Genomic DNA, 45,434 nt, shown 5'->3' on the forward strand with positions numbered 1-45,434 from the left:
GCAGTGGTTCCCGAGCCCGCCACGGAGCCCGCGCCTGCCTTGGCGCCCGAACCGGCTGCAACTCCCGAACCGGCTGCAGAGCCTGAACCGGTTGTAGTTCCTGAACCCGCTGCAGCCGCCGCCCACGCCAATGCCCAGGACGAGGCCGAATGGGAAACGCAGTGGTCGGAGGCCAGCCCTGCGGCCGGCTCGGAAGCAGCGGGCAGCCCCGCGCCCGAAGTCCCGGTAAGCGTGGCGCCGGAAGCAACACCCACCCACCATTCCGAATACACGGACCCGCACTCGCCCACGCTGCCCGGAGCAGAGTCCGGCGCAGGCGAGGATGCGGCACCGGATGCAGCCCCACCGGCAGCCGCCGCAGGAACAGTCCGGCCCGACGCGGCCGCCGCAGAGACGGCCGACAGGACAGCATCCTCGGCACTGGTGGAAAACGGAGCCAGCCACCAGCAGGCCGCCGGCGGGCCGTACGGCGAAGGATCAGCAGCTGCCGCCGGCGACGGCACCGGCCCCGGCGGTTTCACCGTCAAGGGGGATGGCGCTGCCATGACCTACTACGAAGAGGGACACCCTGAATATGAGGACGCTGCCGCCAGTGTCTGGTTCGAATCCCCCGCCCACGCGGAGGCTGCCGGTTTCCGCGCACCCCGGCGCCGCCGGCTCTAAGCCGCCACGGCTGCCGGCCGTCCTGGCCGGGCTGGCCTGGCTGGCCTGCAGCCTGTCACTTGTCCTGGCGGGGTGCACCAACACCACTGACAACCGGCCCACGGGCAGCAGCACCGTCCCACCGGCCACAGCCGGCTGGTCGCCTGTTGTCGCGGAACGCCTCACTGTGGGACTGCAGACCCCGTGGGCTGCAGTTTTCCTGCCGGACGGGACGGCACTCATCTCTGAGCGCGACAGTGCCAGGCTCAAGGCCGTCCGCAACGGCGCCGTCACCGTGGTGGGCCAGGTTCCCGGCGTTGCCGCCGGCGGGGAAGGTGGCCTGCTGGGCCTTGCCCTCTCCCCCGGTTTTGCCGCCGACAGGTACCTCTACCTCTACCTCACGGCTGCCGAAGACAACCGGGTGGTCCGGGCGCGGGTGGAGGAAACGGCCGACGGCGGGCTGGCCCTGGGTGCCCCGGAGGCAGTTTTCACCGGCATCCCCAAAGCCGGCACGCACAACGGCGGCCGGATCCGCTTTGGTCCTGACGGCTTCCTCTACGTGGCCACAGGCGACTCCCAACGTCGGGACCAACCACAGGACCCCAATGCCCTGGGCGGGAAAATCCTGCGCCTGACCGCCGACGGACAACCGGCGCCGGGAAATCCTTTCGGCAACGCCGTGTACAGCCTGGGGCACCGCAACGTCCAGGGCCTTGCCTGGGACGGCTCGGGGCAACTCTGGGCCAGCGAGTTCGGTCCGGACAAGGATGATGAGCTGAACCTGATCCTCCCGGGCGCAAACTACGGCTGGCCCGAGGTCACCGGGGCACCGCAACGGCAGGGGTTCCAGGACGCGAAGGCCGTGTGGCCCAGCACTGCGGAGTCCTCGCCCAGCGGCCTGGAAATCATCGGATCGACGGCCTACCTGGGGGCACTGCGCGGGCAGCGGTTGTGGACCGTTCCGCTTGAAGGCAACGCGGCGGGAGATCCTGTGGCCCATTTCACACGGGAGTACGGCCGGATCAGGGATGTTGTGCGGGCGCCGGATGGACGCTTATGGCTCCTGACCAACGGCCAAAACCCTGATTTTGTGCTGATTCTGGCGCTCCAGGGCTGACCCGGGAGCTGCTCCGGACGCCGATTTCACATGCACCGGAAGTTCGTGTAGAGTTTCATGTCGTTGCGGAGATCAACCGGGAAAGAAAAGCCCGGAAAGATCAAGGCAAAGAAGATGCACCTCTAGCTCAATTGGCAGAGCAATTGACTCTTAATCAATGGGTTCCGGGTTCAAGTCCCGGGGGGTGCACCACTGGGAAAACAGCCTCCGGCTTGCGGAAACGCAAACCGGGGGCTGTTTTGTTTGTGCCTACAGCTGCCCGGCAGGCTGCCGGCCAGTCGACGGTCCGGGCACAAAAAAGCGGCCACAGCCCATGAGCTGCAGCCGCGCGCTTCCGGCTCCAACGGCCGGCCAGCAGGACGTTACGGCGTGTTGTCCACCAGCGCAGCGGTACTGGGCGCCACAGCGAACTGGCTGGCCAGTTCGCGGACCACTGCCTGAAGTTCCTGGCGGAGTACATCCGGGTCAATGGAGGCTGAGGCCAGGACGGAGCGTTCCATCTCAACTGCGGCGGAGACGGCTTCCTTGCCACGGTCCGTCAGCGAAACCACGTGGCTGCGGCGGTCCGAGGTGCTGCGGACCCGCACGATATGCCCGTGCGACTCCAGCCGGCTCAGCGTTTTGCCCATGGTCTGGGCCTGGACCCGGACGTATTGTGCAAGCTGGGCCTGCGTCATGGGGCCTTGCGCGTCCAGAACCTCAATGGCGATGACACCGGCGTGCGTCAGGCCGATGGCCGCGAGTTTCTCGTTCCATGAGTGTTCAACGAGGCGCGCGGCAGTGGACAAGAGGCGCCCCGTGGGCCAGTGATCCATATCAGGCATGGAATCAAGTATAACCAACCAGGGATTAGCACTGTCCCCCACCCGTTACTAGGCTGGTGTGTCCCGCACGCGACAAGGAGATAAACAGTGGCTGAAAGACTGACTGCCGGCGACAACGCGCCCGGCTTCACCCTCAAGGATTCCACCGGCAAGGACACGGCGCTGGCCCCCCGGCCCGGCCGGAACACCATCGTCTACTTCTACCCGGCGGCAGCCACACCAGGCTGCACCAAGGAAGCCTGCGACTTCCGCGACAGCCTGGCCTCCCTCCAGTCCGCGGGCTATGACGTACTGGGCATCTCCCCCGACCCGGTCGCCAAGCTGGCGGCTTTTGTCGATAAGGAAGGGCTGACCTTCCCGCTGCTCTCCGACGCGGATCACGCGGTTGCCGAAGCCTACGGCGCGTGGGGCGAGAAAAAGAACTACGGAAAAACCTACGAAGGACTGATCCGGTCCACCGTGGTGGTGGACCCGGACGGGAAGGTATTGGTGGCCCAGTACAACGTCCGTGCCACGGGCCACGTCGCCAAGCTGCGCAAGGACCTGAAGATCGATTCCTGACACGTCGCGGCGGCCGGACACACTACTGCCGCGACGCTACAATGGAACGAAAGCCTCCACCGTCCTGCATTGCACCGCCTGTTGCGGCTAATGGAATTCGGTGGGAGGGCAAGCGCGAGTGGTGAAATTGGCAGACACGCAGGATTTAGGTTCCTGTGCCTTCGGGCGTGGGGGTTCAAGTCCCCCCTTGCGCACACAATGTAAAAGGTCCTCCCGGCAATGTGCCGGGAGGACCTTTTGGTTTAACTTCCATCGCCTGGCCGCCGGCGGGATGGGGATGCCGCGGAATCACGGCCCTGACGGCCCATGGCGGCGGCGTATTCCGTGTTTGAAAAAAAGATTTGGAAATCCACCCATCCCTCTCGGCACAGCTGCCGAATACCCATTGAGACACCGGCCGAGGGGCAGGTGCCCACCAGCCAGATAAACCCGGCAGGGAAACTTCATTTCCTTTCCCGGAAAATGCAATAAACCAAGGAGAAACCAAAATGCAGACCATTAAGCGCACAACTTTCACCGTCGCAGGCGTTGCTGCTGCAGCTCTGCTCAGCCTGACGGCATGTGGTGGAACCAGCACCCCGGCCGCCTCCTCTGCACCGGCGGAGTCGCCGTCCTCGATGGCCACCAGCATGGCACCGTCACCGTCGGCGTCATCGTCGGCCAGCGCCGACACGATGGATCCGGCAGCCAACCTGGTGGGCCCCGGTTGCGCCGGTTACGCCGCACAGGTTCCCACGGGTGCCGGCTCCGTTGAAGGCATGGCCCTTGATCCGGTCGCTGTTGCCGCCTCCAACAACCCCATCCTCACCACCCTCACCGCTGCCGTCTCCGGCAAGCTGAACCCGAAGGTGGACCTGGTGGACACCCTCAACGGTGGCGAATTTACGGTCTTCGCACCGGTGGATGACGCCTTCGCCAAGATCGACGCCGCCACCATCGAAACACTCAAGACCGATGATGCCCTGCTCAGCAAGATCCTGACCTACCACGTTGTTCCCGGCCAGATCACCCCGGACAAGATCGCCGGCACCCACGCCACGGTCCAGGGCGGATCCGTCACGGTTGCCGGCAGCGGCGACGCCCTGACGGTCGACGGCGCCAACGTGATCTGCGGCGGCGTCAAGACCAAAAACGCCACCGTTTACCTCATCGACTCGGTGCTGATGCCCAAGTAAGTCCCGGCCACCTTCGGAACTGCAGCATCACTGAAGCCGGGTCCACTCGCTGGAGTGGACCCGGCTTTGCTGCGCCCGGCGCCGTTCCCCACCTCCGAGGCAGCGGCGGCACCTTCTACTAGACTGGGGTCCGGCCCGCACATCGCGGAGCCGGCAAATCCAGAGGTGATAAACGAGTGCCCAGCAGTACTTCCCGGCGGACGGTGATCAAAAGCGGCGCCCTCCTCCTGGCACTGGGTGTGACCGGATGCACGGGCGTCCCGTCCCCGTCGCCGTCGTCGGGTTCCCCCAGCTCCGCCGCTGCCGCTGAACCCGGCGCCACCTTCAACTTCGGCACGGCCGCGCAGCCCCTGGGGCTCGACCCCGCATTATCCAGCGATGTTGAGTCGCAGCGCATCACCCGCCAGATCCTCGAAGGCCTGGTGGGCGTGGACCAGACCACCGGCAAACCAACGCCCCTGCTCGCCACCGAGTGGACCGAATCCAACGAGGGCCGGACCTACACCTTCAAACTCCGCGGCGGTGTCACGTTCCATGACGGCACACCCTTTGACGCGGAAGCCGTGTGCACCAACTTCAACAGATGGTTCGCGTTCTCCCCGGACCTGCAGCGGCAGGCGCCCGGCAGCTCGTTCAAGGGTGTTTTCAAGGCCCACGCCGATGAACCGGATCTGTCCATCTTCAAAAGCTGCACGGCCCTGGCAGCGGACACCGTGCAGCTGGACCTGACCCAGCGGTTCACTGCGTTCCTGCAGGCCCTGACACTGCCCGCGTTCGCCATCGCGTCCCCCGCTGCCCTGGCCGCCGGCAACGCCAACGTCCTGGACCGGCAGAAAAGCGGCCAGCCGCTGTCTGCCTTCGGCACCAACCCTGTGGGTACGGGCCCGTTCAGCCTCAGCAGCTGGGACGAGGGCAGCGTTACCCTGGTCACCAATTCCTCCTACTGGGGGGACCGCGGCCAGATCGGCACCATCAATTTTATGGCCTACGACCACCCGCAGACCCGCCTCCAGGCATTGCTGGACGGCAAAATCGACGGCTACGACGCCGTGACCGTGGGCAACTTTGACCAGTTGGTCAAGCGCGGCAAGCAGATCGTCCAGCGCGATCCGTTCTCTGTGATGTACGTGGGCATGAACCAGGCAGTCGGCATCCTGGCAAACCTCAAAGTCCGCCAGGCGATCGAGCTGGCCATCGACAAGGAGACCCTGATCCGCAGGTTCTTCATCGACAACACGGCCAAAGCCACCCAGTTCGTGCCGCCCAAAATCAGCGGCTTCAACAACAACGCACCGGAACTTGGGCACGACCTTGCCAAGGCCAAGCAGTACCTGAAGGACGCAGGCTACGCCGGGGAAGAACTGAAGTTCTACTACCCCTTGAACGTCACCAGGCCCTACCTCCCCACGCCGGAAAAGGTGTACGCCGAGATCAGCCGGCAGCTGACCGCTGCCGGCTTGAACATCCGGCCCGTTCCCGTGGAGTGGTCCGAGGGCTACCTCCAGAAGGTCCAGTCCCCCGGCGACCATGCCCTGCACCTGCTCGGCTGGAACGGCTCCTATTCGGACGCGGAAAACTTTGTTGGACCCCTGTTCGGGGAGAAGAACGGCGAGTTCGGCTATCAGGACCCGCAGGTCTTCTCCAAGATCAACAGGGCCCGCAGCATGCCCGAGGGGGAGGAACGGGATGAGCAGTATCACACCATCAATGACCAGATCGCTGCGACGGTCCCGGCCGTGCCCATCGCCTTCCCCATCTCCGCCCTGGCCCTCTCGGACCGTGTGGTCAGCTATCCGGCGTCCCCTGTCTTAAACGAAGTTTTTACAAAGGTCCAACTGAAGCCTTGACGCGCTGCCCCAATTTCAGTATGTAGGCAGACCGGGGATATTCTGTGACAGCCAGAGCCGCTGCAATCGGAGACTGATCGTGACTTTCATTTCCAAGACCCACCATGCCGACGTTGTCCTGATCGGCGGTGGCATCATGAGCGCCACGCTCGGGGCATTCATCAAGCAGCTGGAACCCAATTGGACCGTTTCGCTGTTTGAACGCCTGGACGAGCCGGGGCTGGAAAGCTCGGATCCGTGGAACAACGCAGGCACCGGCCACGCCGCCCTCTGCGAACTGAATTACTCGCCCGCGGCCAAGGACGGTTCGGTGAGCCCGTCGAAGGCGCTGGTCATCAACGAACAGTTCCAGCTGTCGCGGCAGTTCTGGTCCCATCTGGTGGACCAGAAGCTGATCGGCTCCCCCAAGGGCTTCATCAACACCGTGCCGCATATGAGCTTCGTGATCGGCGAGGACCACACCAAATTCCTGAAGACCCGCTATGAGGCGTTGAAGCCGCACCCGCTCTTCCGCAGCATGGAGTACTCCGAGGACCACGCGCAGATCGCCAAATGGGCACCGCTGATCGTCAAGGGCCGCGACCCGAAGCAGCGCGTTGCCGCAACCCGTGCGGCCGAGGGGACCGACGTCGACTTCGGTGCACTCACCCGTGAGCTGACCACGTACCTGGGGAACAACGGCGTCGAAATCAACTACGGCCATTCCGTCACCGGGATTTCCAAGGCGTCCGACGGCGGCTGGGACCTTTCGCTGAAATACCCCAAATCCGGGGAACACAGCAAGATCCACGCCAAGTTTGTGTTTGTGGGCGCCGGCGGCGGCGCACTCCACCTCCTGCAGGCCTCCGGGATCCCCGAGAGCAAGGGCTACGGCGGGTTCCCCGTCTCCGGCCAGTTCTTCCGCTGTACCGATGAGGACATCGCCGCCCAACACAGCGCCAAGGTGTACGGGCAGGCCTCCGTAGGCGCCCCGCCCATGTCCGTCCCGCACCTGGACACCCGGTACGTCAACGGCAAGCGCTCCCTGCTGTTCGGCCCGTACGCCGGTTTCTCCACCAACTTCCTGAAAAACGGCTCGTACCTGGACCTGCCCCTGTCCATCCGGCCCAGCAACATCATTCCGATGCTGGCCGTGGCCAAGGACAACATGGACCTCACCGCCTACCTGGTTAAGGAAGTGGCCAAGCGCCACGGCGACAAGGTCGAGGCCCTGCGCGAGTACTACCCCGAAGCCAAGGACGGCGACTGGGAACTGATCACCGCCGGCCAGCGTGTACAGATCATCAAGAAGGATCCACAGAAGGGCGGCATCCTCCAGTTCGGTACTGAAGTGATCGCCGGCCGCGACGGCTCCATCGGCGCCCTCCTGGGTGCCTCGCCCGGAGCCTCCACCGCTGTTCCCATCATGATCGAACTGCTGCAGAAGACGTTCCCCAAGAACTTCAAGGGCTGGCAGGGCAAGCTCAAGGAAATGATGCCCGGCTACGGCGTCAAGCTTGACGAGAACCCGGAGCTCGCCGCCGAACTCGAGCTGGCCACGGCGTCCTCGCTGCAGCTGGAAGGCGTTTCCGCCGGCCGCTGACCCCAGGTCAGCGCAGGTACCGCAGGGTCCGTTCCCGTTCCCCAACCCACAGGAGACCATGCGATGTTCCGGCTGGCGCACCTTTCACTTGCAAACCGGGCCCTGATCGCACTGATCACCGTTTTCGCCTCCGTCTTCGGCGTGCTGACCATGACGTCGCTGAAGCAGGAACTCATTCCATCAATTGAGTTCCCGCAGATCACGGTGCTGACGGCCATGCCCGGGGCCTCGCCGGAGGTGGTGGACAAGCAGGTAAGCGGCCCGCTGGAAACCGCCCTGAACGGGGTGGAGGGCCTGGAATCAACATCCTCCACCTCCCGCAATGGTGTGTCCCAGATAAGCCTGGTGTTTACGTACGGGTCGAACCTGGACCGGGCCCGGAACCAGATCGACAGGGCCATCTCCAACGCCAAGCGGTCCCTGCCGGACGATGTCCAGCCCCAGGCCATTGCGGGCAGCATCAGCGACTTCCCCATCGTGTTCCTGGCCGTCTCCTCGGACAAGTCCCTGAGCGAGCTCAACGCCGACCTGCTGCGGCTGAGCGTACCCCGGCTGCAGAAGATCGACGGCGTCCGTGGCGCCGACGTGACCGGCGGCGCCACCCAACACATCGAAATCCTGCCCCGGCAGGATGACCTGGCCGCTGCGGGCGCGGGAATCACCGCCATCCGGGACGCCCTGGCGAACAACGGGGCCCTGGTACCCGTGGGGACCGTCCAGGAGCAGGGCAAGACCCTGTCCCTGCAGATCGGCAGCCCGGTGGATTCCCTGGACGCCATCAAGGCGCTGCCGCTCTCCGGCGCCAAGGGTGCTGCCACCATCGGTACGGTGGCGGACGTGTCCTTGAAGGATGACGAGCGCACCTCCATCACCCGGACCAACGGTGCCGAAACCCTTGCCGTCTCCGTCACCAAAAAACCCGAGGGCGACACTGTGGGCATCTCCCACGCTGTCCGCGACACCCTGGCGGACCTTGAGGCCGAACTGGGCTCCAATGCCAAGTTCACGCCTGTGTTTGACCAGGCGCCCTTCATCGAAAAGTCCATCAAAGACCTCACCACCGAAGGCCTGCTGGGCCTGGGGTTCGCGGTGGCTGTCATCCTGGTGTTCCTGATGTCGGCACGCTCCACCCTGGTGACTGCGGTGTCCATCCCGCTCTCGCTACTCATCACCTTCATTGGCCTGTCGGCCACCGGCTACTCCCTGAACATCCTGACCCTTGGCGCCCTCACCATTGCCATCGGCCGGGTGGTGGATGACTCCATCGTGGTGATCGAGAACATCAAACGTCACCTGAGCTACGGCGAGGAAAAGGTCACGGCGATCCTGACCGCCATCCGGGAAGTGGCCGGGGCCATCACCGCCTCAACCCTGACCACAGTGGCGGTGTTCCTGCCCATCGCCTTTGTGGGTGAGCTCGCCGGCGAGCTGTTCCGGCCCTTCGCCCTGACGGTCACCATGGCGCTGCTGGCTTCCCTGCTGGTGTCCCTGACCATTGTCCCCGTCCTGGCTTACTGGTTCCTGAAGAATCCAGGCGCCGCTGCCGTGGGTGCCGTGGCCGGCTCACCAACGGCCCGTACACAGGCAGCCGAGGCACGCGGCAAGGCGCTGGAGAGCGAACAGCGCAGCAGGCTCCAACGCGGCTACCTTCCCATCCTGAACAAAACCCAGAAACACCCCGTCATCACGCTGGTGGCGGCCGTCCTGGTCCTGGGCGCCACCGGCGCCATGACGCCACTGCTGGCCACCAACCTGCTGGGCAACTCCGGCCAGAACAGCCTCACTGTCCGGCAGGTGCTCCCCGCCGGCACCAGCCTGGCGGAAACCAGCGCGGCGGCCATCCGGCTGGAGACGGTCCTCCGGGGCATCGACGGCATCAAGGATGTCCAGGTCACTTCCGGCAACGCCACCGCCGGTTTTGCCGCCCTGACCTCCAGCGGGTCGTCCAATTCCACCTTCACGGTGGTCACCGACGAGAAAGCCGACCAGGAGCTGCTGCAGGAGACGGTCCGCTCCGAACTCACACAGGTCCCCGATTCCGGCAAGGTCTCCGTGGGCACCCAGCAGGGCGGGTTTGGCACGTCCTCCACCGTGGACATCACCCTCAAGGCCGCCACCACGGCGGACCTGCAGGCCGCCAGCGACGCGATGGTGGCGGCAATGACGGGTGTGCCGGGAACCAGCGAAGTGGCAACCAACCTTGCGGCCAGCCAGCCGGTGGTGCAGGTGAAGGTTGACCGCACCAAAACCGTTGCAGCCGGACTGAACGAGGAACAGGTGGCCGGCGTCCTCGCCGCTACCATCAGCCCCGTCCCCGCCGGCGAGGTGCGGATCGACACCAACGATTTCCCGGTCCGGATCGGCCAGGGCACCAAGTTCACCAGCATCGATGCCGTCCGGAACATTCCCCTGCCGGCGGGCCCCGGAACGGTGACCCTGGGCAGCGTGGCAGCCGTGGAGCAGGTGGACGTGCCGGTTTCCATCACCGCCAGCAACGGGCAGCGGACCGCGCGGGTGTCCGTGACGCCGTCGGGATCCAACCTTGGTGCCGTGAATACCGAAGTCCAGGCCCGCCTGGCCGATGTGCAGCTTCCCGCCGGGGTGACTGCCGAAATCGGCGGGGCCACCACCCAGCAGGCCGAATCATTCCAGCAGCTGGGGCTGGCACTGCTCGCCGCGATCGCCATTGTGTACGTGATCATGGTGGCCACGTTCAAGTCGCTGATCCAGCCGCTGATCCTGCTGGTCTCCGTTCCGTTTGCCGCCACCGGCGCCGTGGCGCTGCTGCTCCTGACGGGGGTCCCGCTGGGGTTGCCGTCGCTGATCGGCATGCTGATGCTGGTGGGCATTGTGGTGACCAATGCGATTGTCCTGATCGACCTGATCAACCAATACCGCCAGCCACGCGACGGCCGGCCCGGAATGAGCGTGGCCGATGCCATCACGCACGGTGCCCGGCAGCGGCTGCGGCCCATCCTGATGACGGCCCTGGCTACCGTCTTTGCGCTCACGCCCATGGCCGTGGGGCTCACCGGCGGCGGCGGCTTCATCTCGCAGCCCCTTGCCGTGGTGGTGATTGGCGGGCTCATCTCCTCCACCGCGCTGACCCTCGTCCTTGTCCCGGTGCTGTACCGGCTGGTGGAAGGCCGACGGGAAAGGAAACAGTTGCTGAAGGACCTCCGCCAGCGGCCGGACTACCGGGCGGGCGCCCGTGTGGACAATGAATTCAATGACTGGACCACCGGTATGGTGCCCAAGGTCAGCGGCCGCCGGGCGGCCCCCGGCAGCCCCGAATAGCGGCGGGAACCAAGCAGGCCCACACCGGAGATCCGGTGCGGGCCTGCTTGGTTAACCCCTGGCTGCCACGCGGCGGGACAGGGAATATTCCGGACGGCATCGCGTTACAGAGGGTGATAGATGCAAATGCATCTATCTTGGACTACACTGGGACCAAGCCAGCAAGACCAGGATCGGAAAGGCACATCATGCAAATCGGTGTATTCAGCGTCAGCGACATCACCCCGGACCCCGTCACGGGCCGGATCCCCACTGAAAACGAACGCATCAAGGCCTCGGTGGCCATCGCCAAAAAAGTCGAGGAAATCGGCATGGATGTCTACGCCATCGGCGAGCACCACAACCGGCCGTTCTTCTCCTCCTCCCCCACCACCACGCTGGCCTTCATCGCCGCCCAGACGGAGCGGATTACGCTCTCCACAGCCACCACGCTGATCACCACGAATGATCCCGTCAAGATCGCCGAGGACTTCGCGATGCTCCAGCACCTCGCGGATGGCCGCGTGGACCTGGTCCTGGGCCGCGGCAACACCGCTCCCGTGTACCCCTGGTTCGGCAAGAACATCCAGGACGGGGTGGAGCTGGCCATTGAGAACTACAGCCTGCTGCGCAAGCTGTGGGACGAAGACACCGTGAACTGGTCCGGGAAGTTCCGCACCCCGCTGCAGAACTTCACTTCCACGCCCCGGCCCCTGGACGGAGTGGCACCGTTTGTATGGCACGGCTCCATCCGCACGCCGCAGATCGCCGAGGTGGCCGCGTACTACGGTGACGGGTTCTTCGCCAACAACATCTTCTGGCCAAAAGAGCACTACCAGCAGCTGATCAGCCTGTACCGGGAACGCTACGAGCACTACGGCCATGGCACTGCGGACCAGGCGATCGTGGGCCTGGGTGGCCAGTTCTTTATGCGGAAGAACTCCCAGGACGCTGTCAAGGAGTTCCGCCCCTACTTCGACAACGCCCCGGTCTACGGCCACGGCCCGTCGCTGGAGGACTTCACCTCGCAGACTCCGCTGACCGTGGGCAGCCCGCAGGAGGTCATCGAGAAGACGCTTACCTTCCGTGAGTACTTCGGCGACTACCAGCGCCAGCTGTTCCTGATCGACCACGCCGGCCTGCCCCTGAAGACGGTCCTGGAGCAGCTGGACCTGTTCGGTGAGGAAGTCCTTCCCGTCCTGCGCAAGGAATACGCCGACAAGAAGCCCGCCCACGTCCCCGAGCCGCCCACCCACGCCAACCGCGTGGCTGCGCAGCTTGCCAAGGACGCGGCCAAAACCACCGCGGACGCATAATGTCCAGCGGAAAGCCGGAATCGCCGGTCCGTCTCGCTGCGGAAACCTGGGAGTCGTTGTTCAGGGCCCAGGTGGCGGTGATGCGGAAACTGCAGCAGGGACCGGCTTTCCGCCAGCTCGCGCTGAACGAGTACGATGTGCTGTTCACGCTGTCCCGCTGCCCCTCCGGCTGGCTGCGGCTCAACGAACTCAACGACAATGTCCTCTTGAGCCAGTCAAGCCTCAGCCGGCTGGTGGAGCGGCTTCAAAAGCGGGGGCTGGTGGATCGGATGCCCGCCCCGGAGGACGGCCGCGGCGTCCTGCTGAGGTTGACTGATGCCGGCAGGGAACTGCAGAAGGAGATCGGCCGCGAACACGTCCGGGACATCTCCGCGCTGGTGACTCCGGCGCTGACCCCCGCGGAGCAGAAAGAACTGGCACGGCTGACGGACAAGCTCCGCAGCTCACTGGGCCAGCTGCCACCGCACTAGCCCAGGACCTGCAGGCGGTCCGGGTCCTCCACCGGCAGGACGCCGTTGACCACGGCCGTGACCTGCATCCTGCTCAGCGTCAGGCTGCCGCCGATGGTGGACAGGAAGGCGGTGTCTGCGGAGTCCCGGCCGGCAGTGATCCGGAGCATTGACTCCCGCGGGGCCAGTCCGGTGGGATCAATCACGTGCCAGGCCCCGGCCACAAAGGCCTCGGCAACGGCATGGAAGTCCATGGGGTACAGGCCGGGCGCGTAGACAGCGGCAAGCCGGGCCGGGATGTCCTTGGACCGCAGCAGCGCTATGGCCAGGTGCGCGAAGTCCCGGCATACGCCGCGGCGGCTGAGGAGGGTCTCCACCGCGCCGTCCGTTCCGCGCGAGGAGCCGCTGAGGTAGCGCAGTTCCCCGTGCACCCAGTTGCGGACGGCCGTCAGCAGGGCGCCGTCCCGCAACTGGCCAAACTCCGCGTAGGCGGTGGGCAGGAGCCGGTCCGACTCCGCGTAGCGGCTGGGCCTGACGTAACGGATGCGGTCCGCGAGGGTTGCCTCTTCCGGCTGCGCCCGGCCGGACACCGTGGCCGAATAGTGCACGGTGACCTCTGCCGGGTCGGTGAACTCCATGTAGTGGAGCCGCCCGCCGTGGTGGTCCGCCACCTCGGTCAGTGGCACCTCCCCGCCGCCGCTGCTCACGGACAGCGATTCGGCGAAGGATGAGTACCCATCGTTGCGGGCCGCAGCGACGGCCATGGCTACTTTGGTGTTGGCGGCGGTTTTGAAAACCAGGTGTGCTGTAACAGTACGTTCCATGTCGCTTCCGGGGGTGTTGGCAGGAGGTGAACGGGGTCCCGGCACACGGGCTGCGGGACTAGGGTGAAACCTTCAGAGACATTAGCATCCGCTGGACGTTGGCGAATTCAGTCCCCTCATTGGCGTAGGCGGCGGCCTGCGCCAACGTATCGAAGGCCTTGGCCGGGGCCACCAACTCATCCGTTGCATAGGCCTTCAGCGCCGGCACATCGCCGAACGAGTAGTCGCCTATCGCCGCGGGCCCCCGCACCGTGTTCCGCAGTTCACAGGCCAGGTTGCCCGCTCCACCCACCACGTTGGTGATGCCGTAGGAACCGAAATACCGGTAGCCCTGGATCACCCGGAACACCACGCGTGGCGGGATGGTGGCCTCACCGGACAGGGCCGGCAGGTCCACCGGCACGCTGCTGATCACGGTGTACGGTTTCCGGGATCCTTCAGGGCAGTCAACGGCCGACGCCGGCAGTCCGGTCTGCAGGGCCGCCATAAAGGTGCCGTCGGGCTTCTTCACCTCGATTTTCAGGGCGCCCGGCAGCGTCCCCGCTGCCGGCGGCACGGACTGGGCGATCCAATCCTGCGGCAGGTCGAAGCTGACTTTCCGGCCGGCGTCGGCAAATGTCTTCCATACCGCAGCGGTGGCCACCGGCCGGGCCGTGCCCGTGGCTGAGGGGCGTGCTGATGCCGCCTCCGTTCCTTCCGGTGACGGGGTGCCATCCGGCGATGCAGTGCCCTGCGTTACGGCAGTGTCTTCCGGCTGGGCAGTCCAGGCCGGTGCCGGGGCCGACGGGGCGGAACACCCAGCCAGCACGGCGGCGGCAACTGCCGTCGCGAGCATTGTCCTTGCAGCCGGCGCGCGCTTCATGCGCCCCAGCCTAGTCCGCGGGGTGACCCGACGGCGTGTAGGCGAGCCACGGCTTGCCGGTGCCGCAGGCCCGGACAGCGGACACCTGCCGGGCGTGTCGCCGTCGGACGTCTTCAGCCGTCCCTGGCACTAGGCTGTTTGGTATGGCGGAAGACCAGCACAGCGCACCCGAGGAATCACTGGCGGACATCTCCGCCCTGGACATTGCCGACTGGCGGCTGCGGACGTATTCCCTGTACGACAATGTCCGCCGGATTTCTGCGGACAACCCGGCCGAAGCCCACTCGTACTGGCGCCACCAGCGCGACCTGATGTTTGCCACCCATCCGGCCTCGGCACTGACCAAAGCCGACAAATCAAACTTTTCGGGCCTGCGGACCGCTGACTACGACCCCATCTACCGGTTCCATGTGCCGCTCACCAAAGAAGGCGCCGGCCGGGAGATGACTGTTGAGACGGGTACCGACGGGACGGTCCATTTTGTCCGGCTGGGCACGTTCGACCTGCCGGAAATGGGCCAGCTGGCCGTCTGGAAGCTGCAGGGTTACGGCGGCGGAATTTTCGTCCCGTTCCGGGACGCCACCGCCGGCCAGCCCGGCGGCAGCTACGGGGCCGGCCGGTACCTGCTGGACACCATCAAGGGCGCCTTCCACGGCGTCAGCGGCTCCGGACCGGACGCCGAGTTCGTACTCGACTTCAACTTTGCGTACAACCCGTCGTGCGCCTACAACGAGGCTTGGGCGTGCCCGCTGGCCGGCCCCTCCAACCGGCTGGCCGTGGACATCCCTGTGGGCGAGCTGTACTGAGCCCATGACCACCAACCCGCGCCGCCTTGCCCGCGTACGCCCCACTGACCCGGCAACGGCCGCGGAACAATTTTTTGTGGCCAGCGCGGCCACCGGAACCGGGACCGATGGGGACTGGACAGACCGGGACGGGACCTGGACGGTCATCGGGACGCCCTTTCCAGGCTCGGCGGCCAACGCATCAAGCCCGTGGCGCGACAGCTGGCAGCTGGGGGCAACCGTGGCGCGGGACGCATTTTGTTTCCTGGCCCCCAGCGCGCCGGCCAACGTGCTGGGCATGGCCCACAACACGGGACCGGCCGGACGGGCGCAGCCGCCCCAGGCCTTCCACAAAGCAGCCACGAGCGTGGTGGGGCCAGGTGTTGCGATCGAACTGGCACCCGGGATGCGCCAGGTGGAACCGGAAGCCGAGCTGGCAGTGGTCATCGGCACCACATCCCGCGGCCTGACGCTGGCTACCGCCCGTGCTGCAGTCCTGGGGTTTACCATCGCCAACGACGTCACCTGCCGGGACCTGCAGAAATCCGACGCGCTGTGGATCAGTGCCAAAAGCCAGGACACCTTCACGCCCGCCGGGCCATGGATCACCACCGGCCTTGACGAGGCCGACCTGGCCGTGGGCGTAGTCCTCAACGGGAAGGCGCTGGAAACCGCCAGCACGGCGGACCTCGGCTGGAAAGTGGACGAAATCCTGGTGTACCTGACCGGGTTCATGACGCTCCACCCCGGCGACCTGGTCCTCACCGGGTTTCCGGCCGAGTGCCGTCCCCTGTCCCCCGGCGACACCGTCGCGTGCCGGGTGGAGGGCATCGGCGAGCTGGTCAACCCGGTGACAGCATCGGCGTGGCCCGGCCCCGTGCCGCAGTAACCCGCCGGTCCGGCCAGGCAGGTCCGGCCAGGCATGGTCCGGTCAGGCATGGTTCGGGGGCTGCCGGAACATATGTCAGGCTTAACGGATGGATTCGACCACTGCGCCTGCGGAAACAACGACGCAGCAGCCTACCCGGAGCTTTCCAGCAACCCGGCACTACCGGGGCCTCCTCCGCTTCCCGGTGGTCCGCCAGCTGATCCGCTTCTCCGGCGTTGGCGTCCTGTGCACCGCGGCGTCGCTGGCCCTGTACGCGCTGCTGCGACCCTGGCTGGGTCCGCAGCTGGCCAATGCGGTGGCCCTGGTGCTGACGTCGCTGCTGAACACCGCCCTGAACAGGCGCCTGACCTTCAAGATTGAAGGCGGCAAGCGCAGGATCCGGGACCACCTGAACGGGCTGGTGGTCATTGTTGTGGCGCTGGTCATCACGGGTGGGAGCCTCGGCGTCCTGCACTGGCTGAATCCGGCTGCCACGGTGGGCGATGAGCTCCTCACCACCACACTCTCAGGGTTCCTGGCCACCGCCGTCCGGTTCACGCTCCTGCGGCACTGGATTTTCCGGCGGGCGCGGCACCGCTAGCGGCGTGCCGGCCCCAGCCGGAAAATCCGCGGTCAGGCCGAACCGAGGCTCCTGACCCCGGCCACAGCCCGGGCCACGGCCTCCGCTGCGGTCGCCAGGTCGCCAGCGCTGACGGTGGCGTCGAAGCTGAACCGCACCGCGGTCTGTGCCACCGCGGCCGGGAAACCCATGGCGGTGAGCACCGGCGACGGCGCGTCGGAACCAGCAGCGCACGCGGAACCGCTGGAACACACCACCCCCTGGCGTTCCAGGTCCAGCAGGACCGATTCGCCGCTGGTCCCGGGGAAGCAGAACGACGCCACCGATGGCAGCCGCTCCGAGGAATGTCCGGTGCGGACTGCGCCAGGCACCCCCGCGAGTACAGCGGCAATGAACCCGTCCCGCAGGTCCGCCACGTGGCCGGACCGCTCCGGCTGTCCTGCCTTCGCCATTGTCAGGGCGGTGGCCAGGCCCACGGCGGACGCCACGTTCTCGGTCCCGGACCGGCGGCCCCGTTCCTGGCCGCCGCCGTGGAGAAGGGGTTCCAGCCGGGTCCGGCTCCGCACAAAAAGTACGCCGCAGCCTTTGGGGGCGCCAAGCTTGTGGCCGGAAATGCTCATGGCATCAACGCCCAGGGCCTTGGTGTCCAGCGGCAGCCACCCCGCGGCCTGGACGGCGTCGGTGTGGAAGGGGATGTCCAGCCCGTGCGCCAGCGCAGCCAGTGCCGCCACCGGCTGGACAGTACCCACCTCGTTGTTGGCGTACATCACGCTGGCCACAGCGGTCCCGGGATGGAGGCAGCCCGCAAAGGCTTCCGGGGTCACCAGCCCGGTTCCGTCCACGGGCGCCACGTCAACGGTGAATCCATGGAACCGCTCAAGGTACCGGGCGGACTCTTCGACGGCCGGGTGTTCGATGGCGCTGATCAGGATCCGTTTAAGCCGTGGGTCCGCGGCCTGCCTGGCCAGGGCGATCCCCTTGATGGCCAGGTTGTCCGCCTCGGTCCCGCCGGAGGTGAACGTCAGCTCCCCTGGACGGCAGCCCAGTGCGCTGGCCACCGAAGCCCTGGCGCCGGCCAAAGCGGCAGCTGCTGATTCGCCGAGCGAGTGGTGGCTGGACGGGTTGCCGAACTCGCCGGTCAGGTAGGGCCACATGGCCTCCAGCACTTCCCGCCGGACCGGTGTGGTGGCTGCGGCGTCGAGGAAAATCAAAGCCCGTTCACCCCGCGGTCAGTTCAATGTCCAGGCCAAGGTCCAGGGCCGCCACCGTGTGGGTCAGGGCGCCGATGGAGATGACGTCCACACCGGTGGCGGCGATGTCCGCTACGGTGGCCAGGTTCACGTTGCCGCTGGCTTCAACACGGGCCCGGCCGGCCACCAGCGTCACGCCTGCGTGCAGATCCTCCACCGTGAAGTTATCCAGCATGATGGTGTCCACCCCGGCCGCAAGTACGGGATCGATCTGGTCCATGCTGTCCACCTCCACCTCGAAGTGGGTGGTGTGCCCCAGCTGCGCTCTGGCCGCCAACAGCAGGCCGGTGAGCCGGGCGGGGTCTCCCCCGGTCATCACGGCCAGGTGGTTGTCCTTGGCGAGCACTGCATCGGAGAGGCTGTACCGATGGTTGGCCCCGCCGCCGCACCTCACCGCATGGCGTTCGAGGATCCGCAGTCCGGGCGTGGTTTTGCGGGTGTCTGTGATCCGGGCGGAAGTCCCCTCCACAAGGCGAACGAACTCCGCGGTTTTGGTGGCGATCGCGGACATCCGCTGGACCAGGTTGAGGGCCACCCGTTCGGCCAGCAGCACCGAGCGGGCCCGTCCGCTGACCCGCGCGAGGTGCGTTCCGGCGTCGAACGTTTCCCCATCCTGCACCAGGAGCTGCACCTGGGTATCCGGATCAACCAGCAGCATGGCGTCGCGGAACACCGTGGCGCCGCTGAACACCCCGGGCACCCGGGCGTTCAGGACGGCCGTGGCGCGGGCGCCGGCGGGAATGAGCAGCTGGGAGGTGATGTCGCCGGCGGGGGCATCCTCGGCGAAGGCGCGCTCCAGGATGTCGCGGACGGGGGCCTGCGGGAGGGTGGCTGTTGAATCAGTCATGGACAAGGCTCGCTTTCGGGCGCCGGCTGACGGCGGTGGGGGAATGGTCGACGTCGGTGCTGTCGCTGCGGTAGTGCGCGCCCACCGAGGCGCGCCGCGAGATGGCGCCGGCCACCAGGAGTTGCGCCGCCAGCAGCAGGTTGGCGTCCTCGTGGCTGCGGGGATCAGCGTCCGCGGGGACTTTCAGGGGTTGCACCGCAGCGGCCCAGGCGGCCAGGAGCGTGCCTGCCTCAGCCAGCAGCTGTCCGTTCCGCAACACGCCGGCTTTGGCGGTCATCAGCCGCCGCAGCGCTTCCCGGGAAAACGGCTCGCCTGCAGCTGCCTGCGGGCCGGGCGACGCTTTGGCGGGTGTGCCAAAGGCCTGCGCCGAAGGAATGGTCCCCGCCGGCGCCCAGGCCGGGCCGGGTGAGAGGAAGGATTCGACGGCGCGGCGGCCAAACACCAGCCCTTCCAGCAGGGAGTTGCTGGCCAGGCGGTTTGCGCCCTGGACGCCGGTGCAGGCAACTTCCCCGGCCGCGTAGAGACCGGGAAGGCTGGTGCGGGCAGAGAGGTCCGTGACCACGCCGCCCATCCAGTAGTGCGCGGCGGGCGCCACGGGGACCACGTCCCGGGTCCAGTCAATGCCGGCGTCGAGGGTTTTTTGGGTGAGCGTGGGAAACCGGCGGCGGAGGAACCCTGCGCCCTTGGCCGCTTCGATACCGCGGGCATCCAGGTAGATGTGGCCGTTGGGGTCGCCAAGTTTGGCCAGGTGCAGGGCGATGCTGCGCGAGACCACGTCGCGGGGTGCCAGCTCCGCGTCAGGGTGGTAGGCGCGCATAAAGCGGCGGCCGCTGCCGTCCACCAGGAGCGCGCCTTCGCCACGCACGGCTTCTGAAATGAGCAGCGGATCGCCGCTGCAGCCGGGCCCGCCCGCGCTGCCCGGCTGGACCAGGCAGGTGGGGTGGAACTGGAAGAACTCGAGGTCACTGACAGCTGCCCCGGCGCGGACGGCGAGCGCCAGGCCATCTGCGGTGGCCACGGCGGGGTTGGTGGTCTGGGCGAACAGCTGCCCTGCTCCCCCGGTGGCCAGCAGCACGGCGTCGGCGTCGAGGGTGGCCGGACGTCCGGCCTGGAGGTAGTCCACCCCTGTCACCCTGCCGCATGCCTGGTGCAGCGCCGTGGCGTGGGCCCCGGCCAGGATGGTCAGCTGGCCCCCGGCTTCCCGGGCGAGGACTTCGCTGATCAGGGCGGCGGCCACCCTGGCTCCCGTGGCGTCTCCGCCGGCGTGCAGGATCCGCGGGGCGCTGTGGGCAGCTTCAAGGCCAAGGGCCGGACCGCCGTCGGACCCTGGATCAAACTCGACGCCGTAGCGTGCCAGCCCGGCAATGTCCTGGCGTGCTTCGCGGCACATCAATTCCACGGCGGCCCGGTTGCAATGGCCGGCCCCCGCCTGCAGGGTGTCGGCGATGTGCGCTGCCACCGTGTCGCCGGGAGCGGGATGGTCCAGGACGGCCGAGATGCCGCCCTGGGCGTACCAGGTGTTGCTTTGATCCAGCCGGCCCTTGGTCAGCAGCACCACCTCCGCGCCGGCATCGCCCGCCAGCAGTGCCGCGTAGAGACCGGCGATGCCGCTGCCCAGGATGGCGAGCCGGCGGGCGGCCAGCGGCCGGGCATCGGTGCCGGGCGGGCGCTGCATTATGGCCTGGCCGCGAGCATACGCTCAAGCGCGGTCCGGGCGTTGGCCTGGACGGCATCATCGACGGTGATCTGGTTGACCACGCGCCCTGCCACGAGTTCCTCCAGGACCCAGGCCAGGTAGCCGGGGTGGATCCGGTACATCGTGGAGCAGGGGCAGATCACCGGGTCCAGGCAGAAAATGGTGTGCTGCGGGTATTCGGCGGCCAGCCGGTTCACCATGTTGATTTCGGTGCCGATCGCGAACGTGGTGGGTTCCGTCGCTGCGGCGATGGCCTTTTTGATGAAATCCGTGGATCCGGCGGAATCTGCGGCATCCACCACTTCCATGGGGCATTCGGGGTGGACAATCACCTGCACCCCGGGGAAGTCCTGCCGGGCCTTTTCAATCTGGCCCACGTTGAAGCGCTTGTGGACGGAGCAGAAACCGTGCCACAGGATGACCCGGGAATCCTGCAACGCCTCGCTGCTGTTGCCGCCCAGGTCCTTGTTCGGATTCCACATGGGCATTTGCTCCAGCGGCACGCCCAGGGCCTTGGCGGTGTTCCTGCCCAGGTGCTGGTCCGGGAAGAAGAGCACCCGCTGTCCACGCGCAAAAGCCCATTCGAGGACGGTCTTCGCGTTTGAGGACGTGCAGACGATGCCGCCGTGTTCGCCACAGAAGGCCTTCAGCGCTGCGGAGGAGTTCATGTAGGTGACGGGGATGACCGGGACCCGGCCGTCGGCGTCGGGCTCGGTGCCGAAGATTTCCGTGAGTTGTTCCCAGCATTCCTCCACCGACCCGGCGTCGGCCATGTCCGCCATGGAGCAGCCGGCGGCGAGGTTGGGCAGGATGACTGCCTGTTCGGGGGTGGAGAGGATGTCCGCTGTTTCGGCCATAAAGTGCACCCCGCAGAAAATGATCGCTTCGGCATCGGGCCTGGTCAGGGCAGCGTTGGCCAGCTGGAAGGAATCGCCCACAAAGTCCGCGTACTGGATGACCTCGTCCCGCTGGTAGAAGTGGCCCAGAACCACGGCCCGGTTGCCCAGCGTGGCTTTCGCAGCGAGGATGCGGGTCGCCAGTTCGGCATCGGTGGCCTTTTTGTACTCCTCCGGCAGCTGGCCCTGGCGGGGCGTGGCGGCGGGTGCGGCGTCGGCGCTGGAGGCGCCGGGTCCGTAGGCGGGAATGCCGGCGAGGGCTTCGGCAAGGTCGTAGTCCCAGGGACCTTTGGCGAGGGCCGGGCTGCAGGTGCTGCGCTCTGCGGCGCCGCCCTTTTCAGCTTGTTCGCGCGTAATCAGCTGGATTGCCGTGTTGACGCTGGTCATGGTGTGCTCCTGTTGTCTGGGTCAAGGCCGGGCCGGCCGGTGAAGCGGTAAAGGCGTGGCGGGCGGTGTTTCCCGCCCTGGAGGAATTCCCCGGTTTCTTCGATTTCCGGGGTCGCCTTGAGTTGCCTGCGGAAGTTGCCGGGATCCAGCTGGCGGTCCAGGACAGCCTCGTAGACTTCCCGGACCTGGGCCAGGGTGAAGTACTCCCCGAGCAGGTGGTAGGCCACTGAGCCGTAGGCGAGCTTGTTCCGCAGCCGCCAGAGCGCGTACTCCACGATGGCGTTGTGGTCGAAGGCCAGCGTGCCCAACCGGTCCGCCCGGAACCACCGGACGTTCTCGGATTCGTCGGCGAGCGCAGCTTCGGTGGGCTGCACCAGTGCCCAGTAGACGATCGAGACAACGCGCTGGGTGGGCGAGCGGTGAAGGCCACCGAAGGCGTACAGCTGCTCGAGGTAGCTGGGGGCCAACCCGGTGGTTTCCCGGAGGTTCCGCGCGGCCGCGTCCTGCAGGGAATCGACCTGGCTCAGCGGGCCGCCGGGAAGGGCCCACTGGTCCTTGTAGGGTTCCCGGATCCGGCGCACCAACGGCAGCCACAGCGTGGGCCGGCCGGAACTCTCGCTGGGTCGGAGCGCGAAGATCACCGTGGAAATGGCCAGTGCCGGCGGTGCCGCCTGGCGTTCGGAAACGTTTGCCGAGTTCGAATACATCGCTGCCACCGCCTCCTTCCGGAGCCACCTCATCAGTTAAAGTCACTTTGACTAGAACTAATTCTACGACTCCACGGCCCGAAACCGAAATGTTGCCGGCAGCAGTCCCGGCCGGTCATGCAGCAGCCACCACCGGGTTCAGGGTCCGGCCCGGGAAATCGGCGTCCGGCACAAGGACCGGGGAGGCGGGAGGCTTCGGGTGCCCGGCCGTTTCGCCGGACCTCTGTACCCATCGTTTCGCGCCGGCCAGTCCGCCCGGTACGGCCTGCACGGGCTCAGGCGGTAAATTCAAGTGGTCCCACGAGGATCCCCCCGAACCCAAGAAGGCAGCCCATGACGGAGAAGCACGCCCCGGCACATCCACAGCCCCAGCTGGGCCATAGCATGAAGCCCCGCCAGCTCACCATGATGGGACTGGGCAGTGCCATCGGCGCGGGCCTGTTCCTTGGCTCAGGTGCCGGCGTGCAGGCGGCCGGGCCGGCAGTGCTCATCTCGTACCTGGTGGCCGGCACCCTGATCATCCTGGTCATGTGGGCGCTGGGCGAAATGGCTGCCGCCAACCCCAACAGCGGCGCATTCTCGGTCTACGCCGAGCGTGCCATGGGAAAGACTGCCGGCGCCACCATCGGCTGGTTGTGGTGGCTGCAGCTGGTGGTGGTTATTGCCGCTGAAGCACTCGGCGCCGCCGGGCTGCTGTTTTCCGTGTGGCCGGTGGTTCCTGTCTGGGCGCTCGCACTCCTGTTTATGGTGGTGTTCACGGGCATCAACCTCGCCGGCGTCCGGAACTTCGGCGAGTTCGAGTTCTGGTTCGCCGTCCTCAAGGTGGCCGCCATCATCCTGTTCCTCGGCGTGGGCGCAGCCCTGCTCCTGGGTCTTCTCCCGGAGGTGGCCTCGCCGGGCCTGGCCAACCTCACCACCGACTTTGCCCCTGAGGGCCTGGGAGGTGTGGCCGCGGCACTGTTTGTGGTGATTTTTGCTTTCGGCGGGACCGAGATTGTGTCCGTTGCCGCCGCCGAAACCGAAGACCCGGAGCACAGCGTCGGCAAGGCCATCCGCACCGTGGTGTGGCGGATCCTGGTGTTCTACATCGGTTCCGTGCTGGTGATCGCTGCAGTCCTGCCCGCCACCTCCGAGGCCCTGGCCTCCCCGTTTGCGGGGGTCCTGGACGCCGCCCGGATCCCGGGGGCGGCCACCGCCATCACCCTGGTGGCCGTCGTCGCGCTCCTCTCGGCATTGAATGCCAACCTGTACGGCGCGTCCCGGATGGTGTACTCCCTCGCCGGCCGTGGGGAAGCACCCCGGTTCCTGGCCCGGCTGCGCGGCGCCGGGGTGCCCATGGCGGCCGTGGGCGTGTCGGTGGCGTTTGGTTTCATCGCGACTGTCCTGGAGCTGCTGTTTCCGGAGCGGATCCTGCCGGCCCTGTTCCAACTGGTGGGCTCCACCTGCCTGGTGGTCTGGGGCAGCGCGCTGGTTTCGCAGCTGGTCCTGCGGCGCCGTGCGGACCGGGCCGGCACTCCCCTGCCCCTGCGGATGAAGGGCTTCCCGGGCCTGACCATCCTTGGCCTGGTCCTGCTGGCCGTGATCTTTGCTGTGGGGTTCAGCGCCGAGAGCAGCCGGGTGCAGCTCTTCGGCACGCTGACGCTGATCGCGGGGATCGCTGCGGCCTGCTGGCTGGCCGCCCGGCTCACCGGGGGCGCCCGCCAACCCAACTGACTAGCAGTTGTTGTCGTTTTGGGGGTTCAAAACGACAACAACTGCGAGCTAGTTGGGCGGGGCGGGTGCGAGCTTGCCCGGTTGAAGTCCCTCGCAGCCCTGGCGGTTGAAACCGGTAAATCCGCTGTTGAGCTGCCAAGTCCGCAGCCGGGTAAAGTGGTGCGTACCTTCGGCGGGGCAGGCGGAGGAGGCTCCGAAGCGCAGGGTCCGCCTGAGCGCCGTACTTGATGAGGACTGAAACCATGAGCGGCAGGCACACCGGCAACCAGCACAACCACACGGTAGAGGGCACCGACCCGCAACTTTTTGTCGCTGTCCACGATCCGGCATCGGACGCCGGCCTCAGGCCCGTCCTGCTGATCCACGGTTTCTCGTCCTCCAGCAAGCTGAACTGGGAAGACACCGGTTGGGTGGCTGCGCTGCTGGATGCGGGCCGCCGGGTCATCACCGTGGACCTGCCGGGCCACGGCCGCAGCGGCGCCCCGGAAGACCGAGATTCCTACTCCCCCAGCAGGATCCGCGCGGACCTGCTGCAGGCAGCGTTCGACGCCGGGGCGCGCCCCCTGCAGGACGGGAATCCTTCCAGCGGGCTGGACGTGGTGGGGTATTCGCTGGGCTCCCGGCTCGCCTGGGAATTCGGCGCCACCCAGCCCGAACTGGTGCACCGACTGGTGCTGGGCGGGCCCAACATGGCCGACCCACTGGCGGAATTCGACCTGGTGGCCGCCCAGGACTTCCTGGCCGACGGCACCCCGATCGCGGATGAGTCCACCGCCAGGCTGCTCCGGATGGCGCAGCTGCTGCCGAGCAACAACATCTTCGCCTTGCTGACCTTGGTGGAAGCGATCAAGGATGAGCCCTACGACCCCGCCGAAGCCGTGCCGCACGTCCCCTTGCTCCTGGTGGCCGGCGAACTGGACGAACGGCTCGGCAGCCTGGCGGGGCTGGCCGATTTGGCCGCCAAGGCCGGAACCAGCGCCGAGCAGTTGGTCCTCCCCGGCAGGAACCACACCAACGCCGTGACCAGCAGGGCCTTCAAGCAGGCGGCCATCGCGTTCCTGGCCGGATAGCCGCCGGCCGCACACGGGCGCGCGTCCCGGCGGTAGGCTGGGTCCGACGTGGCAAAAGGGCCGGAAGGGACACATGGGAACGCGCTTTGAGGACCGCACCGACGCCGGCCGGCAGCTGGCGTCGGTCCTGACCCAATTCAGGGAACGGCCGGACACCGTGGTGCTGGGCCTGGCCCGCGGCGGGATCCCCGTGGCCGCTGCCGCCGCCCAGGCCCTGTTCCTGCCGTTAGGCGCTGTCCTGGTCCGGAAACTGGGCATCCCGGGGCATCCGGAAACCGCGTACGGGGCGCTGGCCCGGTCCGGCGGACGCACCGTCCGGCTCCTCAACCGGCCGCTGCTGGACCGTGTGCTGGCCCATGGGGTCGGCCGGGAGCAGCTGGAAGCCGTGGAGGCCCAGGAACGCGCCGAACTGCACAGGCGTGCGGCCCGGTACCCGGAATACAGCCTGGACCTGGCGGGAAGAACGGTGCTGCTGGTGGACGACGGGCTGGCTACGGGAGCCACCATGCGTGCTGCCGTCGAGGCGGTCCGGGCCGGCAACGCGGCAGCCGTGGTGGCGGCGGCGCCCGTAGGGTCCGTGGAGGCGGAGACGTCCCTGGAACGGGTCTGCGACGCCGTGCTGTGCCTGCACCTGCCCGGCAAGTTCCGCGCCGTGGGCAGCTTCTACCGGAATTTCGGCCAACTGACGGACGCGGACGCGCTCGGTTTCCTGGCAACGGCTGCCGATTAACGTCCGACGGCGGGCCGGACCGCCGTGGTCCGGCCCGCCGTCGGGCGCGTGGAAAGGTTCCTAGTGGTGGCCGCCGCTGACGCCCAGCGGGTTGCCTTTGGTCTCCTTGGCGAGCACCACACCAACCACCGAGATGACACAAAGCACCATGATGTAGATGCCGATGGAGCCGGTCCACCCGGTGCTTTGCAGCAGGAATTCGGCGATGGTGGCCGCAAAGGCGCCGCCGAGGATGGCGCCGAAGGCATAGCCGATGGAGATGCCGGAGTACCGGACGTTAGCGGGGAACATTTCGGCATACATGGCCGACATGGGCCCGTAGGAGAGGCCCAGTCCGATGGTGAGGACAAACAGGGCAAGCCCGTAAAGCCAGATGTTTTTGGTGTCGATCAGGGCGAACATGGGGATCATCCACACAAAGATGATCGCGTACCCGGTCACGAACGTCTTCACCCGGCCGATCCGGTCCGAAAGCCAGCCGCCCACCAACGTGAAGATCAGCCAGCCAAAGGACGCCAGCGTGGTGGCCAGCAGGATCTGCGGGGTGGGCATCTTCAGGATGCGGGTGGCGTAGGAGATGAAGAACGCGATCAACAGGTAGCCGGCGGCGTTGTTGCCGATGAAGATCAGCGTGGAGTACAGCACCGGCTTTTTGTGGTTGCGGACCAGCTCGCCCAGGGGCGCCTTGCTTTCCTTCTTCCGCAGGGCCATTTCCTGGAAGACCGGGCTTTCGGCCACGGCGCGGCGGATGAGGTAGCCCACCACAATCAGGACGATGGAGAGCAGGAACGGCAGCCGCCAGCCCCAGGCCGCGAAGTCCTCCTTGGACATTCCGGTGTTGAGGAAGTAGAGCAACCCGGTGGCCAGGATCATGCCCACCGGCACGCCGATCTGGGGGTAGGCGCCGAAGAGGCCGCGCTTATTCAGGGGTGCGTGCTCCACGGCCATCAGTGCGGCACCGCCCCACTCGCCACCGGCCGAGAAGCCCTGGACAACACGGAGCAGGATGAGCAGGACCGGGGCCCAGGCGCCGATCTGGGCGTAGGTGGGCAGCATACCGATCAGGGCCGTGGCGGCCCCCATCATCACCAGCGTGAAGACCAGCATGGCCTTGCGGCCCAGGCGGTCCCCGAGGTGGCCCGCCACCACGGCGCCGAGCGGCCGGAACAGGAAGCTGATGCCGATCAGGGCGAAGGAGAGGATCTGGGCCAGGCCCGGGTTTGATTCGTTCAGCGGTGCCAGGAAGAGCGGGGACAGCAGCGTCGCCGTCAGCTGGGCAAAGATAAAGAAGTCGTACCACTCGATGGTGGTGCCCACCAGGGTGCCGGCGAGGACTTTGCGTTCTTCGTGCCTGCTGCTGGGGCCGGTAAGGGTGTCCACCTGGGAAGGTGTGGTCATTGAAACTCCATTGTTTATTCGGCGGGGATGCCACCGGACGCCTTCATAATTACCGACAGAACGGTCAGTTAGTAAGCAGGGTACTACGAAAACGTGAGTCAGGACACGCAAAGCGGCAAAATTCAACGTTGTTTGGGTGCAGGGACCCTGGCGGGTGGCGTGCCGGCGCCAGCCTGATGGCGAGGTGGCGCAGGCGCCGCCGGGCCGGTCCCCTGGGATCGTGGCGGCCTAGGATGGATGCCATGACTTCCTCCGCTGCAGCACCGGCCGGAGCGGCACCGGCCGCGGCACCCCCGTCGCAGACCCTCTCGCGCGGCATCCGTGCGCTGGAGATCCTGGCTGCCGCCCCCGGCCCCCTGACCATTGCGGAACTGGCGGACGCCATGGCCGTGCACCGCTCCGTGGCGTACCGCATCCTGCGCACCCTCGAGGACCACTCACTGCTGGAGCGGGACAACGCCGGCAAGCTGATGCCGGGACCGGGACTCGCCGTCCTGGCCCGCGGGGTGTCAAGGAACCTGCAGGCAGCAGCAATGCCGGAGCTGACCCACCTCGCCAACACCCTGGACATGACGGCGTTTGTGGCGCTGTGGGACCACCATGACTGCATCACGCTGGTCACGGTGGAGCCCCGGCACGCCGGCGCAACAGTGGCCCAGCACCCCGGAAGCCGGCATCCCATCAATGCCGGCGCGCCGGGCATCGCCATCCAGTCCGCCCTGACCGAAGCCGAATGGGAGCGCCTGGGAACCGGGATCGCCTACCGGCCGGAAGCCGCAGAGGCCCGGCGGCAGGGGTACTCCGCCAGCCATGACGAGGTCATTCCCGGCGTGTCATCACTGGCGGCACCGGTCCGGGTGCCCGGCGGCAGGCCGGCCGCACTCGCCGTGGTTTACATCCGGTCCGAGCACGGCCCTGCAGTTGTAGGCGAAGCGCTCGCGGCCAGTGCGGCCCGGATCGAGGCCCTGCTGGCGTGACCGGGTAAAGCCGGTCCGAGGCTGCACCCGGTCAGGATGCCAACCGCTGCGGCGCGCCGCGGCCGTCGAGTTGGGCGGTGCCACCGGCGGCTGGATTGATCCCGGCCCATACCTCGTCCAGCGAAAGGCCCAGCACGTCAGCGATCGCGGCGATGGTGGGAAAAGCAGGCGTGGCAACCCGGCCGGTCTCGATTTTGCGGAGCGTTTCCGGTGAAACCCGTGCTGCGAGGGCCGTTTCCAGCATGGAACGCTGTCCGCGGGCTCGGCGGAGGAGGGCGCCGAGGCGTTCTCCGCGCTCGACTTCTTCGGGTGTGAGGGGCAACCTGACCATGGCACCAACTATAGTACCGGGATAATATGGCCGGTATAGTTATTGGAAAATGATGCCTGGAGGCGCTGCATGATCGAAATTCTGAACCCCGCCGAGCTGACCCGGGCAAAGGTCACCGGGACCCTGGTGGCAGACATCCTGCACACCCTCAAGGCCCGCAGCACGGTGGGCACCAACCTGCTGGACATCGACAGGTGGGCCAAGGCCATGATCCTCGAGGCCGGGGCCACGTCCTGTTACGTGGACTATGCTCCCTCGTTTGGCCGCGGGCCCTTTGGGCACTACATCTGCACTGCAGTGAACGACGCCGTGCTGCACGGGTTGCCTCACAATTACACCCTTGCCGACGGCGATCTGCTGACCCTTGACCTGGCTGCCATCAAGGATGGGGTCGCGGCTGATTCCGCCATCACCTTCCTGGTGGGCGCGGCCCGCCCGGCAGCCAGCGTTGCCATGATCAACGCCACGGAGCGCGCCCTGGCAGCCGGGATCGCCGTTGCCCGTCCGGGGGCCCGGATCGGCGATTTGTCCCACGCCATCGGCACGGTCCTCACCAACGCCGGCTACCCGGTCAACACGGAGTTCGGCGGCCACGGCATCGGCTCCACGATGCACCAGGACCCCCATATCGCCAACACCGGCCGGCCCGGACGCGGCTACAAACTGCGTCCGGGCCTGCTGCTGGCGCTTGAGCCCTGGGTCATGGCTGACACTGCCCAACTGGTCACGGACCCGGACGGGTGGACCCTGCGCAGCGCCACCGGCTGCCGGACCGCCCACAGTGAGCACACCATTGCCATCACGGCCGACGGAGCCGAGATCCTTACGCTGCCGTCCGCGGCGCGTCAGTAGCGCCCGGGTCTTTCGGGCGGAGTCCGACGGCGGCTGCCGCACCCAGGAGGGCCAGCGCCAAAGCAGCCGCCACGGGGACAATGAACGCCGCTGCATACCCGCTGGTCTGCGCCAGCTGGCCGCCGATGGAGGAGCCCAGGGCCGTGCCGGCCACGATGCCGCTGGCCAGGGCCGTCATAACGGTGCCCAGTCGCCGGGCCGGGGCCACCATGCCGCCCACGGAGAAGACGGTGACCATCACCGGTCCCACGGGAAGGCCCAGGACCAGCAGGACGGCTACCATGGCGCCGAGTGACGTGGGCAGCAGCAGCAGGACGGCGAGCGCGGCCATGGCGAAGGCAGACACCATCCACCGCAGCGGAAGGCTGAACCGGCGCGGCCAGTAGGCCACCGAGAGTGCGGCGGCGGCGGAGCTCAGGCCCATGGCGGCGTACAGCAGGCCGGCCAGCTCCGAGCCGCCGAACCCTGCCGAGAAGGCGCTGAGTGCGGCCTGGGTGGAGCCGAAGAAGGTGCCCATGCAGACCATTGCCACCACCGGCAGGATCACGGCCGGCGGCAGTTTTTTGGCTGCAGGTTCCTGCGCTGCGGAGCCTGATCCTGCGCTGCGGCGGCTGACCGGCACCGAGCGGTGCGTCGGGTGCGAGGCGAACGCCGGGACCAGCGTGATGGTCATGGCCGCGGCGAGGGCAAGCGGCAGCCACGGCGCCAGCAGGCTGGCGAGGATGCCCACCAGGGCAGGCCCCAGGACGAAGGTCACTTCGTCTGCCGTGCTTTCGTACGAGAGTGCCGTGTCAAGGTCGCGGTTGTTATCCGCCGGCACTCCGCGGGAGGCCAGGGCCATCCAGCGGACCCGGGCCAGCGGCCCCACCTGCGGGCAGCTGGCGCCGGCCAGGAACGCCGTCGCCAGGACAAATACGGGGAACCCACCAGCCTGGCCCATGGTGGTGGCGGCGACGATCAGCGACACAACGGCGAGGGTATTGAGGACAGCGGCCACCAGCAGGACAGGGCGTTGGCCGCGCCGGTCTGCCAGCGCACCGAGCATCGGCGCGCCAAGGGCCGAACCGATGCCTACGGCCCCGGCAGCGGTTCCGCCAATGGCGTAGGAGCTGCTGACGGAGGTGACCAGGGTCAGTGTGCCAACCGTGAGCATGGCCAGCGGCAGCCGGGCGAAGAGGCCCAGAGGCAGGAAACTGCGGCCGGCCAGCTGTGGAAGGCGGGCGAAGCGGCCCACCGGGGCAGCGGTGGCGGGGCCGGCCTCAAGGGTGTTGTTGGTTGCAGCGGGAGAAGGTTGTGGCGTCATTTCCGGGCTCGTTTACTCTCTGCGCACCGTCCCTCCTCCCGATGCGCGAAACCCGGTAACTGTTCCAGTATATCGGCGCCGCTACCCGGGCAGGTCCAGGGCGTCGGTAATGCGCAGCGTGGACCCGGTCCTGGTCTTGATGACCTGGAGCTGGGTCCCAATCCGCTGCTTCATCTCCCCCACATGGCTGACCAGGCCTACCACCCTGCCGCCATCCCGCAGGCCTTCCAGAGCGTCCATGACCTGTTCCAGTGACTGCTCGTCGAGGCTGCCAAAACCTTCGTCCACAAAAAGTGTCTCAATTTCCACGCCGCCGGCTTCCTGCTGGACCACGTCCGCCAGCCCGAGGGCCAGCGACAACGAGGCCATAAAGGACTCACCGCCGGACAGGGTGGAGGTGTCCCGGCGGAATCCCGTCCACTGGTCCACAACCTCCAGGCCCAGGCCGGACTTGGCGCCGCGGGCAGCCTTGGCGTCGGTGTGCTGGAGCAGGTACCGGCCATCACTCATGGCCACCAGCCGTTCCGACGCGGCCAGGGCCACCTGTTCCAGCCGGGCGGCCAGGACATAGCTGTTCAGGCTCATGCGGTAAGTATTCTCGCCCCGGCCGGCTGCGGCGTCCGCCAGGCCGGCCAGCATCTGAGCACGCTCGGCGGGCCCCCTGGCCGCCCCCGTCAGTTCAGCGTATTCGGTGCCCATTGCCTGCAGCGCGGCGAGGCAACGCCCGGCCAGACCGGCGGCGAGGTCCGCCTGCCTCGCTTCCTCGCGGGCAGCGGCAGCGGCCCCGCGAAGGGCCAGGAGTCCATCGGTGCCGGCTCCTGGCCCGGCGGCCTGTTCCTCCCGGGCCTGGACCAGGTCCGGGGAGGCAAACAGTTCAGCCACACGCGCGGCTTCGTCCTGCGCGGCCCGGACCTGTGCCTGGAGCGAGGCTGCCTCCGCGCCGGCCAGCAACCGCTCCCGGGCTTCGTCGGGGCTGCTGAATCCTGCCCCCGGCAATGCCTGCTCCAGCTGTTCCGCCGCCTCAGCGGCCGCTGCCCGTGCCCGCTCCAGCCGTTCCTGTCCGTCCAGGGCCTTGGCGAGGACTGCCGCCGATTTTTCCAGGGCCCGCAGGCGCTGCGGCAGGCTCCGATGCCCGTTGCGGAGCTCAAGCAACGCCTGGTCCAGGGTTTCGGTCTGTTCCGCCAGGCCGGCAAGCTCCGTGGCGGCCTGCGCCAGTTCCGCTTCCGTGGCAGCGCGGGCTTTGGCCGTAGCGGCAATGGCATCATCCGTCTTCGCCAGCTCTTCCCGCTTTGTGGCGAGTTCGGCCGCGGCGTCCCTGGCGGCGCGGGCCGCCTCCCGGGCATCGTGTGCGTCCTGGCGTGCCTGCTCCTCCGGGGTGTCGCCACCCTGGCTGACCAGGACGGCGATCTTCTGGTCTGCGTCCGACAGTTCCCTGCTGACCTGCACAAATGCGGCCTCAGCCGCCTCGTGCTCCTGCTGCGCAGCCTCCTCCGCCTGGGCCAGGCCAGGGCCGCCGTGGCCGGAGGCCGCAGGAAGCGGGTGCTCGCCGCTGCCGCAGACAGGACAGGGGCTGCCGGGAAGCAGATGGGCGGCCAACTCGGCGGCGGCGTTGGCCAGCCTTGCTTCGCGCAGATCGAGCCACTCGCGTTTGGTTTCCAACCGGACTTCCCGGGCCTGTTCGTACCGGAGGTGGACAGCTGTACGGCCGGTGAGGGCCGCGGCATGGCGGCGGACCACGTCCAGCAGTTCCCCGGCAGCAGCAGCCTCCTTGCTCAACAACGGTTCGGCCCCGGCGCGCAGCTCAAGGTCCGGCAGGCCCGCCATCAGCGCGCTGCGATCGGCACCCAGCCGGACTTCGCGGCTGTCCAGGTCCGCCAGCGCCTTGCCGGCCAGGTTGTGCCGGCCCGCAAGGGTGGTGTGCCGGGTGCGAAGTTCCCGCAGCCGGTCTTCGTCCGGCACGCGGGCTTCCACCACGGCCAGCAGCGAGCGGAGCCGTCCCAGTTCCGCCGTGGCGCCGGACAGCGGCGCCGTCCCGGAGCGCCCGGCCTGCTCCAGATCCTGCTCCTGGTCCAGCTCCAGCCGGGCCAATTCCGGGTCTTCCGCCGCCGCCAACCGGAGCAGGGTCAGTGCTGATTCGGCTGCTGAGCCTGCACCGGCCACCTTTGCCGCTGCGGAGTCAACACCCTGAAGGTGTGCGGCCAGGACTTCCGCCTGGCGGTGGCGGTCAAGCCGTTCGAGCTGGCTGGCGACCTGCGCGGCAGAGTCGTGCACTGCCTGCGCCCGGACGTCCGCGGCTTCGAGCCTGGCACGCCGGTCCTGGCGGGCTGCTTCCGCTTCCACTTCGGCGGCGCGGGCCGTGCTGGCCGTACCCGCCGCCGAAGCGGCCTTCGTCAGCTCGCCGAGCCGGTCTTCAACAGCGTCGGTGAGCCATTCCAGCCGCTCAGCAGTCTGGGCGGCCGGGGCATCCTCAGTGGCCAACTCCAGGGCCGCGGCCTCCGATTCGGCGCGGCCAAACAAGACGCCCAGCCGGGCTGTCAGCGCGGCCACACTTTCCTTGGCGGCCTGGGCCTGGCGGGACAGTTCCTGTTCCAGGGATTCGAAGCGCTGGGTGCCAAACAGTTTCTGCAGCAGTTCCAGCCGGTCCGACGCCTTGGAACGGAGGAACGCGGCGAAATCGCCCTGCGGCAGCATCACCACCCGGGTGAACTGCTCACGGTCCATCCCCAGCAGGGCCAGAATCTCGGCGCCTGCTTCATCATTGCGGGCGGACTTTTCCTGCCAGGCGCCGCCCACCCGCTCGCGCAGGAGGGTCTTGGCCTGCTGGGTGGTGAAGCCGTTTTTGCCGCGGGCGCTGGGTTTGTCCCAGGCCGGTGACCTGGTCACTTCGAACCGCCGGCCCTGTGCGGAAAACTCGCAGGTGACAGCAGGTTCCTGGCCTGGCTCCGCATGGTCGCTGCGGAGCCGCTTGCCGTCCTGCCGGGCACCCGGAACAGAGCCGTACAGGGCGAAGCAGATGGCATCCAGGACGCTGGTCTTGCCGGCACCCGTGGGGCCGTTGAGCAGGAACAGGCCATGCGCGCTGAGCCGGTCGAAGTCGATGTCCTCCGTGCCGGCGAACGGCCCGAACGCTGAAATCCGAAGTGCGTGGATCCTCATCGGGACACCTCCTGCAGGCGCACGTTCTCGATCGCTCCGGCCAGTGCTACGGTTTCGTCCGGATCAGGTTCGCGGCCACGCACGTGGTCCAGGAATCCGCAGCAGACGGCGAGGTCGTCCGGTGCGCCGGCCAGCCTGCTGCTGTAGGTGGCGGTGCTTGCCGCTGTGGCCCCGTCCGGGTCGAAGCCCAGGACCAGGGTGTCCGGGAACCGTTGCCGCAGCTGTTCCATGGCCCGGGCGGGACGCTGCGGATCCGTGAGGGTGACCTGGCAGTAGGCGGTCTCCGCCCACGCGTGGTCCGGAGAGGCCAGAAGTTCAGCCAAATGGCCGCGGAGAACAGCGAGCTCCCGGGGCGCTTCCCAGTGGATTTCCTGGACAGCGGTGACGCCCCCTGCTTCGATGTCCACCAGCCAGCCGCCCTTACGGTGTCCCGCTTCCGAGAAGGAATACGCCAGCGGGGAGCCGGAGTACCTCACCTGGGGCGACAGCTGCTGCCTGCCATGCAGGTGGCCCAGTGCGGTGTAGCTGAAGCCGTCAAACAGATCCAGCGGGACGGCCCCCACGCCGCCTATGCTGAGGTCCCGCTCGCTGTCGGAACTGATGCCGCCGCTGGCGAAGGTGTGCGCCAGGACCACCGAGTGGACGGTACCGGGACGTTCCGCCAGGTCGGCGCGGATGAGCCCGGTGGCGGCCTGTGTCACTTCGAAATGGCTGGCCGGAACGCCCAGCTGATCCGCGACGAGCCGTGGTTCCAGCCAGGGAATGCCGTAAATGGCCAGCTGGGCGGCGGCCCCGTCAGGGTCCTCCCCGAGCGGCAGGAGCAGCGGCTGGGCCAGGTGTTCCACCCGGGTCCGCAGGTGCACTCCCCCGCGTTCCAGGAGCCTGGCGGCAAAGCCCAGCCGGATGGCGGAGTCGTGGTTTCCGCTGGTGAGCACCACCATGGCACCGGCTTCGGTGATCCGCACCAGCGCATCATCCAGGAGCCGGACCACGTCCACGCCCGGCAGCGCGCGGTCGTAGACGTCGCCGGCAATCAGGACCACATCGACGTTGTGACCGCTGACGGCCGCCACCAGCTGGTCAATGAAGTCCCGTTGGGCGTCCAGCATGCCTACGCCGTGAAAGGACCGGCCCAGATGCCAGTCCGAGGTGTGTAATAACCGCATATTTCTACGCTAGCGGCTGGCACCGACAGTTTGCGCACCCGCCGCAGCGGGGCGCATCAGCCGCGCTTTCCGTCAAAGAATTCCCGGGCCTCGTCGGTACTGGCCGAAGGAGTTGCGGCGGCGCCCGCCGGGCCCTGCCGGGAAGGTTCGGATTCCGGCAGGAAACCGTCGACGGCGGACGCGTCGCCGCCGTCGGCAGCGTCCCGGAAGCCGCCGTCGTCCTGGCCGTCAACACCAGACCGGCCCCCTGCCGCGGCGACGTCATCCGCGGTATCAGCTGCGGGGTCGCCGCCGTCGATGGCTGCCACCGGCGTCGAAGCAGCGGCAGAGTCGAAAACGCGGAACAGCAGGCCCGCGATGGTGCCGCCCACCAGTGGCATCAGCAGGAAGACCCAGACCTGCTCAACCGCCCATCCTGGGCTGAAGACCGCCGAAGCAAGGGCGCGGGCGGGGTTGAAGGGAAGGTTGCCCAGAGTCTGGCCCAATTGAAGAAGCGCGGCGAAGGCCAGGCCCACGGCCACCGGGGCGGCCGCCCGGGCGGTGTTGGCACGCGATCCCGCGCCCAGGAACACGGCCACGATGATGATGGAGCCCAGCAGCTCCAAGAGCAGCACGGCACCCAGCGGCGCCTGCACAATCGAGTGCTCGGCAAAGCCGGCGGTCACCGTGGCGAATGCCGTGCGGCTGTCCTGGATGCCGGGAAGCGTACTCAGGACACCGAAGAGGGCAAGCGCGCCAACCAAGGCCCCCGCCAGTTGTGCGGCGACGTACGCTGCCGAGCGGCCGGCGCGGATCCGCCCGGCCAGGAGGTGGCCCACCGTGATGGCCGGGTTGAAGTGACCGCCCGAGACGTGTCCGAAGGCGATCATGGCAGCAGTGATGGCCAGGCCCGCGGCCAAAGCCGAAGGCAGCGGACTGGTCTGCGGAATGCTGAACAGCGGAACGCCCAGGGCCACCACGGTGATGAACAGGCTGCCGAAAGCTTCGGCGGCCAGCCGGGGCAGCAGTCCGCCCTGCTGGGATTCGCCGGCAGCATCCGGCTGACGGGTATCGGACCGGGCAGGGGCAGGCGTGCGCATGGGAAACCTTAAGTCAGGGGTGGATGGCAGTGTTGCCGCTGGCAACCCCAACACTCTTCCAGTCCAGGCTGTGGGTTTGCTGGAGGTGCCCTCAAGCGGGCACTGCCGCGGGCCCGTGGCTCGGGCCGGCCACCCTGCCACGGTAAATTTGCACCATGAGCCTCGAATCCGGCCAGCCCGGCCCCGCCCTGAAGTCCCGCATCCACGGCTGCCTCCTGGGCGGTGCCCTGGGAGACGCGCTGGGCTACGCGGTGGAGTTCGATTCCATGGCAACAATCCGGTCCCGCTTCGGCAACAGCGGCCTGCAGGGCTTCGGTGCCCTCGACCGCCCAGCCCATTTCTCCGATGACACCCAAATGACCCTCTACACCGTGGACGGGCTGGTGGAGGCGCTGGAGTGGGCCAACTCGGGTGTCGGCGCAGACGCCAACGCCTGCCTGTGGCTGTCCTACCTGCGCTGGCTGGCCACGCAGGGTGTCGAGGCCGGCCCCCGGGCGCCTGCACCGCAAGCGCGCTGGATTGATTCAAACGCCGTCCTCCACCAGCAACGCCACCCCGGCAAAGCCTGTCTCTCTGGCCTTGCCACCGGAGAAATGGGCACCTCAATCCGGCCCGTCAACCCGGAGTCGAAAGGGTGCGGCACGGTGATGCGATCGGCACCGTTCGGGCTGATCCCGCACATCACGGCCGACGCCGTCTACAAACTCAGCTCCGACGCCGCCTCCCTCACGCATGGCCACCCTTCTGCCCGGCAAAGCGCCGGGGTGTTCAGCCTCCTGATCCACCACCTTGTGGCCGGCGAAACCCTGGCCGGGGCGGCAGCCACCGTGGCAGCCCATGCAGCCACCGTGAAGGACGTCGCCCCGGAACTGCCGGGGCGCCTCGACGCCGCGCTGCGGCTTGCCGGGCAGGGCGTGGTGGCACCGGAGGAACTGGTGGCGGCACTTGGCGAGGGCTGGGTGGCGGAGGAGGCGTTCGCCGTCGCGCTTTACGCTGTCCTGGCCACAATCCCCACGGACGCCGCGGACAACAGCGAGCCCCGCCCGGTCCGGCATTTCCGGGCCGCCGTCGCCTTGGCGGTCAACCACAGCGGGGACAGCGATTCCACCGGATCCATCGCGGGCAACATCCTGGGCGCGCATTACGGCACGGACTGCCTCCCGGCCGACTGGCTGGAGGCGTTGGAAGCGCCTGAGGTGATCCGCGGAATGGGCGAGCTGCTGGTGAAGGTTACGACCGGCGAAGGCTGATGTTGTTGCAGGCCTCGCACACGTCCGCCGGGATCAGGCCGCGGCGCTGCAGGAACCCGAAAATGACACAGCCGGCGCAGAAGCCCAGGACGGCCTCAAGCGAGGCGGCCACCACCAGCAGTCCCAGCACCGTCCAGGCGGCAGGTGCCGCGCCGGCCAGGAACAGCAGCAGCGCAATGGTGGAGATTGCGGCTCCGAGGCCCTGCGCAAAACGCTTCGGCGGCCCCGGCACCAGCCTGGCCTTCCCCAACCACGGCGTGATGACCTTGACGGAGAGCAGGGCCAACGGCGAAACCCTTGGACCGAAAAGCACCCGGAGCCAGAACCCTGCGGCCAGGGCAAGCAGCCCCCAGACGGAGCCTGTCACCGCCGTGGCCAGGGCAAGGACCACCACCAGTCCCGCCGTCACCCGGGCGGCGTATTCGTTGACTGGATTGGGGAACGCAAAAAGGGAGCTCATGGCCCAAGGCTAGGAGCGGAGTCCCCGGCTTGGAAGCTTTGTTGCGCCGCATGACCGGCAGCGGGATGATCAGGCGCCGGCCGCCGCGAAACTTCCCACCATCTGCAGGAATTCGCCCTCGGACAGCACCTCGATGGCCTGGCCCCGGTCGTGGAGCTCCAGGACGCGTTTGGCTTTGCCCGTGAGCCGGCCGGACCGGAGGTCTGCGGCCACAAAACCGTCGCCCACCACCAGAACGGTGGTGCGGCCCGTTACCCGGCTCTCGGGACGGGCACCAAGTTCCGCGGACCGGATTTTCGCTTCGGGCCGGCCGATGGACAGCGAACCGGTGAACACGATGGTTTGGCCATGCAACGGATGCCCCGGTGCGGCGGCCGGGTTGGGCTCCGGGTTGGCGCCCTCCTCCGGCCAGCCCGACTGGAAGGGCCGGACCAGCGCAGCGCCGTTGCCCGAGGAAAGGGCGGCCAGGCTGGGCTTGGAGAGCGGGTCGATGGCGGGGTCAAACGCCTCCTGCCGGGGCATCACCAGCCCCAGCGACAGGTACAGCTCCGCCACGCTGTTGGCGCCGTTGCGCGCAGCGATGTCGATCAGGATCCCGGCGCAGGCGCGGGCATCCTCGGCGGCGTCGTGGTGGTTCACCAGCGGCACACCGGCTTCCTCCGCGGCGAAAGGCAGCGAGTTGGAGACCAGCGAATAGCACCGCCGCGACAGCATCACCGTGCACACATAGTCGTAGGCCGGGCCGGGAAGGCCGGAGACTTCCAGGGCCGAGCGGATCACGCCGAGGTCAAAGGCCGCGTTGTGGGCGGCCAGCACATCGCCGCCGATGAAGGCGCCGATCTCCGGGAACAGGTCGCCGAACCGCGGCTGCAATGCCACGTCGGCTGAGGTGATGCCGTGGATACGGGTGTTGTGGTACTCAAAGTGGTCGTGGCGCGGGGGCGGGCGCATCAGCCAGGACGCTTCCTCCACCACACGGCCGCCGCGGACCTTGGTCAGCCCCACGGCGCAGGGGGAGCCCCTGAACCCGTTCGCCGTCTCGAAGTCAATCGCCGTAAAATCCAAACCCACGCCCACACTTTACCGCCGGGCCGGGCCGTTTCCGCGTTACCGGGGCGGCCCTGTCACGGATATCACGCGGACGACGGCGGCCGACGGCTTAGGGGGTGGCCTCACCGGACGGCACATGCAGGTCAAGTACCCTTGGAAGGTGAACATCCCTCTCCTGAATGACCTTGCTGTGTCCACGCTGGGCGGTGCAGGACCGGTCCAGCCGCAGCTGGCCTCGTTCCTCCCCGACTGGCTGAACCCCCAGATCTTCCTGGCCGATCCCGCCCTGGCGCCCTGGGTGGTGCTGCTTGTGTGCGGTATCGTTTTCGCCGAAACGGGCCTGCTGGTGGGCTTCTTCCTGCCGGGCGATTCCATGCTGTTCACCGCCGGCCTGCTCGTGGCCACGGATACCATCAAGTTCAACGTGTGGCTGCTGGCCCTGCTGATCATCATTTCGGCGATCATCGGCAACCAGACGGGCTACCTCATCGGCTCCAAGGCCGGGCCCGCCATCTTCAATAAGCCCAACTCGCGGCTCTTCAAGCGTGAGAACGTCGAGAGCGCCCACGCGTTCTTCGAAAAGCATGGCGGCAAAGCACTGATCCTGGCCCGCTTTGTGCCCATCATCCGGACCTTTGTGCCGGTGATCGTGGGTGTGGCGCAGATGGATAAGCGCAAGTTCTTCCTCTACAACGTCATCGGTGCGGTGCTGTGGGGCGGCGGCGTGACGCTGCTGGGCTACCTCCTGGGCGACCGCGTGCCGTGGGTCCGGGACAACCTGGACATCATCTTTATCCTCATCGTGCTGGTCTCGGTCCTGCCCATCGGCGTCGAGGTGCTCCGCGGCCTCTCCGCCAAGCGGCAGGCCAAGGCCTACGGCACGGACCCCGTGGCCGAGTTCATCGAGGAGCACACCCCTGAGGACGAGCACAAAACGCCCCGGGACACCGGCAGCCACCGGCCCGACCAGCGCTGAGTTCTTTAGCGACAAACGCCGAAGGGCGCGCCCACCGCTGACACGGGGGCGCGCCCTTCGGCGTTAAGGCAGGTCAGGAACGTCCGACGGCGTTACTCGCCGGCTTCCTGCAGGGCGGAGATGATGGCCGGCAGCAATGCCCGGAAGGCTTTGCCGCGGTGGCTGATGGCATTCTTCTCCTCGGCAGAGAGCTCGGCGCAGCTCCGGTCGCCGCCCAGCGGCTGCAGGACGGGGTCGTAGCCGAACCCGCCGGCGCCGCGGGGAGCCCGCAGGAGCGTGCCCTCCAGTTGGCCGTATTCCACCTCTTCGCGGCCCGGCTCCTCCGGGGTGCCGGGGACGGCTAGTGCCGCGGCACAGACAAACGCAGCGCCGCGGTGGGCGTCCGGAACGTCGGCGACCTGGTTGAGCAGGAGCTCCAGGTTGGCCTGGTCGTCTCCGTGCCGGCCGGCCCAGCGCGCGGAGAAGATCCCCGGGGCGCCGCCCATCACGTCCACCGCCAGGCCTGAATCGTCCGCGATGGCCACCAGGCCGGTGGCCGCGGCCACAGCGCGTGCTTTAAGGAGCGAATTCTCGGCGAAGGTGACACCGGTTTCCACCACGTCCGGGGCGCCTGCTGCCGCCGCATCCACCACCTGGGTGTCGACGTCGAGCCCGGGCACCTGGCCACGCAGCAACTCCCGGAGTTCACGCAGCTTGCCCGCGTTGTGGGTGGCGAGCACCAACCGGGGAGCGGCCGTCACAGCGTGTCTGCCAGCGTTTCGCGCTGGATGGCGGCGAGCTGCGTGGTGCCCAGGAGGGCCAGGTCCAGCAGTTGGTCCAGCTCGGCGCGGTCGAACGGGGCGCCTTCCGCGGTGCCCTGGACCTCTACGAACTTGCCGGAACCGGTGACCACCACGTTCATGTCGGTTTCGGCGCGGACATCCTCGACGTAGGGCAGGTCCAGCATGGGAACGCCGTCGATGATGCCCACGGAGACGGCGGCGATGGTGTCCACCAGGGGCTGGGCGTTGCGGGCAATCAGCTTGTTGTCGCGGGCGAAGCGGATGGCATCGGCGAGCGCCACGTAGGCGCCGGTGATTGCGGCGGTGCGGGTGCCGCCGTCGGCCTGCAGGACGTCACAGTCCAGCACGATGGTGTTTTCGCCCAATGCCTTGGTGTCGATGATGGAGCGCAGCGAGCGGCCGATCAGGCGGGAGATCTCGTGGGTCCGGCCGCCGATCTTGCCCTTGACGGATTCCCGGTCGGAGCGGGTGTTGGTGGCGCGGGGCAGCATGGCGTACTCGGCGGTGACCCAGCCGCGGCCTTCACCCTTGAGCCAGCGCGGAACGCCTGCGGTCAGCGAAGCGGTGCACAGGACCCTGGTGTTGCCGAACTCGATCAGTGCCGAGCCTTCGGCCTGGTTGGACCAGCCCCGGGTGATGCTGATGGGGCGGAGCTGGTCGGGGGTGCGGCCATCGGCGCGCACTACGGGCACTGCGGTTGCTTCAGAAGTCATGCCTTCAGCTTATCCATTGAAGCCCGGAGGCCGTGCCACCGGAGCCCGGTCAGCCCTGGCCGGGCTCGTGGGTCAGCAGGTCCCCCACAGTGCAATTGAGGACCCCGCACAGCGCAGTGAGGGTGGAGAACCGGATGGCTTTGGCCCTGTCGTTCTTCAGGACGGACAGGTTCACCAGGCTGACGCCCACCAGCCGGCTCAGCTCCGTCAGGCTCATGCCGCGTTCTGCCAGCAGCTCATCGAGCCTGCAGTGGATGGCCGAGTAGTCCTCAGCCGGCATCAGATGAGCCCCTCGGTGTCTTTCTGCAGGCGGCGCCCAAACTGGAAGGCGCCGGCAACCAGGACCAGCACGGTTCCCGCTATCAGTGGCGCGGCATTGAAGTCGCCGGCAAACAGCACATCGCCGGGCCGGCCCGGCGCCCCAATCAACCGGGCTGCGCCGGTGCGGGCGAGGCCGTCCAGGACCTGCGCCACGGAGCCGGCTCCGGCAAGGAGCAGGCCGCAGCCGATGATGATCCAGGACGACGACGGGGTGAACAGGCTCCGGCGCTGCAGCCGGAAGGCGAGCAGGAAGAGCAGCGCCGCAACGGCGAGAAAACTGAGCTGGTTCAAGACTCCTGCCCAGGCCAACTGGGCCGCCTCCGCGGAGGGCAGCACGGGAATGGTGGCTTCGATGGCGCTGAACCGGGCGGTAGCGTCCAGCAACAGTCCCCCGGGCTGCTGGGAAGCGTCGTTCAGGGGCAGGGTGAGGGTCACCGGCCCGGTCAAGGTGGCAACGACGCCGGACACGGTCCAGACTGTGCTGGCCACGGCGGCCAGCGCCGCACCCGCCATGATGGCGAAGGCGTCCACGCGTGATACAAACTGCTTTTGTCCAGCCGACCTGCGCTGCGTTGCCATATTCATGAATCCCCCGGATTATCGATGATCGTTAATAACGAATATCGATAACATACAAGATCCGACTCCGCTGCGCCAGCACCCTTCCGGGCTTTAGACGGTGTAATGCACCCCGGCCACGGCCACCGCCACGTCGCCGCCGAACACGGGCCTGGCCTCGGCCATCACGGTGGTGGGTGAGGTCCAGACCGGAATGTGCGTGAGCAGGAGCCGGCGCGCGCCGGCCGCGGATCCTGCCTCCCCTGCCCGCTTGCCGGTCAAATGGACGTCCTTGATACCGTCGTCGCGCCCTTCCTCGAAGGCCGCTTCGCAAAGGAAAAGGTCGGCATCCCTGGCAGCTTCTTCAAGGCCCGGGCAGGAATCGGTGTCTCCTGAGTAGGTGAGGACACGGGTGACCGGGTTGCCGTCCTTATCCGGCTCCACCACTTCCACGCGCAGGGCGTAGGCCTCCTCCACGGGATGGTTCACGGCGTATGGGGTCACGGTGAAAGGGCCAACAGTCACCGGCTTGCGCTCGGCCCAGTTGGTGAAGTCGAATTCCTCGTGCATCCCGGGGTCCAGGTCCAGCCCGTAGGCGGTGGCCATCCGGTCGGCGGTGGCTGCGGGACCCCAGACCGGGATCCTGCCGCCGTCCCAGCCGCCGGGCTTCCAGCGCACCGCGACGTGCAGCCCGCACAGGTCCATGCAGTGGTCCGGGTGGAGGTGCGTAAGGAAGATCGCGTCAATGTCCTCCAGGTCGGTGTACCGCTGGATGGCGCCCAGGGCGCCGCTGCCCAGGTCCATCACCACCTTCCAGGTCCGGTCACCGTCCGTGGCGGTCAGCAGGTAACAGGACGCCGGCGAGCCGGGGCCGGGAAACGAGCCGGTGCACCCGACAATGGTGAGCTTCACAGGCCAGGCCTCCCGTCACGGGCGGTCCCCGCCAGGCGGCCCCCCACGAAGTTGGAAATCCGCGGACGGTTCCGGGCGCTCTGGGCCGCGGCGATCATCTCAGGGGTGATCCGGGCCAGGCTGCCCGTGGGGTACTGGGCCGCCACGTGGTCCACGTGCCGGACGGACAGCACCTCAGGCCCCAGGAAACGCCGGGCCAGCGACTCGAACTGACCGGCGTCGCCCGTGGCAACAAAGTGGTGTTCGGGCGGCGTGGCGTCGGTGCGCTGCAGGTTGCGGGTGGCCAGGGCCCGGTACACGTCCTTGGCGGTTTCCTCAGCACTTGACACCAGGGTCACGTCGGCCCCCATCACAAAGGAAATGACGCCGGTCAGCAGCGGGTAATGGGTGCAGCCCAGGACCACGGTGTCCACATTGGCTGCCTTCAGCGGAGCCAGGTATTCCTCCGCGATGGCCAGCAGGGCCGGTCCCGTGGTGATGCCTGCTTCCACGTAGCTGACGAACTCGGGGCAGGCCACGGAGGTGATCTCCAGGTCCGGGGCGGCCGCAAAGGTGTCCTCATAAGCGCGGGAGCCCACTGTGGCGGACGTGCCGATCACCCCCACCCGGCCGGTGCGCGTGGCGGCAACCGCCCGGCGGACGGCCGGCTGGATGACTTCGATCACCGGGATGCCGTACTTGGCGGTGTAGCGTTCCCTCGCATCCCGGAGGACGGCGGCCGACGCCGAGTTGCAGGCAATGGTCAGCAGCTTCACACCGGAATCCACCAGTTCGTCCATCACCCCCAGCGCGTTGGCGCGGACTTCGGCGATGGGCAGCGGGCCGTAAGGTCCGTGGGCGGTGTCCCCCACGTAAAGGATGGCTTCATTGGGCAGCTGGTCGATGATGGAGCGGGCAACGGTCAGCCCGCCCACGCCGGAATCAAACACACCGATGGGGCGGGATTCCAGCGCGGCGGCTGGCAGGTCGCTGGCTGCGGACACCGGGCCAGCATCCGCTGGCGGCTCCATGCTCGGGGCTGTTGTCATGATTATTCGAGGATAGGTCTTCCCGGCAGCCTCAGCCATCATGTTGTGCCCTGGAACTCATGTCTGGTAGGTCACAGGACAGCGGGGCCGCCGCGCTCACCTGCGGGTCTCCATGGACGCCAGCATGGCCTGGACCAGGGATTCCTGCAGCCAGGTGGCGAAGTTGTACACCAGCGCCAGGTAGCTTTCCACGTCCTCGGCCTGGGACCAGTCCTGCATCAGGTGCACATGCCCGGCGTCCTCCTCGTCGCGGATGTCCAGCCGCTCGGCCAGGACCAGGCGGACGTCGTTCAAGGCCATGGACCAGTGCCGGGGGCCGTCGCCGGTGAGGACCAGTTCGTCCTTGTCCAGGTCCAGGGCGGCAGCCCGGAGGGCGCCGATCTTGGTTTCCCGGAGTGAACGCTCGGTGAGCTGGCGGAACTCCAGGGACGCGTCGTCGTCATTCTTCATAACGTCCGGTAGCAACCGCAGGACCGCCCGGTCGGAGGGCGCGGCAACGTCCATGTCGAGGCCGATCAGGGCCGCCAGCGGATCCTGCCCTGCCCGCTCCTCGGGTTCAAGCATGGAGATGACGTCATCGATCAGGCTGCGCAGGAGCTCGCGTTCGGCAGGTTCGAGGTAACCGGTGATGCCCTTGATGCCGTATTTGAATGCCTTAGCCACGTTTCCCCTTACCCTGGCCCGAGCCGCCGGACTTGCCGGACTTTCCGCCAGGACCGCCGCTGGCCTTCTCCACCGTGGCCCACAGCCCGAAGCCGTGCATGGCCACTGCGTGCCGTTCCACTTGTTCCTTGCTGCCCGACGCGACGATGGAGCGGCCCTTTTTGTGGACCTCCATCATGAGCTTGTTGGCTTTGGTCCCCGAGTACCCGAAGTAGCTCTGGAAAACGTAGCTGACATAGCTCATGAGGTTCACGGGATCGTTCCAGATCACCAGGTTCCAGGGGATATCCGGGGCCGTCAGGGAGCCTGTGGCCTCCTCTGTTCCGGTCCGGGTGCCCTCCTGGATGTCAGGGCGGGGCGCAACGCTTACAGTCATCCGTCCATTCTATGGGGAGGATGGTCCTCCGCCGGATAGGCCCACAACGGCAAGGCTCCCGCAGCGAGACGTGGGAGCC

At 67.5% G+C, this 45,434-nt stretch carries 43 protein-coding genes and 2 tRNA genes; 21 read left to right on the forward strand and 24 right to left on the reverse strand.

Going from position 1 to position 45,434, the window contains the following annotated elements:
• From ACU18_RS19925 to ACU18_RS10470, 3 genes are all read left to right on the forward strand, one after another.
• Positions 1 to 663: sunset domain-containing protein (locus ACU18_RS19925; protein WP_442853707.1), on the forward strand; the 663-nt coding region annotated here is incomplete at its 5' end.
• Positions 664 to 685: 22 nt separating this feature from the next.
• Complete coding sequence (locus ACU18_RS10465) at positions 686 to 1,759, forward strand: PQQ-dependent sugar dehydrogenase (RefSeq protein ID WP_442853708.1); 1,074 nt, start codon at positions 686 to 688, stop codon at positions 1,757 to 1,759.
• Positions 1,760 to 1,875: 116 nt separating this feature from the next.
• Positions 1,876 to 1,951: transfer RNA gene (locus ACU18_RS10470), tRNA-Lys, on the forward strand.
• A 170-nt stretch (positions 1,952 to 2,121) separates the two neighbouring features.
• Here ACU18_RS10470 and ACU18_RS10475 read toward each other — a convergent pair.
• Positions 2,122 to 2,574 carry a MarR family winged helix-turn-helix transcriptional regulator gene (locus tag ACU18_RS10475; RefSeq protein WP_050685493.1) on the reverse strand — a complete coding sequence of 151 codons (453 nt, stop codon included), beginning with the start codon at positions 2,572 to 2,574 and terminating at the stop codon, positions 2,122 to 2,124.
• A 96-nt stretch (positions 2,575 to 2,670) separates the two neighbouring features.
• On the opposite strand from ACU18_RS10475, the gene bcp reads away from it, so the two are divergent.
• The 8 genes from bcp to ACU18_RS10515 all read left to right on the forward strand — a co-directional run bounded on the left by bcp (position 2,671) and on the right by ACU18_RS10515 (position 12,810).
• Entirely contained in the window at positions 2,671 to 3,144 is a 474-nt protein-coding gene (bcp, locus tag ACU18_RS10480; RefSeq protein ID WP_050685494.1) for a thioredoxin-dependent thiol peroxidase, read from the forward strand.
• Between the two features lie 112 nt (positions 3,145 to 3,256).
• A tRNA-Leu gene (locus ACU18_RS10485) sits at positions 3,257 to 3,338 on the forward strand.
• Between the two features lie 294 nt (positions 3,339 to 3,632).
• Positions 3,633 to 4,319: a fasciclin domain-containing protein gene (locus ACU18_RS10490; RefSeq protein WP_050685495.1), complete on the forward strand. Its 687-nt coding sequence runs from the start codon at positions 3,633 to 3,635 to the stop codon at positions 4,317 to 4,319.
• Positions 4,320 to 4,495: 176 nt separating this feature from the next.
• The gene (locus ACU18_RS10495; RefSeq protein ID WP_197273560.1) at positions 4,496 to 6,166 is read left to right on the forward strand and encodes an ABC transporter substrate-binding protein; all 1,671 of its coding nucleotides are present in this window, start codon (positions 4,496 to 4,498) and stop codon (positions 6,164 to 6,166) included.
• A 79-nt stretch (positions 6,167 to 6,245) separates the two neighbouring features.
• Positions 6,246 to 7,748, forward strand: coding sequence for a malate:quinone oxidoreductase (locus ACU18_RS10500; RefSeq protein WP_050685496.1), 1,503 nt, complete (start codon positions 6,246 to 6,248; stop codon positions 7,746 to 7,748).
• 63 nt (positions 7,749 to 7,811) lie between these two features.
• Complete coding sequence (locus ACU18_RS10505) at positions 7,812 to 11,045, forward strand: efflux RND transporter permease subunit (protein WP_050685497.1); 3,234 nt, start codon at positions 7,812 to 7,814, stop codon at positions 11,043 to 11,045.
• Positions 11,046 to 11,233: 188 nt separating this feature from the next.
• The gene (locus tag ACU18_RS10510; protein ID WP_050685498.1) at positions 11,234 to 12,340 is read left to right on the forward strand and encodes an LLM class flavin-dependent oxidoreductase; all 1,107 of its coding nucleotides are present in this window, start codon (positions 11,234 to 11,236) and stop codon (positions 12,338 to 12,340) included.
• Entirely contained in the window at positions 12,340 to 12,810 is a 471-nt protein-coding gene (locus ACU18_RS10515) for a MarR family winged helix-turn-helix transcriptional regulator (protein ID WP_050685499.1), read from the forward strand. Before ACU18_RS10510 ends, ACU18_RS10515 begins: the two co-directional genes overlap by 1 nt.
• On the opposite strand, the gene ACU18_RS10520 is transcribed toward ACU18_RS10515, so the two are convergent.
• Both ACU18_RS10520 and ACU18_RS10525 read right to left on the reverse strand, forming a co-directional pair.
• Entirely contained in the window at positions 12,807 to 13,613 is an 807-nt protein-coding gene (locus ACU18_RS10520) for a transglutaminase-like domain-containing protein (protein ID WP_050685500.1), read from the reverse strand. The two genes, ACU18_RS10515 and ACU18_RS10520, sit on opposite strands and share 4 nt — an antisense overlap.
• Before the next feature lie 58 nt (positions 13,614 to 13,671).
• Positions 13,672 to 14,475: a hypothetical protein gene (locus ACU18_RS10525; RefSeq protein ID WP_050685501.1), complete on the reverse strand. Its 804-nt coding sequence runs from the start codon at positions 14,473 to 14,475 to the stop codon at positions 13,672 to 13,674.
• 143 nt (positions 14,476 to 14,618) lie between these two features.
• On the opposite strand from ACU18_RS10525, the gene ACU18_RS10530 reads away from it, so the two are divergent.
• From ACU18_RS10530 to ACU18_RS10540, 3 genes are all read left to right on the forward strand, one after another.
• Positions 14,619 to 15,281 (forward strand): DUF1684 domain-containing protein, encoded by a 663-nt coding sequence (locus ACU18_RS10530; RefSeq protein WP_050685502.1) that lies wholly within the window; start codon positions 14,619 to 14,621, stop codon positions 15,279 to 15,281.
• Positions 15,282 to 15,285: 4 nt separating this feature from the next.
• Positions 15,286 to 16,149 (forward strand): fumarylacetoacetate hydrolase family protein, encoded by an 864-nt coding sequence (locus ACU18_RS10535; RefSeq protein WP_050685503.1) that lies wholly within the window; start codon positions 15,286 to 15,288, stop codon positions 16,147 to 16,149.
• 88 nt (positions 16,150 to 16,237) lie between these two features.
• Positions 16,238 to 16,729 (forward strand): GtrA family protein, encoded by a 492-nt coding sequence (locus tag ACU18_RS10540; protein WP_050685504.1) that lies wholly within the window; start codon positions 16,238 to 16,240, stop codon positions 16,727 to 16,729.
• Between the two features lie 32 nt (positions 16,730 to 16,761).
• On the opposite strand, the gene ACU18_RS10545 is transcribed toward ACU18_RS10540, so the two are convergent.
• The 5 genes from ACU18_RS10545 to ACU18_RS10565 are packed head-to-tail and all read right to left on the reverse strand — an operon-like array spanning position 16,762 to position 22,491.
• On the reverse strand, positions 16,762 to 17,919 hold the full coding sequence (locus ACU18_RS10545; protein ID WP_050685505.1) for a cysteine desulfurase family protein: 1,158 nt from the start codon (positions 17,917 to 17,919) through the stop codon (positions 16,762 to 16,764).
• Positions 17,920 to 17,926: 7 nt separating this feature from the next.
• Positions 17,927 to 18,805, reverse strand: a complete 879-nt coding sequence (gene nadC, locus ACU18_RS10550) for a carboxylating nicotinate-nucleotide diphosphorylase (protein ID WP_050685506.1) — start codon at positions 18,803 to 18,805, stop codon at positions 17,927 to 17,929.
• Positions 18,798 to 20,480: an L-aspartate oxidase gene (gene nadB, locus ACU18_RS10555; protein WP_050685507.1), complete on the reverse strand. Its 1,683-nt coding sequence runs from the start codon at positions 20,478 to 20,480 to the stop codon at positions 18,798 to 18,800. Before nadB ends, nadC begins: the two co-directional genes overlap by 8 nt.
• A complete protein-coding gene (gene nadA, locus ACU18_RS10560) occupies positions 20,480 to 21,784 on the reverse strand; it encodes a quinolinate synthase NadA (RefSeq protein ID WP_050685508.1) in 1,305 nt (434 codons plus the stop codon). Before nadA ends, nadB begins: the two co-directional genes overlap by 1 nt.
• Entirely contained in the window at positions 21,781 to 22,491 is a 711-nt protein-coding gene (locus tag ACU18_RS10565) for an NUDIX hydrolase (protein ID WP_197273561.1), read from the reverse strand. Before ACU18_RS10565 ends, nadA begins: the two co-directional genes overlap by 4 nt.
• 333 nt (positions 22,492 to 22,824) lie before the next feature.
• Between ACU18_RS10565 and ACU18_RS10570 the strand changes: the two genes are divergently transcribed.
• The 3 genes from ACU18_RS10570 (at position 22,825) to ACU18_RS10580 (ending at position 26,004) form a co-directional block, all read left to right on the forward strand.
• Positions 22,825 to 24,204: an amino acid permease gene (locus ACU18_RS10570; protein WP_050685510.1), complete on the forward strand. Its 1,380-nt coding sequence runs from the start codon at positions 22,825 to 22,827 to the stop codon at positions 24,202 to 24,204.
• Between the two features lie 242 nt (positions 24,205 to 24,446).
• Positions 24,447 to 25,274: an alpha/beta fold hydrolase gene (locus ACU18_RS10575; RefSeq protein ID WP_050685511.1), complete on the forward strand. Its 828-nt coding sequence runs from the start codon at positions 24,447 to 24,449 to the stop codon at positions 25,272 to 25,274.
• A 73-nt stretch (positions 25,275 to 25,347) separates the two neighbouring features.
• Entirely contained in the window at positions 25,348 to 26,004 is a 657-nt protein-coding gene (locus tag ACU18_RS10580; protein ID WP_050685512.1) for a phosphoribosyltransferase, read from the forward strand.
• A gap of 60 nt (positions 26,005 to 26,064) precedes the next feature.
• Here ACU18_RS10580 and ACU18_RS10585 read toward each other — a convergent pair whose 3' ends face one another.
• Complete coding sequence (locus tag ACU18_RS10585; protein ID WP_050685513.1) at positions 26,065 to 27,402, reverse strand: MFS transporter; 1,338 nt, start codon at positions 27,400 to 27,402, stop codon at positions 26,065 to 26,067.
• A 242-nt stretch (positions 27,403 to 27,644) separates the two neighbouring features.
• Between ACU18_RS10585 and ACU18_RS10590 the strand changes: the two genes are divergently transcribed.
• Entirely contained in the window at positions 27,645 to 28,379 is a 735-nt protein-coding gene (locus tag ACU18_RS10590) for an IclR family transcriptional regulator (protein WP_050685514.1), read from the forward strand.
• A gap of 31 nt (positions 28,380 to 28,410) precedes the next feature.
• On the opposite strand, the gene ACU18_RS10595 is transcribed toward ACU18_RS10590, so the two are convergent.
• Complete coding sequence (locus ACU18_RS10595) at positions 28,411 to 28,710, reverse strand: helix-turn-helix domain-containing protein (RefSeq protein ID WP_050685515.1); 300 nt, start codon at positions 28,708 to 28,710, stop codon at positions 28,411 to 28,413.
• 69 nt (positions 28,711 to 28,779) lie between these two features.
• Here ACU18_RS10595 and map point away from each other — a divergent pair, with 69 nt between their 5' ends.
• Complete coding sequence (gene map / locus ACU18_RS10600) at positions 28,780 to 29,562, forward strand: type I methionyl aminopeptidase (RefSeq protein WP_050685516.1); 783 nt, start codon at positions 28,780 to 28,782, stop codon at positions 29,560 to 29,562.
• On the opposite strand, the gene ACU18_RS10605 is transcribed toward map, so the two are convergent.
• The 4 genes from ACU18_RS10605 to ACU18_RS10620 all read right to left on the reverse strand — a co-directional run bounded on the left by ACU18_RS10605 (position 29,534) and on the right by ACU18_RS10620 (position 36,266).
• Positions 29,534 to 30,865, reverse strand: a complete 1,332-nt coding sequence (locus ACU18_RS10605) for an MFS transporter (RefSeq protein ID WP_050685517.1) — start codon at positions 30,863 to 30,865, stop codon at positions 29,534 to 29,536. The genes map and ACU18_RS10605 overlap by 29 nt on opposite strands.
• 81 nt (positions 30,866 to 30,946) lie before the next feature.
• A complete protein-coding gene (locus ACU18_RS10610; RefSeq protein ID WP_050685518.1) occupies positions 30,947 to 34,021 on the reverse strand; it encodes an AAA family ATPase in 3,075 nt (1,024 codons plus the stop codon).
• On the reverse strand, positions 34,018 to 35,187 hold the full coding sequence (locus ACU18_RS10615) for an exonuclease SbcCD subunit D (RefSeq protein ID WP_050685519.1): 1,170 nt from the start codon (positions 35,185 to 35,187) through the stop codon (positions 34,018 to 34,020). Before ACU18_RS10615 ends, ACU18_RS10610 begins: the two co-directional genes overlap by 4 nt.
• Positions 35,188 to 35,243: 56 nt before the next feature.
• Complete coding sequence (locus ACU18_RS10620) at positions 35,244 to 36,266, reverse strand: MIP/aquaporin family protein (RefSeq protein WP_050685520.1); 1,023 nt, start codon at positions 36,264 to 36,266, stop codon at positions 35,244 to 35,246.
• Between the two features lie 155 nt (positions 36,267 to 36,421).
• Here ACU18_RS10620 and ACU18_RS10625 point away from each other — a divergent pair, with 155 nt between their 5' ends.
• Complete coding sequence (locus ACU18_RS10625) at positions 36,422 to 37,516, forward strand: ADP-ribosylglycohydrolase family protein (protein ID WP_050685521.1); 1,095 nt, start codon at positions 36,422 to 36,424, stop codon at positions 37,514 to 37,516.
• Here the strand turns inward: ACU18_RS10625 and ACU18_RS10630 are convergent.
• Together ACU18_RS10630 and ACU18_RS10635 are read right to left on the reverse strand one after the other, a co-directional pair.
• On the reverse strand, positions 37,497 to 37,976 hold the full coding sequence (locus ACU18_RS10630) for a DUF4395 domain-containing protein (protein ID WP_050685522.1): 480 nt from the start codon (positions 37,974 to 37,976) through the stop codon (positions 37,497 to 37,499). The genes ACU18_RS10625 and ACU18_RS10630 overlap by 20 nt on opposite strands.
• A gap of 69 nt (positions 37,977 to 38,045) precedes the next feature.
• Positions 38,046 to 39,047 carry an exonuclease domain-containing protein gene (locus tag ACU18_RS10635; RefSeq protein WP_050685533.1) on the reverse strand — a complete coding sequence of 334 codons (1,002 nt, stop codon included), beginning with the start codon at positions 39,045 to 39,047 and terminating at the stop codon, positions 38,046 to 38,048.
• 154 nt (positions 39,048 to 39,201) lie between these two features.
• Here ACU18_RS10635 and ACU18_RS10640 point away from each other — a divergent pair, with 154 nt between their 5' ends.
• Positions 39,202 to 40,002 carry a DedA family protein gene (locus ACU18_RS10640; RefSeq protein WP_050685534.1) on the forward strand — a complete coding sequence of 267 codons (801 nt, stop codon included), beginning with the start codon at positions 39,202 to 39,204 and terminating at the stop codon, positions 40,000 to 40,002.
• A 92-nt stretch (positions 40,003 to 40,094) separates the two neighbouring features.
• Here the strand turns inward: ACU18_RS10640 and rdgB are convergent, their stop codons facing one another.
• The 8 genes from rdgB to clpS all read right to left on the reverse strand — a co-directional run bounded on the left by rdgB (position 40,095) and on the right by clpS (position 45,355).
• Complete coding sequence (gene rdgB, locus ACU18_RS10645; protein ID WP_050685523.1) at positions 40,095 to 40,742, reverse strand: RdgB/HAM1 family non-canonical purine NTP pyrophosphatase; 648 nt, start codon at positions 40,740 to 40,742, stop codon at positions 40,095 to 40,097.
• Complete coding sequence (gene rph, locus ACU18_RS10650; RefSeq protein ID WP_050685524.1) at positions 40,739 to 41,497, reverse strand: ribonuclease PH; 759 nt, start codon at positions 41,495 to 41,497, stop codon at positions 40,739 to 40,741. Before rph ends, rdgB begins: the two co-directional genes overlap by 4 nt.
• A gap of 49 nt (positions 41,498 to 41,546) precedes the next feature.
• Positions 41,547 to 41,777 (reverse strand): helix-turn-helix domain-containing protein, encoded by a 231-nt coding sequence (locus ACU18_RS10655; protein WP_050685525.1) that lies wholly within the window; start codon positions 41,775 to 41,777, stop codon positions 41,547 to 41,549.
• Complete coding sequence (locus tag ACU18_RS10660) at positions 41,777 to 42,403, reverse strand: hypothetical protein (RefSeq protein ID WP_050685526.1); 627 nt, start codon at positions 42,401 to 42,403, stop codon at positions 41,777 to 41,779. Before ACU18_RS10660 ends, ACU18_RS10655 begins: the two co-directional genes overlap by 1 nt.
• Before the next feature lie 87 nt (positions 42,404 to 42,490).
• Positions 42,491 to 43,288 carry an MBL fold metallo-hydrolase gene (locus ACU18_RS10665; RefSeq protein WP_050685527.1) on the reverse strand — a complete coding sequence of 266 codons (798 nt, stop codon included), beginning with the start codon at positions 43,286 to 43,288 and terminating at the stop codon, positions 42,491 to 42,493.
• Positions 43,285 to 44,298, reverse strand: a complete 1,014-nt coding sequence (murI, locus tag ACU18_RS10670; RefSeq protein ID WP_050685528.1) for a glutamate racemase — start codon at positions 44,296 to 44,298, stop codon at positions 43,285 to 43,287. Before murI ends, ACU18_RS10665 begins: the two co-directional genes overlap by 4 nt.
• A 114-nt stretch (positions 44,299 to 44,412) precedes the next feature.
• Complete coding sequence (locus tag ACU18_RS10675) at positions 44,413 to 44,979, reverse strand: DUF2017 domain-containing protein (protein ID WP_050685529.1); 567 nt, start codon at positions 44,977 to 44,979, stop codon at positions 44,413 to 44,415.
• Positions 44,972 to 45,355, reverse strand: coding sequence for an ATP-dependent Clp protease adapter ClpS (gene clpS / locus ACU18_RS10680; protein ID WP_050685530.1), 384 nt, complete (start codon positions 45,353 to 45,355; stop codon positions 44,972 to 44,974). The genes ACU18_RS10675 and clpS overlap by 8 nt, the downstream gene beginning before the upstream one ends.
• Positions 45,356 to 45,434 lie beyond the last annotated feature (79 nt).

Origin of the sequence: Arthrobacter sp. ZBG10 (genome assembly GCF_001238605.1) — a bacterium.
Classification (GTDB): Bacteria; Actinomycetota; Actinomycetes; order Actinomycetales; family Micrococcaceae; genus Arthrobacter.

What these genes read in the sequence shown, in the direction of transcription:
- ACU18_RS10620 (WP_050685520.1), bottom strand. Translation starts at nt 36,266, where the DNA reads ATGCGCACGCCTGCCCCTGCCCGGTCCGATACCCGTCAGCCGGATGCT.
- clpS (WP_050685530.1), bottom strand. Translation starts at nt 45,355, where the DNA reads ATGACTGTAAGCGTTGCGCCCCGCCCTGACATCCAGGAGGGCACCCGG.
- ACU18_RS10530 (WP_050685502.1), top strand. Translation starts at nt 14,619, where the DNA reads ATGGCGGAAGACCAGCACAGCGCACCCGAGGAATCACTGGCGGACATC.
- ACU18_RS10505 (WP_050685497.1), top strand. Translation starts at nt 7,812, where the DNA reads ATGTTCCGGCTGGCGCACCTTTCACTTGCAAACCGGGCCCTGATCGCA.
- nadC (WP_050685506.1), bottom strand. Translation starts at nt 18,805, where the DNA reads ATGACTGATTCAACAGCCACCCTCCCGCAGGCCCCCGTCCGCGACATC.
- ACU18_RS10570 (WP_050685510.1), top strand. Translation starts at nt 22,825, where the DNA reads ATGACGGAGAAGCACGCCCCGGCACATCCACAGCCCCAGCTGGGCCAT.
- ACU18_RS10610 (WP_050685518.1), bottom strand. Translation starts at nt 34,021, where the DNA reads ATGAGGATCCACGCACTTCGGATTTCAGCGTTCGGGCCGTTCGCCGGC.
- ACU18_RS10540 (WP_050685504.1), top strand. Translation starts at nt 16,238, where the DNA reads ATGGATTCGACCACTGCGCCTGCGGAAACAACGACGCAGCAGCCTACC.
- ACU18_RS10520 (WP_050685500.1), bottom strand. Translation starts at nt 13,613, where the DNA reads ATGGAACGTACTGTTACAGCACACCTGGTTTTCAAAACCGCCGCCAAC.
- rph (WP_050685524.1), bottom strand. Translation starts at nt 41,497, where the DNA reads ATGACTTCTGAAGCAACCGCAGTGCCCGTAGTGCGCGCCGATGGCCGC.
- murI (WP_050685528.1), bottom strand. Translation starts at nt 44,298, where the DNA reads ATGGAGCCGCCAGCGGATGCTGGCCCGGTGTCCGCAGCCAGCGACCTG.
- ACU18_RS10585 (WP_050685513.1), bottom strand. Translation starts at nt 27,402, where the DNA reads ATGACCACACCTTCCCAGGTGGACACCCTTACCGGCCCCAGCAGCAGG.
- ACU18_RS10630 (WP_050685522.1), bottom strand. Translation starts at nt 37,976, where the DNA reads ATGAGCTCCCTTTTTGCGTTCCCCAATCCAGTCAACGAATACGCCGCC.
- ACU18_RS10475 (WP_050685493.1), bottom strand. Translation starts at nt 2,574, where the DNA reads ATGGATCACTGGCCCACGGGGCGCCTCTTGTCCACTGCCGCGCGCCTC.
- ACU18_RS10595 (WP_050685515.1), bottom strand. Translation starts at nt 28,710, where the DNA reads ATGGTCAGGTTGCCCCTCACACCCGAAGAAGTCGAGCGCGGAGAACGC.
- ACU18_RS10625 (WP_050685521.1), top strand. Translation starts at nt 36,422, where the DNA reads ATGAGCCTCGAATCCGGCCAGCCCGGCCCCGCCCTGAAGTCCCGCATC.
- ACU18_RS10605 (WP_050685517.1), bottom strand. Translation starts at nt 30,865, where the DNA reads ATGACGCCACAACCTTCTCCCGCTGCAACCAACAACACCCTTGAGGCC.
- ACU18_RS10515 (WP_050685499.1), top strand. Translation starts at nt 12,340, where the DNA reads ATGTCCAGCGGAAAGCCGGAATCGCCGGTCCGTCTCGCTGCGGAAACC.
- ACU18_RS10490 (WP_050685495.1), top strand. Translation starts at nt 3,633, where the DNA reads ATGCAGACCATTAAGCGCACAACTTTCACCGTCGCAGGCGTTGCTGCT.
- ACU18_RS10575 (WP_050685511.1), top strand. Translation starts at nt 24,447, where the DNA reads ATGAGCGGCAGGCACACCGGCAACCAGCACAACCACACGGTAGAGGGC.
- ACU18_RS10525 (WP_050685501.1), bottom strand. Translation starts at nt 14,475, where the DNA reads ATGAAGCGCGCGCCGGCTGCAAGGACAATGCTCGCGACGGCAGTTGCC.
- ACU18_RS10660 (WP_050685526.1), bottom strand. Translation starts at nt 42,403, where the DNA reads ATGAATATGGCAACGCAGCGCAGGTCGGCTGGACAAAAGCAGTTTGTA.
- ACU18_RS10580 (WP_050685512.1), top strand. Translation starts at nt 25,348, where the DNA reads ATGGGAACGCGCTTTGAGGACCGCACCGACGCCGGCCGGCAGCTGGCG.
- nadB (WP_050685507.1), bottom strand. Translation starts at nt 20,480, where the DNA reads ATGCAGCGCCCGCCCGGCACCGATGCCCGGCCGCTGGCCGCCCGCCGG.
- ACU18_RS10535 (WP_050685503.1), top strand. Translation starts at nt 15,286, where the DNA reads ATGACCACCAACCCGCGCCGCCTTGCCCGCGTACGCCCCACTGACCCG.
- ACU18_RS10565 (WP_197273561.1), bottom strand. Translation starts at nt 22,491, where the DNA reads ATGTATTCGAACTCGGCAAACGTTTCCGAACGCCAGGCGGCACCGCCG.
- ACU18_RS10510 (WP_050685498.1), top strand. Translation starts at nt 11,234, where the DNA reads ATGCAAATCGGTGTATTCAGCGTCAGCGACATCACCCCGGACCCCGTC.
- nadA (WP_050685508.1), bottom strand. Translation starts at nt 21,784, where the DNA reads ATGACCAGCGTCAACACGGCAATCCAGCTGATTACGCGCGAACAAGCT.
- ACU18_RS10590 (WP_050685514.1), top strand. Translation starts at nt 27,645, where the DNA reads ATGACTTCCTCCGCTGCAGCACCGGCCGGAGCGGCACCGGCCGCGGCA.
- ACU18_RS10615 (WP_050685519.1), bottom strand. Translation starts at nt 35,187, where the DNA reads ATGCGGTTATTACACACCTCGGACTGGCATCTGGGCCGGTCCTTTCAC.
- ACU18_RS10655 (WP_050685525.1), bottom strand. Translation starts at nt 41,777, where the DNA reads ATGCCGGCTGAGGACTACTCGGCCATCCACTGCAGGCTCGATGAGCTG.
- map (WP_050685516.1), top strand. Translation starts at nt 28,780, where the DNA reads ATGATCGAAATTCTGAACCCCGCCGAGCTGACCCGGGCAAAGGTCACC.